Source organism: Desemzia sp. AGC72, assembly GCF_057334175.1.
The window spans coordinates 1-57671 of the sequence record NZ_JBHFIG010000021.1 but is presented as its reverse complement, the minus strand read 5'-3'; the positions used below and the strand labels follow the sequence as shown (position 1 = coordinate 57671).

The window sequence follows — 57671 nt, the reverse complement described above, 5'->3', positions numbered from 1 at the left end:
TCTTTTCTTTTTTCCGGATCATTCATTAACTCATCGATTGTTTGAATGAATGTTTCCGTAGTCAAATCTTTTTCAGCAATCATTTTAGCTGCATTATGTTTGACTAAACTATTGGCGTTGCTCGTTTGATGATCGTTGGTCACTATCGGACTGGGGATCAAGATGCTGGGCAATCCGAGTGCTGTTACTTCAGCTAATGTTGTTGCACCACTTCTGGAAACCACTACAGAAACGTTGGCAAATATCTCTGGCATATTCGGGATATAAGGAACAATGGAAATATTTTCAGTCACTTCTCCAACCTGTTCTAATATCGTATTGTAATGAACTTCTCCAGAAGCAAATAAGACTTGGTAATCCTTCTTTGAAAAAGCTGGTATAGCTTCAATAAAAGACGTATTGATAGCTTTTGCCCCTCTGCTGCCTCCAAAAATCAATACCGTTGGAACTCCTGGTTTGAGATTGTATTCTTTCAAAGCCCCAGACGGTTTGATACCAGCAACTTCTTGCGCTCTAGGATTACCTGTATAAACAACTTTTGAAGAATATTTGTTGAATTCAGATCGTGCTTCTTCAAAACAAGTAGCAATTTTATCCACATAACGAGCCAAGAATTTATTCGTTACACCCGCTACACTATTTTGCTCATGAATAATAGTTGGAATCCTCAGTTTTGCAGCAGCGTACATTACTGGACCACATACATATCCTCCAGTGCCAATCACTACATCAGGTGCAAATTCTTTAACGATTTTTCTGGCTTTAAAGATTCCTTGTAAAAATAGTTGAATCGTTTTGACATTATCTAACGATAATGAACGCTTAAACCCTTCTACTTTAATGGCTTTAAAAGGAACACCAGCGTTTGGCACGATTGTACTCTCCAAACCGCGCTCAGTTCCAACATATAAAAACTCTGTAGTGGGATCAATACTTTTTAATCTTCTCATTAAGGCCAAAGCAGGATAAATATGCCCTCCTGTTCCTCCTCCTGTTAATAATACTTTCATTCAAATGTAAGACCTGATATAAAAGGTCTATTCCCCCTCTTCTATATTGGCAATTAATTGTTCTATTGAGTCAATAAATGCATCTCCGCGAACTTCAAAACTGCGATATTGATTCCAACTAGCACAAGCTGGTGATAAGAGAACAACATCTCCTTCTTCACTCATGTCATAAGCAACAGGAACCGCTGCTTCAACGTTTTGTACTGTTACAATTGATGGCACCCCAGCTTCTTCTCCTGCTTGAGTCAACTTAGCAGCTGTTTCTCCGTATACGATCATCCCTTTGACTTGTCTGAGATGCGGAACCAAATCATCAAAGTCGTTTCCTCTATCTAAACCACCAGCTACTAAAACCACCGGCTGCTTAAAACCATTTAAGGCATTGATCGTTGCTAATGTATTCGTTGCTTTTGAATCATTGTAAAATTTCCGACCTTTATATTCTCTAACAAATTGAGTCCGATGTTTCACTCCGGAAAAAGAAGTTAATACGTCTTTTATGACAGAATTTTCTTGTCCCATCAACTTAGCAACTGCTATAGCTGCCATTGCATTTTCCAAGTTGTGTTCTCCAGGTACTAAGATATCTTTTTTATCCATAATTGATTCATTTAAATAGTAGATAGAATCTCCACTAAGGAACACGCCATTTTCGACCATTTCTTGTCTTGAAAAAGGAATGATCGTGGCTTTGCTGCTTAGAGCTAATTCTCTTAACTCCGGCTGATCCCAGTTTACAACTAGATAATCTTCCTCTGTTTGATTTTTTGTGATCTGCATTTTAGCCTCTACATATTCTTCTCTCGTTCCATGATAATCCAAGTGCGCCGAATAAATATTGGTGATCACAGCTATATGTGGTCTAAAAGTCGTTGTACCTAATAATTGGAAACTGGATAGTTCCATAATAATAGCATCTTCACTTGCAGCTTTTTGAACAACTAAACTTGCAGGAGTGCCTATATTACCTGCCACATAAGCTTTTCCTTGTTGCTGTTTGCGGTTAAGCAAATCAGCGATCATCGTTGTTGTGGTTGTCTTCCCATTTGTACCTGTGATTCCGACAATAGGACACTGTGCCACTTCATAAGCTAACTGGACTTCTGTCAGTACTGGAATGCCTTTTTCCAATGCTTTAGCAACAATTGGATTATTGTACATAATTCCAGGATTTTTTACTACAAATTCAAAGTCTTCATCCAATAACTCGACTGGATGCCCTCCAGTTACTACACGCATACCATCTTCCAAAAGTTCTTGTGCTTCAGAGTTGTCTTCAAAGCTTTTGTAATCATTGACTGTGACCAATGCGCCTAATTTATGCAAAAGTTTTGCAGCATTCACACCGCTTAATGCTAAACCTAGTACTAATACTTTTTTATTTTTATATGTCGTTACGTTTTTCACCCAAAATCCTCCATTGCTGTTTAATTATTAAAGTACGATCCATAACGCAATTAGGGCCATTAGTAAACCAATCGACCAAAAAGTAATGACAATTCTCCATTCGCTCCAACCACTCATTTCAAAATGGTGGTGGATAGGCGCCATCTTAAATACTCGCTTGTTTCTTAACTTAACGGAACCGACTTGTAAGATAACGGATAATGTCTCTATGATGAAGATCAGTCCAATCAACAGCAGCGTCCATTCTTGATGCAACAATACTGATACAGCTGCAAGTCCACCACCTAGTGCTAATGAGCCTACATCACCCATAAATATTTTAGCAGGTTTTTTATTGAATCCTAAGAATCCTATCAACCCTCCGATAACAGCTAAACAAAATATCAATACATCTAGCTGTTCTTGTTGGAAAGCTACTACCGCATAAGCTGAATACGCAATGATACTTGTTCCAGTAGCCAATCCGTCTAATCCGTCTGTCAAATTGACTGCATTAGAAAAACCTACTAGCCAAAATACTATTACCACTCCATAAAACCAGCCTAGATTGACATCTGTCAATCCAAAGAGATTCAGTTCGCTCGGTAATCCTTGCATGCGGTAAACAATGTAGAATAATACTCCTCCTACTACTTGTCCAATAAATTTTTGTGCTGAAGTAAGTCCTAAATTTCTTTTTTTAATTAATTTGATGTAATCATCTAAAAATCCTAATAATCCATATAACAGAAGAATAAATACCAATAAACCTAAACTAACTGTAAAAGCATTTTGCCATACTGCTGTCCAAACGATTGTTACGCTGGCAGAAATCAAAAAAACAACTCCTCCCATAGTAGGGGTTCCCGTTTTTACTTCATGCCATGTCGGTCCTTCTTCTCTAGTTGTTTGTCCTAATTGTTTCGTTCTAAAATACCCTATAACAAAAGGCATCAAAATAATGGTTATTGCAAAACTACTTACTACTGAAATCAGCATTTCTTCCCACTGCATATTATCGCTCCTAAATTTTTCTTTTTAACAGATTGCCTTTTTTCTTCTATGAAGTCAAGACCTGTTTACTTTACAACTGGAATCTCCTAACGATTAAGGAGATTCTAGTTTGATTTCAATTAGACTTTCTTCTGTCAAAAGAGCATTAGGTTCTAAATTTTGCTGAGTAACGTATCCATCACCATCAAAAGTAAATTCTATTCCTGTAATTTCAGAAACCTTTAAGACATCATTTTTCGACCAACCCGTCATATCGGGCATAGTCATTGCTCCATTTGTCATAAGAATGACTCGTTGTTCATCAATAATTACTTCATCAGTCAACGGCAATTGCTGTACTATTGTATCACCATTTCCAACGACGGTCACGTTCAAACCCATTTCTTCTAATTTTGTCAACACGTCTTTTTTAGGCTCACTCGTTACTTTAGGCATCTTAACTTGGTTGTCTAATGCTTCTTGAGCAGTATCGTTCAAATGCAAGTACTCCAATCCCCTTTTCATTACGGGATTAAAAATAGAAGCTAAAACATCTGAAGGAGCAACTGTATAATCAGTAATTGTAGGGCGTTCCATAGTGATGTACAACACTAATTCTGGATCATCAGCAGGGGCCATTCCAACTACTGAATATAAGAAATTGTGTCCACCGCTGAAATAATTTTTCGTTTTGGAATTGTAAATTTGAGCTGTTCCGGTTTTTGCTGCGATTTCATATCCATCAATCGCATATTTCTTACCCGTTCCGTTCTCGTTATACACAACTTCTTTTAAATACTCTAACGTTTGTTGAGCGGATTCTTTTGAAATAGGATTCCCAACTACTTCTGGTTCCATAACGGTTTCTTCTCCTGTATTAGGATCAACATATTTATCAATAAATTGTGGCTTCATCATTTGTCCGCCATTAGCAATAGCGCTGAAGGCTTGCATCATTTGAAGCGGCGTTACGGTTAAACCTTGCCCAAAGGCAGTATTTGCTTGGTCAATAGCTCTCTCATAATTGTTTGAACCTTTATTTTCATGAGGTAATCCTGAATTGGTCGATTTCCCTATACCAAATGCATCCAAATACTCTTTCCAGACATCTGCACCCATTTTCTCGACGATTTTTACAAATGCGACGTTACTTGAACGAGCTAGACCTTCTAAATAAGTGATTGTTCCCCATCCTGTGCGATTGACATCTCGAATAGGTATCCCAGATACTTTGATCATACCTGACTCAAAATAAGCATTAGGATCAAATGCTTTTTCGTTTATGGCGGAAGCTAACGTCAACGCTTTTAAAGTAGAGCCCGGTTCATAAGTGTATTCGGCCAGTAAGTTCATCCACAGATCACTGATACCTTCTTTTGTTGTTCCGTTAAAAGAAGGTCTTTGAGAGGTCGCAATAATTTTACCTGTCTTAGGATCCATCAATGTCGCTGTCAAAGCAACAGGATTGTATTTTTCATCAACTTCTGTCATCAAACTTTCTAATAACACCTGCATACGTTTATCTAATGTAAGGTAGATATCAACTCCGTCAACAGGGTCGATCACTTCCGCCTTTTCATTAGGCAGAGCGTAACCAAAACTATCTTTTTGATACTTTAATTTCCCATCCGTTCCAGTCAATTGGTCGTTGTAAGCTTGCTCGATCCCCATGATACCAACCATTTCTTCGTCAACATTTACTTCTCCTTCTTTAGTTGTCGGCAACTGAGCTACACCAACTAAGTGAGAAGAAAAAATTCCGTTAGGGTACAATCTTGTAGGAGTTTCTTTAAAAAAGATCCCTGATAATTTTTGTGTTTCGATATCACTTTTGATTTCGTAAGATAAATTTTTCCCTGCTGTCCCAAATTCAACCTGGCTCAAGTCTTGATTCAATTTGTTTAAGATTTCTTCTTCACTCATTGAAATGTATTGAGCTAAGACTTCAGCTGTTTTCTGTTTATCGACGACATGTTGCGGGTTTTTTTTACTATTAGACCACTCATCCGTCAATACAGCATATAATGAATAAGAAGTAGCATCCATTGCGACCGGATTCCCCCCTACATCATAGATGGTACCACGGTTAGCTTCAAGGACACTACTTCTTGTATATAGATTATTCACATTAGTCTCTAAATTTTCCCCGTTAACTTCCCCTTTGACCATTATATAAGAGAATCTTCCAGCAAATATGACAAACGCTAGAATAGATACAAAAAATAAGAAAATGGCTATTAATTTTCTATTTGTTAAGGGACTTCTTTTTTTCATTTCGTAACATTCCTAACATTTTCTTCATTCATTTCCAGTCCATGTGCTTTAGCAATTTCATATACTCGATCATATCGAGACAATTCTTGTACTTCCTGCTCTAAGTTAGTATTCATAATTGCAACTTCTTCAATAGAACGGTTTGTATCTTGGACTTCTCTGTTCGCTGTAGCGACCATGATTTCCAATGAAACACAAGCTACTCCTAAAGCAAAGATGATCATACTAGCCACAACTAATAATACCTTTTCAACTTTTAAATGATGCTGTTGTTTTGGCTCAGGAGTTTGAATAGGTTGTTGTTTAGGTTGGACTTTCGGTGCTGTTTGAGGCATTACACTATGTAAATCCCTAGCTAAATTATTTTCTGCTGCCATACAATAACTTCCTTTCCCATCTATGTAATTAGTTGCTTTCTGTTTTAACTTGTTTTTCTGCGATTCTTAATCTTGCACTTCTAGCCCGGTTATTTTGTTCCAGCTCTTCTTCACTAGGTAATATCGGCTTACGCGTAATGATTTTCAGTTCCGCCATATACTCTGTTGGAAGCACGGGCAATCCTGGTGGTAATTGTGGTCCTCTGGCACGGTCTTTGTATATCGACTGAACAATTCTGTCTTCTAAAGAATGGAAGGTAATAACGCTGATTCTTCCTTTCACATTCAATAGATCAATAGCTTTTTCTAAAGACTCTTCCACAGCATCTAATTCATCATTTACAGCTATTCTGATAGCTTGGAACGTTCTTTTGGCTGGATGCCCACCTTTTCTGCGAGCAGGTGCAGGAATAGCTTCTTTAATCAATTCCACTAGTTCTCCAGTGGTTTCAATTGGTGCTGTTTCTCTGGCTTTTTCAATTTTACGTGCAATTTGTTTAGAGAATTTCTCTTCTCCATAACGGTAAAAAATTTTCACTAACTTCTCATAAGGCCAATCATTTACTACTTCTTTCGCTGTTAAAGATGATTGAGTATCCATTCTCATGTCTAGAGGCGCATCTTGATGATAGCTGAAGCCCCGTTCAGCTTGGTCTAGCTGCGGCGAAGATACTCCCAAGTCATATAGGATTCCGTCTACTGATTGAACACCTAGAGCATTCAATTCTTCTGTGATGTAACGGAAATTTGATTTGATAAAAGTGACCATTCCTTTTTCAACATAATGGCTCAATTTGTTTTTTGCATTCGCAATGGCTGTTTCATCTTGGTCGAAAGCATATAAATGCCCTTTTTCATTTAGTTGAGAAAGCAGGTATTCGCTGTGTCCAGCTCCTCCAAGGGTACAATCAACATATGTTCCTTCAGGAGAAATGGATAATCCATCTACCGTCTCATGTAGTAAGACTGTTTCATGTTTAAATTCTGGCATCTATATCTCCCTTTCAATGTTTCTTATCAGCTAAAATCCGAAATCGATCATACTTTCAGCAATGTCTTCATAAGATTCTTCTGCTTCATCAGCATATTGGCTCCATCTTTCATTGCTCCAGATCTCAATCCGTTCGGATACTCCAATAACACGGCATTCTTTGTCTAGTTTTGCGTATTGTCTTAAGTTTTGAGGAATGTTGATTCTTCCTTGCTTGTCCAACTCGCATTCTGTTGCGGCGGAATAAAAGAACCGTGTAAATTGACGGGCGTCTTTCTTAGCAAGCGGCAATTGTTTTAGTTTTTCTTCTAGTTCAGACCATTCTTCTTGCGGGTAACCAAATAAACAACCATCAAGCCCACGAGTAATAATAAACTTCTCGCCTAAATCATCTCTGAATTTAGATGGCATGATCAACCGGCCTTTTGCATCAATATTGTGCTGATATTCACCGATAAGCATGTTCTCTGGTCACCCCTATCATCCCTATTTAAATTCAGTCTACCACAATCCCCCACTTTCCACCACCACATTCCGAAATTTTTGTGTTTTTTTTTCATAACTCTTAAACCGTTGTCATCACTGGCACGACAACACTTAAAAATTAATCTCTGTTACATTTCATTTGTAACAAACTAGTTACTTTTTCAAGTGTTTTTATTTTCCGTTTTAAGCTGTCCCCGAAAAAAATTTGAACCTATTTTTTCTATTAATCATTGCTTCATTTTATACAAAAAAAAACTATGAGAATTACCTCTCATAGTTCTTTTTTCTAGACAACTATTATGATGCTTATAGCTGCTAAGCCGTAGTATGTAATGATAGAACTGATAAAAACAAACCGCCACCAACTCTTGAAAAATTTCCCGTATAAAATCTCTCCTTTTTTCACAGCCAAATACAGCAGCAGTATAATAGCTAAGGAAAAGATGAATATTAAAAAATAGGGGAAAACTGTCATCCCAAGTGTCAGCATACTCATTATGTGAATTCCTATTATTAAATAAGGGACAAGCAGATCAGCTAGTTTGAGAGTTAGGTGTTGTTTTCGAAAATGTCGGTTGATTTTATTGTTAAATAGCAGAAATAAAAGAATCGGTATCAAAAATAACACGATTCTCATAACCATTACTGAATCCAATACCATTTACTTGTCCTCCATTTACGCATATATTAACCAAATTGTACACTATTTCCATCTGTATTACTTTAACAAATCAGCTAAAATTTAGCAAAAAAAATAATCCTGAGAAAGTCTCAAGATTATTTTTATCTTAAGAGCTCAATAACTGAAAGTTATTATGCTTCTTTAGATGATACCTCTTTTCCATCATAGAAACCGCATGATGCACACACGTGATGGCTTTTTTTCAATTCACCACAATTAGGGCAAGCGTTCATACCTGGAACTTCTAATTTAAAGTGAGTACGACGTCTGTTTTTCTTAGCTTTTGATGTTCTTCTTGCTGGTACTGCCATTCTATACACCTCCTTAAACAATTGTTTCATTTTTAAATAACAAGAAACAAGTTAGTCTTCATCTTGATTACTATCAGACTCATCATCTTTAAAAAAATCTTTTAGATTCGCAAATCTGGGATCAACAGCATCTTCGGATTCTTTTTCTTTCGAATAGTAATCTTCTTCTGAAATTACTTTCCAATTATTTCCACTTGGCATATCTTGTGCTTCTTTTTCTTCTTCAGTGAAAACTTGAAGAGGAAGGTTAATCAAAATCGTATCCTCGATACTTTCTGCTAAATCGATCCAGTCATTTTCTAAATAAATCACAACTTCATCTTCTCTAGCAGCAGTTTCATTAGATGCTGATTTCGGAATATACACTTCATTTATCACAAACTCCATTGGAAATAATACAGGTTTTAGTGATCTTGCAGAAGGAAGTGTTAATTGTAATGAAACATTCATATGAAGAATCAATTCATCATCATTAACAGTTAAGATTCCATCTAAATGAATCGGTGAAACGTCTAATATTTCACTTTCTCTTTTCAACAAGGTTTCTTTTATGTCCACCTCATCATTAAAGACAAAAGGTTCATTTAGATATCGTTTTAATTCGTTTAGTGACCACTTCATTTTCATTTCTCTTCACTCCTAAAGCAACAAAATTTATTATACTAGTGATAAAAACCTTTGTCAAGATATTTTACCTTACACCTCTAAGTTCTTTTTGATTGATTTCCTGCATTTAAGCTTCAGTTTTTCGTAAAGGCAAGCGATGAAAATCTTGTTCCTCAATTACTTTTCCAGTTGCCAGTTGATAAATTTTTCCTGCTTGAATATCTATTTCCCATAAGCTCTTGTTTTTTTGATGTAAACGACTGATGATAGGAATCGAAACATCTTTTTTTATTCGGCTCAAGTACTGTTGACCAGCATCAGAAAAACCCAACACTCGAATACCTTTTGGTCCTTCCAAGGCTTCCGCTACATCTTTTGTTGTCATTTGCAATAAAATATATGTGAACAACCGTTGCAGACGGACCCAAGTGTATCGCTTAGTTTTAACTAGTTCTATAAACTGTTCAAAACTATTGGCTTGTGTGATGCATTGTTTCAACCGGTATTCAATACCTTCGTTCATTTGATAGATTTCTCTCAATTGTTCTTCCGACTGAATAATCAATTGGTATTTTAATAAAGGCCAAAAGGCATCCCACTGAACAAACTGGCTGTTTCCCAATATATCCAAAACCTTAGCTGGAACTGCATTCTGTACCGCCTGTTTATCTGTGACAGAAAACTGTCCTGAAGACTCTTGCACCAAAAGCTGTTTTCGAATCGCCGTAGCACTTTGAAAAGGAGTGTTTTGAATTTGCTTCTCATGATAACCGGCTCCTAGACGTTGGATAGGTTTCAATAACATAGGAGTGTTGTATCGAATGTTTTCTTTAGCATATGCTAAGCCTAGAATAGTATTAGGCGAATGAAGATCCAGACGAGTTTTTGACAAGACGGACTCTGCTGCTTGTTGCATTTGTTCCGAATAAGTGCGGCCATTGTTTTTAAGCTGATGAAAAGTAGATTCTATCTGTTTCTCTTTTTTTAGCCAGTCGGCTGCAAGCAGTTGAAAATCTTCTGCTGTTCCGCTTTCTGTTCCAAAAGACAATACATCACATTGCATTTCCTGAAGAAGAGCTACTCCTCCTTTAGCAAAATAATCCGCAGCTTGCACACTGAACGCTACTGGCAGCTCAATCACTAAGTCTGCGCCGGAAGAAAGAGCCATTCCCGCTCTCTTCCACTTGTCCACAATGGCGGGTTCACCTCGTTGTAAGAAATTCCCACTCATCACAACAATCATTACATCAGCAGAAGACTCTTTCTTCGCTTCTTCTATCTGATACTGGTGTCCTTTATGGAAAGGATTGTATTCTGCAATAATGCCGCAACTTTTCACTAGATCGTCTACCTTTCTCAACTGTCGTCTTATTTCTTATCAGGTACTTTGCTGTTTGTTTTTATGACAAACAAAAAACCATCGAGTACTCTCTTCTGTTACGTCTTCTTTTCCATACTCAGCAGATACTTCTATAGAATCGAATCCAGCTTTCTTCAACATATCAAGGTAGGTTTCCAACGAGTATGTCCGTTCATTGTGTGTTTCATCAAATCGTTCATACAAATCAACCTCATTTTGATAAACAAAAAAAGTTAGGTCATGTTCAATGGAATGTGGATGCTCTCCAATATAACTTTTCCATAAAAAACTCACTTCATCCGTTTGATCGTTAAACGTATAGCCAGGAAAGACTTCATCTATTTGATAAATAGAATGAACATCAAATAGAAATACTCCATCCTCCGTTAAATGATGATAAACTTGACTGAAAGCAGCCTGAACAGATTCTTCATCAGGCAAGTAACAAATCGAATCACAATAACAAGTGACAGCATCAAATTGTTCCAAGCCTGTTAAGTCGGTCATGTCTCCTTGAACAAAAGAAATTGCTTCTCCTGCTTGTTTTGCACGTTTTCCAGCTATTTCCAGCATCTGCACAGACAAATCCAATCCAGTAACTTTTAGACCCTCTTGCTGCATCTTGATGGCCAATTGACCTGCTCCACAAGCTAGATCCAGTACATGTTGATGGTACTCACGGAGATTGCTCTTGGTGAATAAGATCCATTGGTCATACAACTCTTCGTCCATCAGATCATCATACACCTGAGCGAAAATATCGTAACTCATGTTACATCATTCCAGAAATGTCTACTAATGGAGCGTCACTCCATAATTTTTCCAAGTTATAGAATGAACGTTCTGTATAATGGAATACGTGAACAACAACGTCTCCTAAATCAATCAAGATCCATTTCGCAGAGTCTTTTCCTTCGACATGTTTCACTGTATATCCTGCTTTTTCTACACTGTCTACGATGCCTTCAGCAATAGCTGCAACTTGTCTTTCGTTGTTTCCGTGCATAACTACAAAATAATCTGCTAAAAGAGAGATCCCTGCAACATCCATTGCCATAATATCCTCAGCTCTTTTATCATCACCTGCTTTAACTACTGTTTTTAATAATTCCATATTTGTTTCAATCATGTTTTTCCTCCTATTTGTTAGCTACCCATCTGTTGTAAGTAGCTACGGCTCTTGGATAAATCTTTTTCTTGGTCTGAATCAAATAAACCAGTGTCTGTTGCGTTTCAAAAGAAACTGCAGCTTGTAGATTTTCCGCTGCCAGACGACGAGCCTCTTCCACTCCAGGAAAATGTCTTCCTGGTTCAATGTAATCTGCCACATAAATCACTTGTTCTAATAAAGACATTTCACTTCTGCCGATCGTATGGTAACGAATAGCATTTAAAATATCTTCATCTAAAAGATGATAGTCTTTTTTTACCATTTCTGCTGCACAAGGACCATGCCAAATGTTACTGCCATATTCCATCAATTCGCTAGGAAATCCACTCTGTTTTATCAATTCTTTCATTTCTTGATCTGGTCTCTCTTTTGCGATGTCGTGGCACAAAGCAGCAATACTGGCGGCTTCTAAGGATGCACCATATTTTTCAGCCAAGTCGACTGCTGCTGCTTCTACACCTAAGACATGAATAAAACGTTTAGCGCTCATTTGCGTTCTTACTTGTTCTTTCAACTCTTCTCGGGTCACAGAGAGATAGTGCTTTGAATAAACAAGCTCATCAGCTTTACTTTTCATCTCTATACAACCCTTCTTGTTGAATATAATCTAAAACCGCTTCAGGCACTAAGTAATTAACTGTACAGCCTCTGGCAATGTTTTTTCTAACAGAGGTAGAACTTACTTCTATCTCTGGAACATCTACCCATATTAAGGGGTATTGAGTATCGATCACATAACCTGGTCTTTTTACTCCTACAAATTGAATCAATTGCATCAATTCATCTATTTTGTACCACTTCGGTAAATAGTTGACCATGTCCGCTCCGATAATGAAATAATATTCTGTATCTGGGTGGCGTTGAATCAACTCCAACATCGTATCATACGTGTAACTCTTTCCGCCGCGCTCAATTTCAATCGTTTCAATATCAAATTGAGGATTTTCTAAAACAGCTTGCTTTACCATATTAACTCTATGTTTGGCATCAATCGTTTTTTTAGCATCCACATGAGGAGGATTAGCAGTTGGCATAAAGTAAACTTTTTCCAACCCTAATTGTTGGCATACTTGGTCTGCAATGACTAAGTGCGCAATATGCGGAGGATTGAATGTACCTCCAAGAATACCCACTCTTTTCTTTGTTTCCGTTTCAGGCAATACTTCACTTAAAACTTTAGTCTGTTTCCCAGAAAAAAAAGATTCTCTCACACAACTTCCACTCCTTCCTACTGTAAACTCTAAACGTTATTTCTTGGGTATATCTAATGAGATTTTACGGTATTTTTCTTGTGAAGATGGTTTAAACAACACGATCACACGACCGATTTTTTGGATTACTTCGCAGTTGACCGCTTGTTCGATAGCTTCAGCCACTTCAGAAACTTCTTCATCTGCGTTTTGCAGTAAAGATACTTTGATCAATTCTCTTTTTTCCAACGCTTCCCCGATTTGTACTAACATTTCTGGATTCATCCCGTTTTTACCTACTTGAAAAATAGGGTTTAAGTGATGCGCTTTACTTCTTAAAAAACTTTTTTGCTTACCTGATAAGTTCATAGTAACTCTCCATTTCTATATTCAATTCACATTAAATAATTGACTTTCTAATTAAAACGTCAATGCCTTTAGGTGCCCATCCAGCTACGACTACACCAGATTGAGGGACAGTGATCCATCCCAGACCGGCAAAAACGATGTCTGATTTTTCTTTGATAGAGAACTCAAAACGAACCAGCTCAGGAAAAGAATCTTTTTCTTCCATACGCGGAGGCTGCAATAAAGCTCCTTTTTGTTTCTCGTACAGTTCATCAGCTTTTTCCAATTTTGTCCGATGAATGTTTAAATCATTTGAAACATAACAAGTAAAAGAGCTTCTTTCTCCTTTGATAAAGTCAAATCGAGCTACGCCGCCGAAGAATAGCGTTTGCGCTTCATTTAATTGATAAACTTTCGGTTTGATTTCTTTTTTAGGGGCAATCAATCGCAAATCTTTTGCTCCTAATACATGAGCCATTTGATGACGATGAATGATTCCCGGTGTATCGATCAAAGATTTTCCGTTATCTAAAGGAATCTCAATTTGATCTAATGTAGTACCTGGAAACTGAGAAACCGTGATCAAATCTTGTACTCCTGCTGAACTTTTAATGATTTGATTAATAATGCTGGATTTCCCAACATTTGTCACGCCTACTACATAAACGTCTTTTCCGTTACGATATTTTTCAATCGCTTCTTTCAGCTCATCTATTTCGTTGGTTTTCATTGCACTCGTTAATACTACATCTACCGGACGCAATCCAATTTCATGAGCTCTCTCGCGCAACCACTGAGTCAAACGACCTCTTTTTTGCGACTTCGGCAATAGATCTACCTTGTTCCCTACAAGCAATACCGGGTTTTTACCGACAAATCGGTGCAGTCCCGGAATGACGCTTCCGTTAAAATCAAATACATCTATCACGTTTACGATCAAGGCGTCTTTAGAGCCGATTTCGTTTAATAATTTCAAGAAATCGTCATCAGTCAAATGAACATCTTGGATTTCATTGTAATGACGCAATCTGAAACAACGCTGACAGTATACTTCTCCAGTTTCCAACCCTTTTTCTAAAGCTGCCGCTGGTGTATATCCTGGTTTAGATTTGTCGGTTGTCTGCAATACAGCACCGCAACCAATACAGCGAATCTCTTCTTCGTTACTTAACTCTATCTTTGTCATGTATTGACATCCTCCATCTCATATCTGGATCGTTCTTGATCAAATAGTTCATAATGTGCAATTCAAAAAAACGATTGATGCGCGTATTCCATGCATCTGAGTTTAGAATTGGTTTGACAAGTACATTACGGATCCCCGCTATATTGGCTCCCCAAATATCTGTCATGATCTGATCCCCTACCATTAAAATTTCTTCCTTAGGCAGTTTCAACCCTTCCGCAGCTTCATTGAAACCTTTTGACAAAGGTTTCATAGCGCGAGGAACGTAACGGACACCTAACAATTCTGCTACACGTTTTACTCGCTCATCACTATTGTTAGACAGAATAATGATCGGTATATCTACTTCCTTCATTACTTGGATCCAAGCAATCAATTCTTCTGTACCATTTGGGTTATTCCAAGCAATCAGCGTATTGTCCAAATCCGTCAAAACGGCTTTTATATTTTGCTCTCTCAATTGCTCTGGAGTAATTTGATAGATTGCTTCTACCATCCAGGTAGGTTTAAATATATTTAACATAACATCTCCCTACTCATTAAAATGGGAGCACTTTTTTTAGCACTCCCATAGTATTCTATGCTTTTATTATACGCGAAAAGCTGAGAATATCAATTTTCACTAAGCGTATTCTTCATTTCAGCTCCTGATCTATTTTATTTAAACAGATGGCTGGCGTATTAGTTTGCCTAATGTTTTTTATTGTATTCTTCTAAATTTTTGATCACATAAAAAGTGTCTCCTTGGTAATCGACATACCCATTTCCAACTCGTTGATTAGTTTCAGCGCCTTTGCCTACTACTGCTACGACAGTAGGCCCATCTATATGACTCATTGCCTTTTGAATAGCTTCTGCTCTATCTTCAACAATCTCATAAGACCCGTTTTCTGCTATAACAGCTTCAGCAACTTGCTTACATATCTCCAGAAGCGGTTCATCAGCGGGATCGTCCTCAGTAATATAAACTTTATCTGAAAATTTGCCAGCTACTTCGCCCATCTCTTTTCGTCGGTTGTAGGCTTTTCCTCCCGGACAGCCAAATACTGAAATCAGTTTATGGTGAGGGTATTCTTGTTTCAGAGAATCAAACAACACTTCAAAACTCAATCGATTGTGCGCATAGTCTACTATCCCGACCAAATTTTTATCTTGGCTGTTATACAACTCCATACGTCCTTTTGCACGTGCTTTTAACAATCCTGACTTGATGTACTCTATAGGAATACCTAATACATACATCGCAGAAATAGCGGCTAATGCGTTCTCCACATTAAACAACCCTGCAATTCCTAGAGAAATTTTTTCAATGTACGTCGGTGTGCGGACATCAAAAGTAATTTGATTATGCTCTTTTTGTACGTTAAACCCAAAAATATCTGCTTTTTCGTTTCGCTGACTGAATGTAATGACATTATTCGCTTGTCGTGAAGCTCTTTCAATCCTGTCAAAGTAATCAGTATCCAAGTTTAAACAAACTGTATCCGACTGTTTAAACAGCAATAATTTTGAATTTAGATAATCATCCATATCACTATGTTCTGCTGGGCTTAAATGATCTTCAGAAATATTTAAGAAAATACCGATTTTAAATGTCAATCCTTTTGTACGATCGTATTTCAATGCTTGACTAGAAACTTCCATTTCAAAAAATTCAACACCGGAATCTACAGCCGTTCTGAAATTTTGTTTTAATACCATCGCTTCAGGAGTTGTCATACGCGAAGGTGATTTCGTGACTCCATCGTAGTTCTCAACTGATGAAAAATATCCTGATGTTCTTTTTTTGTTAGCTACTAAATAATCATCTAGAATAGAACGCATAAAATTCGTCGTAGTTGTTTTTCCTTTTGTTCCTGTTACACCAATCAATGTCAATTGATCTTCTGGAAAGTCATAAAAAAGAGAACTTAACACCGCCATGGCTTCTCGTATCTCTCTTACTAAAATAACAGGCACATCTATGTCATATTCTACTTCACTGACATAAGCCAAAGCTCCATAAGACACAGCTTGTTTCAAATATTCTATTTTAAATGTAGCACCTTTACAGATAAACAGAGAAGGTTCGCTGACTTCTCGCGAATCGTATGTCATTTGTAAAACAGCACTATTAGCAATAACAGAATCTCGAGCAATCGTAGTTTTGACTAAAATATCCTTCTCAACTAATTGATCAATGTATTCTTGTACTTTTAAAGTTCTCATGTTTCCATATCTCCCTTTATTCAACTAATGGCTGATTTTGGTGCGCTGATCGTCTCTTTTCGTACCAAAACCTCATCAGCATCTCCTACCTATTCAATGTGTCAAAAAAAACTAGATAACCATCTCTCAGGATGATCAGACATTTCAAGTCTAACAAACTTCTTCTTATTATAACAAAATATTTTACTATTTACTTAAAAATTCGTTATTGAACGCAATTTTAGGAAAAGCCACTCTTTTCTATTAAAGTTTTGATACATGCTAAAATCCCCTTCGGACCAAAGAGCGAATGTCCGGGAGGGATTTCCGACTATTATAGACAAAATAAAACAACCGATGCAGAAATACCACCATTTCTGCATCGGTTGATTGCTTAATCTTGAAGTAGTTCAAATATTTCTATTGCTACAATATCAATATCATCAAATTGATAAACTTGACCAGTGGCTATTTCTTCTAGTTCGTAAACTCCAGATTTGCCATCATAATTGATCAGACAACGTTCAGCGCCTTCTTTTTCAAAGCGACGGACTTGTACTTCCCCATCTGACCCTTCTTGCATAGCTTCTAATCTTCGGATAATGGCAATTAATTGTGAAGACTTCATGTTTCGTGCCCCTTTCAAACTTGACTCAGTACTATTCTAACAGATTTTATAGTAAATAACACTATACTCACTTCTGTTTTACAAAAAAAATTCCGGCTCTTTTGTGCATTGCTATAATAAAAGCTTTTTTACTTTATTAGCCAGTACTTCTTTTTTTAAATTATGATAAAAAAATGATATCTCACAGCAAATAAGTTAGGAATAGCATGGCAAAAAAATGAGGATTCAGTTTTTGAAATTCTCATCCTAAAAACAAATAAACTTAGGTTGCAAGAATTAGAAAAGATATACCTGAATAAAAAAAGCCAGCAAGAAAATTCCTGCCGACTTTTTTTAGCAGATCAGCTTTCAGCTTTCCCACCATAGTTTAATCAATGCTTGTGTACCGTCATTTCCCTTACCTTTACCTTCTAATTCTTCATACATTTTTTCGGCCAGAGCTGTAGCAGGCAAACTCAAGTTCATTCTTTTAGCTTCATCTAGAGCTATTTTCAAATCTTTAACAAAGTGTTTCACGAAGAATCCCGGAGAATAATCTTCTTTTAAAATACGCGGAGCATAATTTGTCAATGACCAATTTTGAGCACTGCCGCCTCCAACTGTGTCTACTACTTTTTCGACATCTAATCCTGCTGCTTTTGCGTACACTAATAACTCTGTCATACCAGTCATTGTACCTGCTACCATTATCTGGTTAGCCATTTTAGTATGTTGTCCGCTGCCAGCTGGCCCTTGCAAATTTACCTTGCTGGAAAAAACATTAAAAATCGGTTCTATTTTTTTAAATACATCTTGATCTCCTCCTACCATAATAGTCAGAGTACCATTTTTAGCACCTAGATCTCCTCCAGAAACTGGAGCGTCCAAAATACCTAGACCTTTTTCTGATCCAGTTTTATAAAGTTTTTTAGCCAATGTCGGCGTACTAGTCGTCATGTCGATTAATATTTGGTCAGCTCCCGCTGTTTGAAAAATCCCGTTATCTCCATAATAAACTTCTTCTACATCGGAAGGGTAACCTACTATAGTAAATACTATATCTGTATTTTGCGTTGCTTCAGCAGGAGTATTTTTCCATTTCGCGCCTAATTCTATGATTTCAGCTGCTTTATTTTTTGTCCGATTATAAACTTGTACCTCATGACCGGCTTTCAACAAATGTTTAACAATAGATGTCCCCATAACACCTGTTCCAATAAACCCTATTCTTTTCTTCATCACTACCTATCTCCTCCCCTTATCCCTTATTATTAGTATAACACGGATTCAATATAACCCTTCTAAAAGCGCTGCAAGATTTTTACTGAAGATGGTTCTGCCGGCTGTAGAATTCAAGCCATATGCGAGCCAGACGTTTCTCCGAATAGGCAGCATTTCCTTCAACGGCTTTTTCTTTTATATTCTGATAAAAAACCTCGTCCTGTTTTAGTCGGTTGATGGTTTCTTTCATAGATGCTTTATCTGCAGCTGGGTGATAATAGCCTTTCAATACCGGCTGATATAATGGCAAATCACGCAACACAACAGGTGTGTGACAAGCTAAAGATTCCAAGATACACATTGGAAATAACTCTTCATAAGATGGCAATAAAAAAACATCAGCCAGATTATAATAATCTCGCATCTTATCCCGGTTTAAGATACCCGTAAACAACAAATTTTTAGGCGGGTGATCCATAATTTTTTTAAACTTTTCATAACCATCTGTTATTTTCCCAAACGAAAATCCTCCAGCCCAAATAAATTGAACGTCCGGCATTTCTTCAGCTAACTTAACAAAGTCGTATACACCTTTTCGCTCTTGGACTTGCCCGGCTCCAAATACTACAAATTGATCAGGTTTGATAGTCAACTTTTCTTTCAGCTGCTTTTTTTGTTCGTTAGAATAAACAAAAAAGTCTTTCTCTGCGACAAAATTAGGAATATATGTAATATCATTTTCTGCAATACCGTATTTTTTTAATTCGTCAATAAAAATAGGATTAACCACTACTAAATGGTCCATCCTCTTGTAGAAAGATATAACGTATTTATAAAATACTTCTTCTATGAATTTCGGTAGATGAATGCTTCCTTTTAATGTTGAAGGCAAGAAATGAACATACCCTATTCTTCTTCCAAACCGTTTTCTAAAAAAGGTGCTGATATAAAAATGCAGATCGATTGTATGATAATGGCTGATAGATGATTTTGAAAACTGATTGATAGAGAGCTCTATTGAATCCTTATGGTATGTTTTTAATAATTGCACCAATTCTAAATAAGCACTGCCAACTCCTTGACCTTTAACTTTATCAGCAGAAGAAAACATATTTATGTGAATCATGTATTTAACCTCTCCTTACTGATTTTCGATAATATTTTGGTTCAACGGGTTTCTCTTGATGATATGTCTGCATAGCTTCCTTGTAGTATTTCAACACTTCTTCGCCAAAAACAGTAGATGAAATCGATTGAAGCAACTTTTTCCGATCTATTGTATTATTTGCATTATTTTTTTGAGTGTCCTTATTTTTCAGGTAATCCAAGATTGTTTGACCTAATTCTTCATCCTGCCGATACGTTTTACCCAATTTACCGCTGTAAATCAGCATATCAGTATAAGGACTAGATTTCGCTACAATATTTGTTCCTGCAGCAATCGCTTCAATGTAAGTCAAACCTTGAGATTCAGATGTAGAAGCATTAACATATAAATCCGAAGCTTGGTAATAAGCATTTACTTCATCTACATGGACTTCTCCAGTAAAGCGAACAGAATTTGTAACATTTAATTCCTTACTTAATTGCTCCAACTCATCACGAATAGGCCCATCGCCAACTACAATTAATTTAGCGGTCGGGTATTCATTTAGCACAATAGGGAAAGCTTTTAATATGGCACCTATATTTTTTTCATGAGCTAAACGACTTAATGACAACAAGACTAACTCATCTTCGCCAATAGCTAATTCTTCTCGAATATTACGTATTGATGGAGCTCTTAGTTTTTCCAGATTGACTCCTGTAGGAATCACTCGAATATCTTGTTTCACACCGTAGAACAAAAGTTTATTTTTCGCTTTTTCGCTAGGAGCGATAACTCCAGCCGTTTGATTACAAAAATGCTTGGAAACTAACTTCACGTGCGAAGGGCGTAAAACTTTTCCTTTAGCCACATAATGCAAATAATCCTCATACATAGTGTGATACGTATGCACGCAAGGAATACCAAGTTGACGCGCTACATATTTTCCAGTTAAACCTAAACTAAATTCAGTATGTGTGTGGACTAAGTCAAGACCAAATTCTTTAGATTTTCTCAGTGCACTCAACATGCCACGAAAGGCCACTCGCCGATCTTTAAAAGAAAAGAATGGGATACTTGCAAATCGAACAATTCCCGGCTCATGTTTATCAGCTTTAGGATCTGTCGTTGTAAAAATAACTACTTCATGCCCATGAGCTTCCAATTCCTCTTTTAATGTTTGGATAGACGTAGCCACTCCGCTTACTTGGGGAAAATACGAATCAGTGAAAATTCCTATTCTCATTTTTATTTTCACTCCTTTAATAAGATTATACGGATTTTCAATAAAAAAAACAGTGCAAATGTGTTAAATATCTAGTTTACATTGTTTTTTTGATAGATTGCTCAATATAATCTTACCTTAACATAGTACGATAAAAAAATAATCCATCTTTAGCAGTAGATAAAGTTTCTTTATAAAAAAAACGTTTGTTTAGAAAAACCTAAACAAACGTTTTTAAATAATCATTTTATGGTTTTATTTTAGATATTTTTCAACTAAAGCAACAACTTCTTCAGCAGTATCACATTCATTGATTGCTTTATCTGCCAATTCAGCCATTTTCGTTGAATCTAACGTTTTCATTAAGCTGCGTGTTTTTAATACACTTGATGCACTCATTGAAAATTCGTCTAAACCAAGACCTAGCAACAACGGAACAGCCGTTTGGTCTCCAGCCATTTCTCCACACATACCTGCCCATTTGCCTTCTTTATGAGCTGAATCAATAACATTCTTGATCAAGCGTAAAATTGAAGGATTGTACGGTTGGTACAAGTAAGAAACGCGTTCATTCATACGGTCAGCAGCCATTGTATATTGAATCAAGTCATTTGTTCCGATACTAAAGAAATCTACTTCCTTAGCAAACTTGTCCGCAATTACAGCAGCAGCCGGAATTTCAATCATGATACCAACTTGGATAGAATCAGAAACTTCAACACCATCGTTGATCAAGTTAGCTTTTTCTTCCATTAAAATAGCTTTAGCTTCTCGGAATTCACCTAGAGTAGCGATCATAGGGAACATGATACGCAAGTTGCCATGAACTGAAGCACGTAATAGAGCACGCAATTGTGTTCTAAACATATCAGATTCATTTAAACTAATACGGATTGCACGATATCCTAAGAACGGGTTCATTTCATGAGGCAAATCCAAGTAAGGAAGTTCTTTATCGCCACCGATGTCCATTGTACGGACAACGACAGGTTTTTCTCCCATACTTTCTAATACTGTTTTGTATGCTGTATATTGATCATCTTCTGTTGGGAAATCTGAAGAGTCCATGTATAAGAATTCCGTGCGGTACAAACCAACTGCCTCAGCTCCATTGTTGTGAACTCCATCTAAATCTTTAGGAGTACCAATGTTTGCAGCTAATTCAATATGTTTCCCGTCGGCTGTTACAGTATCTTCTTCTTTAAGTTTTTCCCATTCAGCTTTTTGATTTTCAAACTCTTCAGCTTTTAGACTGTAAGTGTTGATTGTTTCAGCATCTGGTTTAATAAATACTTGACCCTCTAAACCGTCAACGATAATTTCGTCACCATCTACTACACGAGTTGTAATATCTTTCGATCCAACAATTGCCGGAATTTCAAGAGAACGCGCCATAATAGCAGAATGTGAAGTACGACCTCCAATATCTGTAACGAAAGCTTTAACGTATTTACGGTTTAATTGAGCAGTATCACTCGGTGTTAAGTCATGAGCAATCACAATAACCTCTTCATCAATAGTTGAAGGACTAGGCAGTTTCACACCTAATAAATGAGCTAGAACACGTTTACGAACATCTTTGATGTCAGCTGCACGTTCTTGCATGTATGGGTTGTCTTCCATGCCTTCAAAAATCGAAATAAATGTATTAGTAGCTTCTTGAAGCGCACTTTCTGCATTTACTTTGTTGTCTTTGATATTGCTTTCAACCGTTCCAATCAAATCAGGATCTGAAAGGACCATTAAATGTGCATCAAAAACTTGAGCTTCTTCTTCGCCTAAACTTTTTGCTGCATTCTCACGAATCAAACTAAGTTCTTCTTTAGCTTTCGCCAATGCATCAGTGATGCGTTGAATTTCACTATCTGAATCTTCAACTGATTTTTTGGTGAAAGTTAAATCAGGCTCGATAAGCATATAAGTTTTTGCAATAGCAATACCATCACTAGCTGCAATTCCTTTCAGTACGTCTACCATTATTCTGATAATCCTTCTTTCTTCATTGTTTCTGCGATTCCAGAAATTGCTTCAGCTTCGTCTGCTCCTTCAGCAGAAATCGTAACGTCTGCGCCTTGGCCAACACCTAAAGACATAACGCCCATAATAGATTTCAAGTTTACAGATTTACCTTTGTATTCAAGGTTGATATCTGAGTTGTATTTGCTTGCTGATTGTACTAATAATGTAGCTGGACGAGCATGGATTCCTGTTTCAGCTACGATATGAAATTCGCGTTTTTCCATAATTGGTTATTCCCCTTTATTTCAAATATTTTTTATTAGAGTCAGTTTCATCTATAATACTGTTAAACAGTAAAAGACATAGTTAAAAATAACCCTTTCAAAAATTAGATTACCATTTTTTCAATAATTTCACAACTCTTTTTACATTGTAAACGCTAAATCATAGATAAATTTAATCTATTCTCTACTTTTGCGTCTATAGACAACGTTTCCACCCAATCCAGCCTCACCTATAACGGTATTTTTTTTCGGATGCTGATTCCATACTTCTAAAAAAATCATAAACTCTTCTTTCTGGATATTGATTTCTTCCACTTCTCCATTGCTCAATGCAAAAATTTTTTGCTGTATTTCTTCTTTAGTCAATTTAACCACCTCTTTTTTCTCTTAAGTATAGTGTATCACTTTCATAAAACAGAAAATAGTTGTATCTTGTCTTTGTAAACAAAAACTATTTTTTGTGATAAATAACTAATTTTTTATAAGAAAAAAACTTGAAAGTCAGGAATGGTCAGTGTATAATAAATTCATAAAGGTCAGACAAAGTCAAATTTGCATCTGACTTATGAATCAATCTTTGAAAGGTTGTGTAAAATATGTTATGTCAAAATTGCCATCAAAATGAAGCTACTATTCATTTATATACAAGTATGAATGGTCAAAAAGGCCAATTAGACCTATGCCAAAATTGTTACCAAGAATTGAAAAATGCACAAGCTCGAGGAATGGGAAATAATCGTCCTCCTCAAAATCCTTTCGGATTTGGGAATCTGGATGATTTGTTCCGTTCTATGCAAGGCGGAGCAAGAGAATATCCCAACTCAGACGTCCCTCCTACTCAAACAGGGGGCGGCAGAGGCAACCAGCCTCCTACTAGAAGAAAATCCGGTTTGCTAGGAGAATATGGTACTAACCTGACTGACTTGGCAAAATCAGGAGCAATTGATCCAGTTATCGGCAGAGATCAAGAAATTGAGCGCGTATTAGAGATTTTGAACCGCCGTACAAAAAACAACCCTGTTTTGATTGGTGATCCAGGTGTTGGAAAAACTGCTGTTGTAGAAGGTTTAGCACAAAAAATCGTAGACGGCGACGTTCCTCAAAAATTGATGAACAAAGAAGTCATCCGCTTAGACGTTGCTTCTTTAGTACAAGGTACTGGTATTCGTGGTCAATTTGAAGAACGCATGCAACAATTAATGAATGAATTGAAACAAAATAATAACATTATCTTGTTTATTGATGAAATCCATGAAATCGTAGGTGCAGGTAGTGCAGACGGAAGTATGGATGCTGGAAACATTTTAAAACCTGCCTTAGCTCGAGGGGAACTTCAATTAGTTGGTGCTACTACGTTAAGAGAATACCGTTCAATTGAAAAAGACGGTGCACTAGAACGTCGTCTACAACCAGTACGTGTCGATGAACCTACTCTTGATGAAACCTTCAGTATTTTAAAAGGTATCCAAAAGAAATATGAAGAATACCACCAAGTGAAATATACAGACGAAGCTATACGCAGTGCAATCAACTTATCAGATCGTTATATCCAAGATCGGTTCTTGCCGGATAAAGCAATCGATTTATTAGATGAAGCTGGTTCTAAGAAGAACTTGACGATCCAAACGATCGATCCTCAAATCATAGAAGAGAAAATTGCTGAAGCTGCTCAAGAAAAACAAGCTGCTTTGCAAAATGAGGATTATGAAAAAGCTGCATTTTACCGAGATCAAGCTGCTAAATACGCAGCTATGCGAGATCAGCAACAACCTGATTCTGAAAAACCAGTCGTTACTGAGCAAGATATGATCAATATTATTGAATTAAAAACAAATATCCCTGTCGGAGATCTAAAAGAAAAAGAGCAAACACAATTGCGAAACTTAGATACCGACTTGAAAAAACATGTTATTGGACAAGATGCTGCTATTGAAAAAATTGCTAAAGCTATCCGCAGAAATCGTGTTGGTTTCAATAAAAAAGGCAGACCTATCGGTTCGTTTTTATTCATCGGACCAACTGGTGTCGGAAAAACGGAATTGGCTAAACAGCTGGCTTTTGAATTGTTCGGCAGCAAAGATTCGTATGTTCGCTTTGACATGAGCGAATATATGGAAAAACACAGTGTTTCTAAATTAATCGGTTCTCCTCCAGGTTATGTTGGTTATGAAGAAGCTGGTCAATTAACAGAAAAAGTCCGCCGCAACCCTTACAGCATTCTATTGTTAGATGAGATTGAAAAAGCTCACCCGGATGTATTGCACATGTTCTTGCAAATTCTTGACGATGGTCGTTTGACTGATGCGCAAGGAAGAACGGTTAGTTTTAAAGATACGATCATTATCATGACAAGTAATGTTGGACAAGGTGAAGTTGAAGCTAGTGTAGGATTTGCAGCTACTAACCAAGCAAACCGCAGTTCAGTCTTGAACCACTTGACAGATTACTTCAAACCAGAGTTTATCAACCGATTTGACGGTATCATCGAATTCAATACGTTGAGTAAAGAAAACTTGCTCCAAATTGTTGATTTAATGATCTTAGATGTAAACCGCATGCTTCAAGATCAGCGCATCACCTTAGATGTGGATCAGCAAGCGAAAGAAAAATTAGTAGATCTTGGATACAATCCTAAAATGGGCGCTCGTCCATTAAGAAGAGTTATTCAAGAGCAAATAGAAGACCGTGTAGCTGATTTCTATTTGGATCATCCAAATGCTAAAGACTTGATCTGTACGGTAGAACAAGACGAAATCACTATAAAGGAAAAAGAAATTGTTGAGATCAAAGAAGAAATCGAATCACCTTCTTCATCAGATACAACAGAATAATTTTTGATATAACCTCTCGTTATAGCTTTAACACCATGCCCTTTGGAGTAAGAATAAGAACTTCTTATCTTCAAAGGGGATTTTTTTCTTCTAAATAGTAAATAATATTTTGAAAAACAGTTTCGTGCAGTTTATAATAAAATCAAATAGTATAAAATTTAATAAGAATGAGGTGGACAACATGAAATTAATTGATGTAACCAATAGCCATTCTCTTTTAGTGAATAGTCAGTTGGAAAATACTGATGCCGTTTTTATAAAAGTCTTTTCATTAGGTCCTACCACAGTAATTTTCTCTGGTGCTCCTACACACGAGGATGTTATTCTTGAAAACAAGAAAAGAAATATAAAAAGCACTGAAATCCAGTATGCTATTGAACGTATTTTAGAAACTGATCCGAACAAAGTAGAAATCTTTGAAGCTCCGCACCTTGTAGAAATTTCTATTAAACGCTGATTTTATCAGCGGTATAAGTCCAACAGACAGAAACCCGCATTTATTTCAATTGTCTAAGTTCCCTGTCTCATTTTCACTCATAAAAAAACGACCACTGAATAATTCAGTGGTCGTTTTTTTATGAGTATTTTACATCAATGTTTTTAATTCAACATTCGGATATTTATCTGAGAACCAACGCATTGCAAATTCATTTTCAAATAAGAATAACGGGTTACCAAAACGATCCTTCGCTAGAATATTTCGACTAGACGACATATTCTCATCTAAATCATCGGCATCGATCCAACGAGCGATTTTGTGCCCCATTGGCGACATAATAATTTCTGAATTATATTCACCCAACATTCTGTGTTGGAACACTTCAAATTGCAACTGACCAACTGCTCCAATGATGTAATCTTCCGTATGGTATGTCTTATACAATTGGATGGCTCCTTCTTGTACCAATTGTTGAACACCTTTATGGAATGATTTTTGTTTCATAACGTTTTTAGCAGAAACTTTCATAAACAACTCAGGAGTAAATTGCGGCAAATCTTCAAATTCGATTTTTAAATTGTTTTCATAAATCGTATCTCCGATTTGGAAGTTCCCAGTATCATATAAACCAATAATATCCCCTGCAACAGCATGCTCTACTATCTCTCGTGTTTCAGCCATAAACTGAGTAGAATTAGATAATCTCATTTTTTTAGCTGTTCTCGCTAAAGTGACGTCCATTCCACGTTCAAATTTCCCAGAACAAACTCGTACAAAAGCGATTCGGTCTCTATGAGCTGGGTCCATATTAGCTTGAATTTTAAAGATAAATCCAGAAAATTTTTCTTCTGAAGGACTTACTTCTTCTTCATTTTTTGTTTCATGAGAAGCCGGACCTGGCGCAAATTCTAGATAAGTATCTAAGAACGTTTGTACACCAAAGTTGGTCAATGCAGAACCGAAAAATACAGGCGTCAATTCTCCAGCTTGGATTTTTTCTCTCGAAAATTCATTCCCAGCTTCACTCAATAACTGAGCGTCTTCAAGAGCTTGGTCGTATAAGCTGTATTGTTTTAAAGGATGATCTCCGATGATTTCTCCGTTTTCATCTAATGGCGCATACGCCTCTCCGTTTAACCCATTGATTTCAGGACGATGCACTTCCACTCGATTATTGTATAGATCATATAGCCCTAACAGACCTTTCCCCATACCGATCGGCCAATTCATGGGATATGCATCGATTTCCAATACTTCTTCCAGTTCATCAATCAAGTCTAAAGGCTCTCTTCCGTCACGATCTAATTTATTGATGAATGTAAAAATAGGAATACCTCTCATACGACAAACTTTAAATAATTTCTTCGTTTGCGGCTCGATCCCCTTGGCACTATCAATAACCATTACTGCACTATCCACCGCCATCAAAGTACGATACGTATCTTCAGAAAAGTCCTGATGTCCAGGAGTGTCTAAAATATTGATTCTTTTGTCGCTATAATCAAATTGCATCACTGAACTCGTTACTGAAATTCCACGTTGTTTTTCAATTTCCATCCAGTCCGATTTAGCAAATTTTCCAGACTTTTTCCCTTTTACCGTACCGGCTTGACGAATTGCGCCACCAAAAAGGAGCAACTGTTCAGTGATCGTCGTTTTCCCAGCATCCGGGTGAGAAATAATCGCAAAAGTTCTACGAGATGCCACTTCTTCTTTTAATGTTTGTTTCATATTCAAATCCCTCTTTTAAATTTCTTTTGTTTTTTTATATAAGCAGAACCTCTTAATTCAATTGCTACTAAGAATCTTTTCTGCAATAATCAAGCTTTACTTATCTACAACTAATTAATTATAACATAATTTAAAAATGAGAGCGAGATAAATCTGTATCACAGAACTGTTTCAAAACTATATGCAATACAACAGAAAAACGACTGGAGTGAGACTCCAGTCGTTTTTCGTACTTTTAAATTCAATGTTAAGCAGTTACTTCTGTACCTTTTGCTATTTTTCTTTCTTGTTCTACTGCTGCTTGAGCAAGCAAGTTCAAGTAGTTCCAAGGACGATCAAATACTGGTTGGAAGAAGAAATCAACATATGCTAGATCTTCGATAGTCATTTTATTTTGTACAGCTAATGACAATGTATTAGCTGATTGAGTAACGTCGTATTTAGACATTACTTGTCCACCAACGATACGGTTTGTTCCTACTTCGTAAACTAATTTCATCAATACTTTTTCATTAGTCGGCATAAATTCTGGACGGTAGTAGTCTTCAACTACAACTGAACGAACATCTAATCCGAAATGAGAAGCACTGTTTACGTTTACTCCTGTAGAACCGATGTTGAAACCGAACAAGTACAATCCAGAAGTAGATTGAGTTCCACGGTATTTAACACTTGGTTCAACAATGTTTTTACCAACTAAAGTTCCCATACGCACAGCATTTGTTGCTAATGGAATGTATGCAGATCCACCATTTGGATTGTAATGAACTGCACAACTGTCTCCAGCTGCATAAATATCTTTGTCGCTTGTTCTCATGTATTCATCAACAAGAATAGCCCCGTTTGGCAACATGTCTACTTTGTCTTTCAACAATTCGTTGTTTGGACGGAAACCAACACACATGATAACCATTTCAGTTTCAAATGAATTTTCAGAAGTGACAACTTTAGTTACTTCACCATTTTCATTCGCCTCGAAGCCATTTACAGTTTGGTTTAACGCTAATTTGATTCCACGTTCTTGCAAGTCGTTTTCTAAGATATCTGTGAATTCTGGATCTAGGTATTTGTTTAAAATACGGTCTAATCCATCAATCAACGTAACATCTTTTCCAGCTTCTGCAAAAGCTTCTACTAATTCAATACCAATGTAACCTCCACCAACGATGACAACTTTTTGTTTGTCTTTTGCTTGGCGAATGATTTCATTTGCTTGGTTGTAGTTTTTACATAATAAAATGTTTTTAGATTCAATTCCAGAAATAGGAGGAACAATTGGCCAAGAACCAGTTGTATTCACTAATTTATCGTATGATTCTTCAAAAACTTCACCAGTTTGCATATTTTCTACAGTAACTTTTTTAGCAACAGTATCAATATTTGTAACGTTATGTTCCATGTGAACAGTTGCGCCCATTTCAGTTAATTCTTCAGGATTTGAATAGAATAAACCTGCTGGATCTTTCACAACGCCACCAACATACAATGCGATTCCGCATGATAAGAATGACACATTGTCATTTCGTTCAAAAACAGTTACTTCAGTATTTGGATGCTCATTAAGAATAGTTTTTACTGCTGATGTTCCAGCATGCGTACATCCTACAACGACTACTTTCACTATGAATCCTCCTATTAGATCACTTATACGGATCATTTCTAACGGTATTTTTTATGTTAAGAACTCCTAGTGTTCTTAACCACAGCTAATAGAATACTACACTCTTCACAAACTTGTCAATGCTTTTAGTCGGAAGTTCGTGTATTTTTTTTCAAATTTGCGTACCTAAACTCTTTTCTCAATTTATACATATTGTGCAAGTAAATGATAATGGTTTTTGTTACCGCATATGTCGGAACTGCCATGATCATTCCTAACACTCCTGATAAGTTTCCTGCAACCAAGAGGATAATGATGATCGTTAACGGATGAATGTCTAACGATTTACCAATAATGTTCGGCGAAATCAGATTGCTTTCAATTTGTTGAATGACTAATACGACCAAAGCTACTTTTAATGCTTGTACTGGAGAAATCGTTAAAGCTAAAATGACAGCCGGTGCAGCTCCAATAAATGGTCCTAAATATGGAATGATATTGGTTACTCCAGCAATCAAGCCAAATAACAAAGCATACGGTAATCCAATAAGCATATATCCCAGATAAGTGAAAATCCCAATAAATAAACAAACTAAAGCTTGCCCACTTATATATGAAGAAATCGTTTGATTCATTTGACCTAGTAAGCCGATCATTTCTGTTCGATATTCTGCCGGCAAGAAACGTGAGATCGCTTGAGGTAATTTTTCACCATCCCGAAACATATAAAAAAGAATAATCGGGACAGTTACGACAAAAATCGCTGTATTGGCAATTATACCTACTAAAGAACTTAAACTAGAAGTAACATTAGTGATTAGAAAATCCGAAACACTTTTTATACTTAGTCCAAAAGAATCAATCAATTCATCTACATTGATTTCTTGGAACCATTCCTGCTCTTCCCATTTTGTCAATTGTGTTTCAAGGTCAGCAACGACTTTAGGCAGATTCTCTAATAATTGCGCTACTTGTGTGATAATAGCTGGTATCAATGTCAGAATTAAAATTATCACAACACTGATAAAAGCCAATATGATGATTGGAGCAGCAATTTTTCTTTTGATATTAATTTTTTCCAATAAAGAAGTTATAGGATTTAATAAGTAATACAAAAATCCCGCTGTCAAAATTGGTAAAAATAATGTAGCGATAAACGTTGTTACGGGATAAAAAACAAAATTGATCTGGGTCATGATATAAAAGATGGTCACGATGACTAACAACCAAACAGACCAAAACATTAACTGGGAGTCCTTAAATTTATTCATTTAATTTCTTTCCTCTTTCTTAAAAAATAATGGTTGATCTACATATTGATGACATAAAAATTTCATTAGTCGATAACAGATAACAAATACTTTTCTACCAGGTTCTCAGTAGCTTCGATCGAATCATTGTGTGTTCTTTCATAAGCATGACTGGCATCGATTCCAGCTCCAATCAATCCATGACGAACATCTGCGCCGGCTTTCATCGCTGCTGAAGCATCGCTGCCGTAAAAAGGGTAAATATCCAATTGATAAGGGATCTGATGTTTTTCGCACAGTTGAGTCAGTTTTCTTCTAAATTGATAGTGATAAGGTCCACTGGCATCTTTTACACAGATCGAAACAGAATATTCATCTGTTTGTTGGTCATCTCCCATAGCTCCCATGTCTACCGCTAAATATTCAACAACTTTATCTGAAATATTGGAATTTCCGCCATAACCGATCTCTTCATTATTCGAAATAAAGAAGTGTGTAGTATGAGGAAGAGTGATCTTTTTCTTAGCCAATTTTGATAGAAACTGCAGCAAAATAGCAACACTCACTTTATCATCCAAATGACGTGATTTTATAAATCCTGATTCCGTAATTTCCGTACGCGGATCAAAACTGATAAAATCTCCTACAGAAATCCCTAATGCTTTAGTTTCCTCTGCTGTTTTGACCTTTTCATCAATTCTCACTTCTATATTGTCTTGATTTCTTTCAGCTTCTCCAGCATCTTTATAGACATGTACACTGGTTTGATGCATAAGTATGGTTCCTTTGTAGGTCTCGCCGTTTGTAGTAGTATGGATCGTGCAATATTCTCCTTCTATTGCATTAAAGCGGAATCCGCCAATTAAATCGATTTTCAATCTTCCATCCGGTTTGATTGCACGTACCATTGCTCCTAATGTATCAACGTGGGCTGTAATGAACCGCTCTTGTTCTTTGTTTGTTCCTTCCACCGTTATCATTAAACTTCCTTTACGGTTAACGACAGGCTTGTATCCTTCTTTTTCCATCATTTTTTTGATTACGGAGATGATCTCGTAAGTATTTCCTGTAGGAGAAGCTATATTCGTTAACTGTTTCACTTTGTCAATCGTTTGTTCAGACATCAATTTTGCTCCATTCTATTCAATTTTTATTATTTTCAGTATAAGCTAAAGTGTCAGAGAAAGAAAGAAGGTATGAACGTAGTCTAAGAACAATGAGTTAATCTTCCGCCTATTTGACTCTTCCAGCAAATCTTAGTTTGTTTCTTTTTTATCAAACGGTTTAAAAGTCAATTCTTGCTTTTCATTTATCATCAAAGCTGCTGAAAAAATCTGCCCATTCTTCTTTTTAAATCCTTTTAAAATTTGAGTCTCTCCTTGTTCCAATATTTTTTTTACAGTAGCAGAAGAGAGCGATTTTCCAATGAATTTCTTAGGGATCAAAAACGTACAGCCTTTACTATATCCAGTGCATCCGTAAATTTTCCCTTTATCGATAATTGTTTCTCCACATTTCGGACAAACACCTATAACCGAATTATCTGATTTTACAGCTGTCATTTTATCAGACCAATCATGAGTATTCAACGTTTGAACAGCTGCAGTCAGTGTATGTTGAATAAACTGTTCAATATTTGTCAAGAAAGCTTTTTGGGTACCTTCTTCACTTTTGATTTTCTTTAAATAGGTTTCCCATTTCGCTGTCATTTCCGGGCTGCTTAACAACGTGTCCTCCACTGCCTCGCATAGTATTTCGCCTTTTTGAGTAACGGTAACAGTATTCTTTTTGACTTCGATATATTGTTGATGCTTCAGTGTTTCTAAAACATTCGCCCTGGTCGCTTCTGTACCGATACCTTCAGTTTCTTTTAAAATTTCTTTTTCTTCTTCATTTTCTAATTCTTTCCCGCACGTTTTCATAGCTGTGATCAATGTTCCTTCTGTATAGAACTTAGGAGGGGTAGTCATTCCTTTTGATGTTTTCAGCTCAGTTTCCACTATCTCATTTTTTTTTAACGGTGGAAGTTCCAACTGTTCATCTCCAACTTTTTTTTTAGAAGAAGAATATTCCAATCTTCTCCATCCCTCTTCTAAATTTACTTTTCCTTTACTCAAGAAATCAAGCCCTTTGATGTCTACCGTGACTTTAGTTTCATCATATACATAATTCGTTTCGAACATGGCTAGCGTTCGTTTCAAAACGGTATAATAAATTTGTTTTTGTATAGAAGATAACTTATCCAATTGCTTTTGCGTAGGTGTTTTCTTAGTTGGGATAATGGCATAGTGTTCTTGGACTTTTGAATCATCTACGTAACGTTTTCTTTTACTAATATTCGGCTGTTCTATTTTGTAGCTCAATAATTGCTCGTAGTCTGTTCTTTTTTCCAGCAAATAACTGAACTCTGATCCAGTGATGTGTCTGCAATCACTTCTGGGATAACTTAATAATTTGGCTTCATACAATGACTGGACATGTTTCAATGTATCAGAAGGACTGATTTTGTATTTTTTGTTGATCAAACTTTGCAAGTCGCTCAGTGAGAACAACAATGGTGAGGGTTGAGAAACTCTTTTTGTCTCTACAGCAGATATTCTCCCCGGATTGACGGCAGCCAAGTCATATTTTTGAATCATATCCAGCAAATCTTTTTTTGTTTGGAATTTTTTATTGTATTTCGCTTTAAATCCACCTTTTTCCGCTGTAACTTCTGCATGCAATTCAAAAAATGGTTGCGGAACAAATTTTTCGATTTCTTTTTGCCGCTGATAAATCATGTACAATGTTGGCGTTTGTACACGACCAACGCTGAAAACTCCTTCATTGATGCCTTTTGCTTGTAAAGACAACGTATAAAACCGAGATAAGTTGATTCCTACCAGCCAATCACTCACTTGTCTAGTCTGCGCTTCAATATAAGAAGAATAAAACTCTTTGCCATCTCTCAATCGAGCAAACCCTTTTTGAATTTCATCCGTCTCCAACGAATTGATCCATAAACGCTTAATGATTTTATTTTCAGCTCTCGCTTGGTGAATGATAGAACGGGCAATATTCTCTCCTTCTCTATCGCTGTCCGTAGCAATAATGATTTCATCTGCTTCTTTTAATAAGTTTTTTACAATCGTAAATTGCTTAGCTTTACCGTATCCTACTTTAAAGCGAAACTGTTCTGGAATGATGGGCAATTGCTTCATACTCCATTTTTTCCATTCTTTTTTATATGTCTCAGGCGGTGCTAATTCAATTAAATGACCATACCCCCAAGTGATGACAAAGTCATTTGATGAAGACAAGGTGATATAACCGTCTTTTTTAGTATACTTTCCAAATGATTCAGCATACGCTTGTGCTTGGGAAGGTTTTTCTGCTAAAACTACTTTTTTCATGTTTCTCACTACCTTCAATTAGATGTTTTAATATGTTTTATAATTTCATTCTAAGTTTGATTAGTTGTTTCAACATACACCTTTAAAAGTTCAGCTAATTATATAATACTTTATTCATTGCCGTTTTTTTGATAAAAAATTGATTATTTTTATCCATGATGCAAAAATGATTCAAATAGAAAAAAACTTATTTTGAAATTGTCCTTTCATCTTCCTTATGTTACTCTAATTATCAAATAGAAAGAAGTGAGGCTGGATAAATGAACTTTGAATGGACAACAGATATTGATTCTCCTATCTATAAAGACTCTCTAGCTCTACGAAAAAAAGTTTTTGTAGAAGAACAAAAAGTACCGATGGAATTGGAAGTAGATGAGCTGGAAAGTCAAACGACCCATGTTGTTGGATACAACCATCAACAAGCTATTGCTACTGCTCGTATTTACGAAAAAACACCTCATACTTATAAGATTCAGCGCGTAGCTGTAGATTATGGACTGCGCGGCCAAAAAGTAGGGATGCAGCTCATGCAAGAAGTTGAACGATATGTTATTTCCCTTAGCGGAAACGCCATGATTCTAGAAGCTCAAGATTATGCTATCCCCTTCTATGAAAAGTTAGGGTTTACCATCACTGACCCAAATGGATTTATGGATGCAGGAATTCCTCATCACGCAATGGCAAAACAATTATAATTTGATCTTTATTCAATAAAGCAAAAGGAAGCTGAGACAGTCTCAGCTTCCTTTTACTTTATTTCTTACCAAAAAGTATGGTTTTATAAAACCGTTAAAAAGTATGCAGCAATATTAAAGTAAATAAATACACTGGTCAAATCGCTTAAAGTAGTAATGAACGGTCCGCTGGCCACTGCTGGGTCAAAACCTAACTTATCCATCAGAACTGGGATAAAACTTCCAGCTAAATTGGCTATGGTTATGGCAAACAACATAGCTATACCAATAACTAATCCTAAAATCATATTCGATTGCCAGATCCCTACAAGCAAGAAAACCGTTATCCCCGTCACTAAGCCTGTAATCAGCCCTGACGACAACTCTGACACGATCATTCGACCAATCGTTCTGGTTTTATCTTCTTTTTCAGCTAATCTCCGAATAGCTACCGCCAGCGATTGTGTTCCAGCATTCCCAGCAGTTCCTGTAATCAGAGAAATAAAGACGGCCAATATACTGACTTCACTGACCATATTTTCATAATTGCTGATCAATGTTGAAGTTCCCATACCAAGGAACAACAATGTTACTAACCAAGGAAGTCTCTTAGAAGCCACCACAAAAGGATTTTCTGATCTTTCATCTACATCGACCCCGGCCAAACCAGAATAGTCGCTCCTTGCTTCTTCATCAATAACATCGATAATATCATCTACCGTAATAATACCAACTAAACGATCTACTAAGTCGATAACAGGAACAGCTAACAGGTCATAGTCACGAATAGTATGGGCGACTTCTTCTTGATCATCAGTCACTTGGACTGAAATCAATCTTGTTCCCATAACGTTTTCTACCAACTCATCATCTTTTCTGGTGATCAGATCTCTTAATGATAAAACGCCCACAAGTTGTCTTTTCGAATTCACTACATATAAATAGTAAATCGTCTCTGCATCTTCAGACTGTTTTTTCACTTCTAGTAAAGCTTCTTTGATCGTCAATCCCGCTGCAATAGAAACAAATTCAGTCGTCATGATCGATCCAGCTGTATTATCTTCATACACTAATAAATCACTAATTTCTTCCGCTTCATCAAGAGGCATCAGATCCAAGTATTCTTTTTGCTGTTCTTGCTCTAACTGATTTAAAATATCTACGGCATTATCTGTATACATCTCACTTAACATATCTGCTGCATATTGAATGTTCATCTCTTGCAGATAATCTTCAATGAATTCTTCATCTTCTTCAATCGTATCAAATAAGTCAGCCATTTCCTCAGGTGAAAGAAAAGCATAGATTTTTTTTCTTTCCTCATTAGCTAATGACAAATAGAATTGTCCTTGATCATAAGTATGTAGCGAAAGAAAGTATCTTCTGAAATTATTGATATCCCCAGCTAATAAATATTCTCTTAAAAATTGCAATTTGTCTTCGATTTTTTCTGAGTTATCGTTCACTAAAATTCTTCCTTTCTACTAGGTAAAGCATGTTTATTGTTGTTGTTTCCAATTTTGAAAATCCTGAGGATAATCAGCGGTGATCGTTACTCTTTCCTTTAAAAATGGATGATAAAATATCAGCTCACGGCAATGTAGCGCTTGTCGTTTGATCCATGGATTCACTTTTCCACCGTAAAGGGTATCGCTGATCAAGGGAAGCCCCATCCAACTGAAATGAACCCTTATTTGATGAGTTCTGCCTGTATGCAATTGAATATCCACCAACGAACTGTCCGAATATTCTTTTTTCACCCAGTATTCCGTTAGCGCAGCTTTCCCGCTTTCATGTACTCGTCTGGTGATGATTGAATCACTTGTGCGAGCAATAGGAGCATCAATGTAACCGTGTGTTTGTTTTAACCGACCAGATACAACTGCTGTATATTTTTTTGTAACTTCTTTATCTCTTAATGCTTGATCGATCAACGCATGAGCATAACGATGTTTAGCAAAGAACATCAAGCCGGATGTATCTCTGTCTAATCTGGTCACTATATGGATAACTTTATTTGAATATTGTTTTCGAATAAAGTAACCTTTTACTCGATTAGCCATCGTATCTTTTGGATGTACATTTGAAGGTATAGAAGCTACTCCAGCCGGCTTATTGACGATCAAAAAATGGTCGTCTTCAAAGACGATATCAATCGGTAAAGCCGAAGGAAGGATATTAGGTGTTCCTTCATCGTCTGGGACCGTAACTTTTACTATATCATTTTTGCTTAATTTATACACTGCATTTACCTCATGGCCGTTCACTTCTATTTTTCCGCCTTGAAATTTTACTTGTGCTAACAAGCCTCTAGAAATTCCTTGATCCTTTAAAAAAGATTTCACTTGTATCAATTGTTCATTTTCATATTGCCATTTAAAGATCATTCTGTTTATTCGCTCCTATAAAACCCGATTCGACACGATTCCAGAAATGGGTATGACGGTATCGAGCAAAATGGATTCGTTCTTTCGCAACACGATAAGATAATTCTACAATATTTTTTTCTGAGGACGTCAAATGATCGATTGTTAAGACAAATCCTTCAGATGTTACTGGTCTCAATGTCAGCCATTCATCGGTAGGAATGATCATTGGAGAACTTAATGTACGAAATACTCGATTATTGATCGACGCTATTTCTGCAATTTGAAGTGCATTGATTCGTGGATGGATCACAGCTCCCCCTACAGATTTATTGTATCCTGTAGAGCCTGTTGGCGTTGAAATACACATTCCATCACCTCTGAACCGTTCAAAAAGCTCATCTTTAATGTACACATCACACACCATCGTTCCATCCAGTCGTTTGATCGTAGACTCATTTAGTGCAAGAAAATGTGCAGGTTCTTTTCTCCCTTGATAAATCGCGGAAACATCTAATAGAGGATAACTGACACTCTCTCCTTTATCTCTTACTAAACTTTGAACTAAATCATCAATCTCATAGTCTCGCCAATCGGTATAAAAACCTAAATGACCTGTGTGAACCCCCACAAAGCGCACTTGATTCAATAAATGGGCATATCGATGAAAAGCAGACAGCAACGTCCCGTCTCCGCCCACTGTAACGACCACATCTGGATTCTTATTGTCTAAAGTCAATCCAGCTTGAAGTGCTGTTTCTCGAAATTGCTTTACCAATGCAACTGATTTATTACTATCATTGCTCACTATTCCTACTCTCACAGTTGCCCTCCTCCTGACTTAGCCATTTTGCTTTATGTTTTATTTTTTAACGAATCTCTTCTCTAATCTGAGACATTTCTTCATCTAATCTGAACGCTGCTTCTGCTGCTCTTTCAAGGCGGGTTCTCAAATCTTCCGGCAAATCATCTTGGTATTTGTAATTCAATGAATGCTCTATCGTTGCCCAAAAGTTCATAGCCAGTGTTCTGATTTGTATTTCTACTAATACATTCTTCTCTCCATCTATCAGTTGTACCGGGTATTCTACAATAATGTGATACGAGCGATACCCGCTATCTTTTTTATGAGAGATGTAATCTTTTTCTTCAACGATCTTCATGTCATTTCGTTTCTTGATCAATGCCACTACGTCCCTTATGTCATCCACAAATTGACACATGATACGCATCCCGGCAATATCTTGCATTTCATATTCTAGACTTTCATAAGAGATATCACGCAACTTCATTTTCCCTAAAACGCTCTCTATGGGTTTTACTCGACCTGTGACGAACTCAATGGGGTTGTGTATATTTTCTGTGTGATATTGTCTTCGTATTCCTCTTAATTTCACTTTCAACTCTTCTACGGCTTGTGAATAAGGCGATAAAAATTCTGACCAGTTTTCAATCATAGCTGCAACCTTCTTTACCTATTTCTTATCGATTTGCTTTCTAATTCTCAATAGTACTAGTTTAACACATTTTAAAACAAAGAAGAAACTTCAAGTCAGTCCCAATTATGGTAAAATACTTTAGATGCGATAAAAAGAAATCATCAATAAGGAGAGAATATTGTGAGCGAAGAATTAGAAATAGAATTTAAAAACCTACTCAGCAAGTCAGAATATAATCAGCTTCTTAACGAGTTCAATGCGAAAAAAAATGATTTTTTTTCACAAGAAAATCATTATTTTGACACTGCAGATAATCGCTTAAGAAAACTGAATTCAGGGCTGAGAATCAGAATGCTGCCGCAAACCGCTGAATTGACTCTAAAAACTCCTCTTGGATTGCATTTGCTAGAAACGACGGACCAGTTGACTTTAGAGGAAGCACACGCTTATTTAGCCGCTGATACCATCAAAAAAGACGGTATGGTAGGAAGAAAATTAACGGAATTGAGCATTATCATAGAAGATTTACATGTTATCGGTTCTTTAAAGACCGTAAGATTTGAAAAAGCTGCACCCGAGGGTCTTCTTGTTCTTGATAAAAGTACCTATGCAGACAAATTAGATTATGAATTAGAATTTGAAGCACAAGATCACCATGAAGGATTATTATTTTTCAATCAGTTTCTAGAAAAACACGCTATCCCAAGAAGAGTCGGAAAGAATAAAATAGCTCGTATGAAAGATGCATTGGACAAAAAGAACGAAATGTGAAGACTAAAAACCTTGTTAGTTGGGGATTCATGTAAAATTTGTGGCAAGTTTGTTACAAACTTGTCTTTTTTTTTCATTTTTTGATTCAGTCCATTATAACTTTTCGTTTATTTTTGATAAAGTGTCTATGTTGCCACAAAGAGTCAAGGCAGACACTAAAAAAAATAAACTATATAAGGTGAAGACATGCTTACTACAAAAAAAATAATTGAATTCTATCTATTTATCAATCCGCTAGAAAAAGAAAGTTTTGAAAATCTTCAAAACATATTAGCTTTTGCTGAAACCAGACAAGAAAAAGTCTCTATTCAAATCATGCCATTATTGAATTTAACGAGTTTTAATCATTATATGTATAAACACAATCTTTCAGAAACAGATTTGACAACTAGAAATAAATTATTTGCTCAAACTTATGACATGTCTTTATCTTTTATTGCTGCTTCTATGCAAGGAAAGAAAAAAGGCCGCAAGTTTTTATTAAACTTGCAAGATGCTGTATTGAATCAAGAACGCACTTATTCTGAAGAGTTGCTTGTAGAAATCGCTGAAAAATCAAAAATTGATGTTCCTATGTTTTTTGACGATAAACAATCTGATTTCGCTAAAACAGCTTTTTCTGCTGATCAAAAAGTAGCGCGAGACATGAAAGTTGAAACTTCTCCTTCTTGTGTGATGTTCAATGAATCTCTATATGAGTATGGTCTATTGTTAGAGCATGAAGTTTCTTATTCTTTACTAAATAACTTATACGACATCTCTCCTAACCAATTAGACACTGTAATGGAAAAAAATACGTTCCCAACATTAAGAGTTTTAAACTAACTGATAGGCTAACACTGAAGACTTCTAGCAGAATCTAGAAGTCTTCTTTCTGTTTTTGATAGAAGGTCTCACTGAATTCTTTTTGCTTTGTCCATAGATTTTTTTGACTGTAAGATTTTTTGCACAAATAGACCAAAAGGAAACGAACAGCTACGTCCATTTCCTTTTGGTCTATCTATAGTTGGCATTGGATTTATTATGCTTTTACTTCTTTTACCAAAGCTTCCAATTCATTTAATCGTCTCTCAAAAACTGTCATAGCTTTTTGGATATAGTCTTTTTCTGTCATATCTACACCAGCTTTTTTCATGACTTCAATCGGGAAGTCACTGTTACCAGATTTTAGATAAGTCAGGTATTTATCTAATGCTCCCTCTTCTCCGCTGATGATTTTATCTGCTAAAGCAGTAGCTGCAGAAAATCCTGTTGAATATTGATAAACATAATAGTTGTAGTAGAAATGTGGAATACGAGACCACTCGTAAGCAATCTCAGGATCTTTTTCTACTGCCGGTCCATAATAACGTGCATTCAACTCTCCGTAATAGTTTGTTAAAAATTCGGCTGTCAAAGGTGTTCCTTTTCTAGCTTCTTCATGTATCGTATGTTCAAATTCAGCGAACTGAGTCTGACGGAATATCGTTCCTTTGAATCCATCTAAATAATGATTTAAAATGTACACGCGCACTTTTGGATCAGTCACTGTTTGAAGCAGATATTCTGTTAAGATGTTCTCATTTGTTGTAGAAGCAATTTCAGCTAAGAAAATAGAATAATCACCGTATACATATGGTTGATTTTTTCTAGTAAAGTAACTGTGAGCACTATGGCCTAATTCATGCACTAATGTATACAGGTTATTTAAAGAATCATGCCAATTCAATAAAATATAAGGGTTTGTTTCATAAGCTCCTGATGAATAAGCACCGCTTCGTTTTCCAGCATTTTCCACCACGTCGATCCACCGGTTTTGGAATGCTTCTTTTAGTACAGATTCATATTCTTTTCCAAGAGGTTGAAGAGCCTTAAGCGTTTCTTCTTTAGCTTCTTCATAAGTGTACTTGATTCCAGCTTCTCCAGTGATAGGTGTATACATATCATACATATGCAGCTCGTCTACTTCCAGCAACTCTTTTCGAAGAGCTACATAACGATGAAGCAACGGCAAATGGTCTGATACTACTTCAATCAAATTGTCATGGACCGATTCTGGAATATGATTGTTCGCTAGAGCTGCCTCTCTGGCAGAACCATAATGATGCACTTTTGCATTATAATTATGGTATTTCACATTTGACCCTAGTGTACTAGCAAAGGTGTTTTTTAATCCTTTATACACACTGTAAAGCTTTTTGAAAGCCTGTTCTCGAACTGAACGGTTTGTACTTTCCATTAACTCTCCAAATACCCCATGAGATAGTTGGACATCTTCGCCATCTTCATTTTTTATAGTAGGGAATTGGATATCTGCATTGTTCAACACACTGAACGTTTTACTTGAAGCTCCAAATATTTCGCTAGCTCCTGCCAACAATGCTTCTTCATTAGCAGATAATATATGATCTCGATTATCTGTCATTTGATCAATAAAGTGACGATAAACAGCTAGTTCTTTATTCTCTTCAAAATAGCTGTTTAGTTGATCTTCAGGAATTTCCAGCACTTCTGGTTCAAACCAAGCCATGGCTTCTCCTGATTTTGCTGCTAGTAAAGAGGCAGAATCATACATTCCTTGATACTTAGAATCAGCTGTATCTTGATCATTTTTTAAATGCGCGTATACATAAACTGTTTCAAGTTTATTAGTAACCTCTAACAATGTTTCTACGGCCTGTTGGAAAGTTGTTGCACCTTCTTGTAATTTACCTTTAAAATCGGTTATCTTAGCTAAGCTTTCTTCTACATCTCGGTAAGCTTCTTCAAATTCAGCATCTGAATTAAAAATAACCGTTAGATCCCAAGTCAATTCTTCTGGTACTTCCTGTCGTTTTGGTAATTTGTTTGCTTCACTCATAGCGTATAACCTCCTAAATTTTCATCACTTTCTAATCTTAACATAATTTTCACATAAAAAAAGTGAGAGAATCAATTTTTTATTTTTGAACGCACTTTTTTATCTAATTTTTCAAATTCATCTAACTTTTCTCTTTCGTTTCTATAACTATACGGAATATTGATGATCAGCCATTCAGTTGAAGTCAATGGAATGATGACATCCTTTTTTTCTAATGCTGACAAGTAAGAACTGAAAATCCTTTCTTTCGTTGGATCTTCAATGAAGGGAGATAAATAAAAATCGATTTCTTGATTTTTCTTCATGTCTTGTATTTTTGTATCGAATTCTTTCTTTGAAAAAATTTCTCCGTCTCCTTTTTCTTTTATCCATTCCAGAAGAATCGTTTTCCAGAAATGAGGAATCGTTTTAATGATCCATTCGTTTTCTATCGGTATGTATGCTTCTTTAGGTAGTGAAATCAGGGAATAACCGTGATAATAAATATATTTTTGAAATTCGATCATTTTTGGATTTTGATATAGTCTTCCTTTTATTAAATACTCATGGCTTTTTTGATAAGAAAAGCTTTTAGTTATGTTACGAGTCTGAATGGTTGATTCAGGCTTGCGAAATAGTTTTCTTAATCCATGAAAATCAACAATCATTTGCCTTTTTTTAAAATAGCCGCCTGGCTGGTCAACAGATATGTTTGCATAGACTTCAAATAATTTCTTGTCTTCTCTCAAACAAATAAAATAGATACCTAACATAGAATGACTTCTCAAAAAAACCTGTTGAAAAGGAGTCAACTGTTTTTTTAGTTGAAATTTACTGCCAGCTATCCATAAGACTTCGTAGCCATTTTTTTGATACCCGGCTGTTCGTTTCAGCATTTTTTCGATTGATAACGAGCTGCACTGAAATTCTATAGCCACTGGGTTGTCTTCATCTGGCCAAATCAACAAATCAGGTCTTTGCTTTAATTCTGGTAAGTAAGCTTCTAGTTGACAAGGTATCTTCTCATTTGTGAACCATTCAAATAATAATTTTTTTCCTGCTAAATGTTCCTGAGTCTCTCCCTCTGAAAATAAAGAACAGGTACTGTTTGTGAAATGAGCAAAATGCGCTTGGATTATTTTACCATTTTTTAAAAAAACTTTTTCATGACAACCTGGGCAGAAATAAGTCTGTTGTTTTCCTTTATCGACTTGGTCTGCAGTAATATGTTCATTATTGATCGTTAAAGCCACATACATCTTCACCACTCCTTAATTCGTATTGAGCCATTATGATAATATGCGCGAAAAAAAGGAGTTTCCTTATTTAAAAACATAAAAGATGAGGTACTTCAATTAGTTTGAAGTACCTCATCTTTTATTCTGTATTATTTAAAAAAGTAACGAAGTGTTTCTAAAGCACTTCTTTCAATGATCGGTTTTCCATACTCTCCCAGAACACCGCTAGTAATATTTGTTTTTCTAGCAAATTCAAGTACTAAAGCCGTTTCGCGTTCCATATTAAAAATTTGCGCCTCTTCTGTAAAGATAAGAATTTCTAAATAGTAGCGATCGTTGTAATAATAAACGTTGGACACAGAGTTATTCAAATACAATATTTTTGATAAACTGATTAAATCTTCAAAATCGTCAAATACCACGACTAACTCTTCCGTTTGATTAGATGGATCACTTAAATACATATCGATTTCATCCATATCGGTATCTAGATTTTGATTATCAGAAGTAATTCGGTCTTGAATGTATTGAGTAATCTCATCTTTACTGAAGTTTTCAGCATCAGATAAGTCCAAATTGTCAGCAGAAGGGCCTTCTTTACTAATAAATAATTCAAGTCCATTCCCTTTAGGTAAAACTTGAAAAGTTATGGCATCAGATTCATGGAATTGTTCATCAATATCTACTTCTTCTAAAATGCTGTAAAAGAAATTTTCAATTTGTTTACGATTTCCTAAGAGGTCTAAAAATTTAATTCCTCTTTCTTCTAAATCAGAATTATCGATCTCTACTCGAATGGTATCTTCATTAATTCGTTCCATTTCCATAGTCTTGCACCTACTTTCTATGCAATTCCATTGAATTGCTAGCTAAAAGCTCAATTGTATCTATAAATTTATTGTATAGGAAATTATTTAAATGTAAAGTCAAAAAACCGGAAACTTCCTAACTGAAGAGTAAAAAAAATAGAGCTGGACCAATAGTATTGGTTCGAGCTCTGTTAAATTTTTCATCTTTTATATAGATAGTAGGAATCCATATTTTTACTCAAAGTTTATAGACACGACATTCCTATGAGCAGTTATACTTTGCTTGACCTTCTTTGTTCAAATTCCTGCGATAAGTTGTGCTTTTTGCAATTCCAACGCACGCACTTCTCTTGGCAAGAAACGACGAATCTCATCTTCGTTATAGCCAACTTGCAGACGTTTTTCGTCTACCATAATCGGACGACGCAACAATCCAGGATTTTCTTGGATCACATCATACAATTCTTGTAAACTCATATCATCTAAATCAATGTTTAATTCTTGGAAAGCTTTTGAACGAGTTGAAATAATTTCTTCCGTGCCGTCTTCAGTCATACGCAAAATAGATTTGATTTCTGTAATCGTCAATCCTTCAGAAAAAATATTTCTTTCTACATAAGGAATATCATTTTCTTCTAACCATGCTCTCGCTTTTCGACATGAAGTGCAGCTTGGTGATGTAAATAAAGTAACCATATGTATTCTCTCCTTTGTAATGAGCTAGTTTTTTTATCATTGGTTGATGTCTCATTTGCTAACTTACAAGGATTATTATAACGAATGATTTATGTAAAGTCTACCCCTTTTTGACATTTTTTTGTCAAATTTAGTTATTATTTTTGTATATTTTAGTCACTTTTATTATCCTGTTCACAACATTTATTTACAAACCCTTTAAAATCAACGTTTTTTTATACTTGTGTATATTTGTAATGATTATAAATAAGTTATTATTCTATTCTGAGTTTTTTATTCTTTAAATAAAAAACCTCTAAACATCAGCTTTCGTAAAACGATTCCATTTTCATATGATCTGTTTCATAAATGGTCTTTATCTATTTTCATTAAATAATTTTTGTATTTATTTATAGGAAGAGATATATTTCCAAGGTTTTAAGGAATTATTTCCTATTTTTCATAACAAATGGACCTTTTTTTGTTATGATATTTAAGAAGCAAGAATTGTATAGATACAGGGAGTGTAATAAATGACAAAAACTATTTTTTCAGGTATTCAACCTAGTGGTACACCTACCATAGGGAACTATATTGGGGCGATGAGACAATTTATTCCTTTACAAGAAGAGTTTAATTGTTTCTACTGCATCGTTGATGAACACGCTATAACTGTTCCTCAAGATCGCCTGCAATTGAGAAAGCAGACAAAAAGTTTAGCTGCTTTATACTTGGCTATTGGATTAGACCCAGAAAAAGCTACAGTATTTATTCAATCAGAAGTTTCTGCTCATGCAGAAGCTGCTTGGATCGTTCAATGCAACACCACGATTGGGGAACTCGAACGAATGACTCAGTTCAAGGACAAATCTGCCAAAAATGGGAAAGCTGGCGTTTCTGCTGGACTACTCACTTATCCTCCATTAATGGTAGCAGATATCATTTTATATCAGGCTGACTTGGTCCCTGTTGGAGAAGACCAAAAACAACATTTGGAGTTAACACGTGATTTTGTCGAACGATTCAATAATCGTTATGGAAACAACAATACTATTTTAACGTTGCCTGAAGTTCACATTCCAGAGGCTGGCGGTAGAATCATGAGCTTACAAGATCCAACTAGAAAAATGAGTAAATCGGATGAAAATCAAAAAGGATTTATCTCAATGTTGGATGAACCTAAAGTGATACGAAAAAAAATCAAAAGTGCCGTTACAGATTCTAGCGGAGTTATTGAATATGATAAAGAGAATAAACCAGGAGTTTCTAACTTGTTGACGATTTATTCTTCTTTCACAAATGAACCTATCGATACGATTGTTAAGCGCTATGAAGGCGTAGGTTACGGTCAATTTAAAGAAGATTTGGCTGAAGCTGTTGTTGCTGTATTAGAGCCTATCCAACAACGCCATGATGAATTATTGGTATCAGAAGAATTAGATTTTATTTTAGATAAAGGTGCTGAAGAAGCAAGATTTGTAGCTAATAAAACCCTTAGAAAAATGAAAAATGCTGTTGGACTAGGCAGAAAAAGATAAAAAAAGACTGAACAAAGTTGCTCACCCAATGCTGGGTTACTCTTTGTTCAGTCTTTATTCTTAATAAATTAAATGCACTAATTCTTCTTTAGTGATATCGCCAAAATATTTCTTGATGTCTATCTCATCAAAAACTGCAGAAATCGTTTTAGCTTCATACTTAATACCTGTTAATTTTTCTTCTACATCAGAAATTTCACCTAAACCAAAGAAATCTCCGTATATTTTGACTTCTTGAATGATTCCTTTTTCAACATTTAATTTCACATCGATAGAACCAATCGCAAATCGTTGACTTCTTTCAATATCAAAGTCAGGCGACTTTCCATAATTCCATTCCCAGTTGCCCGTGTATTGTTTTGCGAACTCTTCTATTCTTTCCCAATCTCTTTCTGTTAATTTGAATTCTTTAATTTCATCAACAGTTTCAACGTCAAAAATGTTCAACAACAATTTTTCACGGAATTGTTTCGTATTCATAAATTGGTATTCGTCAGACATGAACGGTTTGATATTCGTCACACGACTTCTGACAGATTTTATCCCCTTAGACTCTAGTTTTTCTTTTTTAGGTTTCAATGCTTTTACTACTGCATCAATCTCACTGTCAAACATGATTGTTCCGTGCGCAGTCATACGTCCATTTTTTGAGTACATCGCATTTCCAGAGAATTTTTGACCATTGATCAGCAAATCATTCCGGCCTTTTAGTTCTGCCCCTTCCACTCCTATTTTGTGAAGAGCTGTGATTACTGGTTCCGTGAACTTACTGAAGTTACGGAAAGAATTACCATCGTCTTTTGTAATAAAACAGAAAGACAGATTCCCAAAATCATGATAAACAGCACCGCCGCCGGAAAAACGACGAACGACATGGATGTTGTTTTGTTCTACATAATCACGGTTGACTTCTTCATAAGCATTTTGGTTTCTTCCAATAATAATTGAAGGCTCATTAATGTAGAACAACAAAATCGGCTCATCAAGATGAACTTCATTCAATAAATAGTATTCAATCGCCAAATTCAATCTTGGATCTGTTATTTCTTCACCATTACGCTCGTTTTTCACATAATACACGTTACATTCCTCTTTTCTCATATTCACTACATCATACCATCAAATAAATCTTTTTACATTGTTACTTTATACTACGATCACTAAATCCTTTTCGGCTAAGATAACCTCTTTGGAACCGAATTCTGTGATGGCTTGTTCTTTTAACAAAGTTAAATCTCCGTTTTGAGGCAAGTGAGTCAAAACCAATTTTTCAACATGAGTTTCTTTTGCTATTCTTCCTACCTCAGTAGCCGTCATGTGCACACGATGATTTTCCATTCCATGAAAGAAATTAGTATCTGCTAATAAAAGGTGCGCTTCTTTTGCAAAGGGAATAAAGCCTTCCAAATAGCCTGAATCAGCTGTGAACACAAGTGTTTTTCCAGTCTTTATCTCTTTAATACGTAAAGCAAAACAAGGTACTGGGTGCAATGTTTTCATAGCTGTTACTTCAAACGGACCGATCGTAAAAGGGTCATTTTCTCGATAAGCTATTCCTTTTGAAACACGATCCATTGTCAATCGATCAAAATTCACTTTATCCTCTTCATGACCATAAATTGGAACAATCGGAGAACGCTTCTCTCCTGTACCTTTCAATTGACGAGTAAATTGGAAAACCCCCAGATCCGCTATATGATCATGGTGATAATGAGAAATCAAAACAGCATCTACGTCTAAAGGATCTACATGATTTTCTAATGCGATCAATGACGCACTTCCTGCATCTAGCCATAAATGATAATCATCTGCTGCAATTAAATACGAGCTGGTTCCTTCATTTTTTATTGGGTAACCTCCCCAATAACCTAAAATCGTCAGTTCCATCCTCTTACCTCCTAGTTTTAATTTATATTCACTTTAGTCCAACATGGTTTAAAAATCAAAACTGCCGTTTCTTACAGATTTCCGTTTCTCAACGATTATAAATCAACATTACCCTTTAAAATTAAATTCACAAACACTACTTTACAGCATTTAAGAAAATTATGAAACGAAAAAAACATTCAAATCATTAAATTTGAATGTTTTCTTATTTTCCATCATGCATTAAAGACAATTTTGTTTTTTTATTACTTCAACCAATTTCTCCCCGATTTCGTTCCCTTGTCTGATACAGTGGTTTAAGCCGAAACCTTCTAACCCGTTTCCGCCAATTAAGACACCAGGATACTTCTCTTCCAACATAGGACCAACGACTTCTCTCATCGTTTCTTCTTGGTTAACAGAAAAATGAGGAATAGCATCTGGCCAACGCTTGATGATACGATAATTTGGTTTTTCAGTTACCCCGAGAATGATTTCCAGATCGGTTAAGATTTTTTCCTCAATCTCTTTATTGCTTAGTGAAACAATCATATCTTCACCTTTACGTCCAAAATTCACTCCAAGCAATACTTCTTTAGAATTGTATAGGCTAGGCCATTTTTTCCCTAAGAAGACAATTGAAGAAACAAAAGAATCATTTCTTCGTGGAGTCAATATCCCAAAACCGTTAGGGTAATTCTTGATTGTTTCTGGATTAAAGCTAAAAACAATATATCCCACGGAAGCCGCTTTGATTTGTGAGAATTGTTTATTCAATTCTTTGTCCTTAAACAATTTTGTATACTCAGTTGTAGGTGTTGCCACACAAATCGCACCTACACGTACTTCTTCTTTAAGATTTATATTGAGAATATATGTGTTTTCGATTCCAGGTTGGATTTCAACTACTTTTTTGCTGTATTGAATATGAGGCTTCAGTATTTCTTCAAGTTTATTTGTTAATATAGAAAGACCTTGAGCAAATGTTGCGTAGTTCCCTGAACGATCTTCTAATTCAGGATGCTCTTGCAAAGCTTTTTCGATAGTTCCATACTTTTGTTCTAACTCAAAAATAATTTCGCGAGTAGCTTTAACTCCCATATCATCGATATCGTTGGCATAAACTTTTGAAAAGAATGGTTCTAACATCAGCTCGACGATTTCATCACCAAGTCTTCTTTTCAAAAAACTGCTTACTTCCATATCTTCTTTTAACTGTTCGGGCTGCAAAAAACGATCCTTAAAAGTAGCCACTTTTCCATTAAAAGAAAGCATTTTACTTTTCCAAACATCCATTTTATTCATCGGAATACCTTTATATGTCGGAAAAGGACTATGGTGCAACTCGTTATAATAAAACAAATCTTGTTTACCGCCTTCGTTATAAACAAGCTGATTTGTCAGACCCAATTCTTTAATCAATTCTAAAGCTTCTGGATAACGAGTATCAATAGATTCTGCCCCTAAATCCAGGTATTGATTTTCAACTTTCATGCTGTAGATTTTACCGCCGACTCTAAGAGAACTTTCTAAAATAATCAGTTCAAACGGTAAATTTTCCGCTTCAATTTTTTGTTTAATACGATAAGCAGCTGTCAGACCAGTTATACCTCCACCGATCACTGCAATCCTTTTTTTTGCTCGCTTCATGCTTTTATCACCTGCCAACAACTCGAATTCATTTACCAACAACCTTCTCTAAAAATACTTACTCTATTAACCATTTAGAGTTTTGACTCATATTTTTTACTAGTCGAATGCAATACTTTTTACTGTTTCAGCATCTAATCGTTTAACTACTTCAGTCATCAACTTGACTGTATTTGTATAGTCTTCTTCATGGATAACAGATGTATGAGAGTGCAGATATCGTACCGGCACAGTTACAGCTAAAGAGGGTATTCCATTATGAGAAACGTGCTGGCTTCCAGCATCGGTTCCTCCGCCCATTATGACTGTCAATTGATACGGTATATTCAATTCTTCTGCAACATTAATCACGAAGTCGCGCAATCCTTTATGAGCTACCATTGAGGCGTCATATAGAATAATTTGGGGACCTTTCCCTAATTTTGAGTCGGCTTCTTTAGATGTCATACCTGGTGTATCACCAGCGGTTCCAGTATCTAATGCAAAAGCAATATCAGGATTTACTAAATGAGTAGCCGTTTTTGCTCCACGCAATCCCACTTCTTCTTGGACATTCCCTACTCCATAAGCTATGTTAGGATGGTCTGATTGGCTCAGATTTTCCAGAACTTTCAACGTTACAGCTGTTCCAATACGATTATCCCAAGCTTTTGCTAGTAAAAACTTCGAATCGTTCAATCTTCTAAACTCCGTATAAGGAGTAATCATATCTCCCAATTTTATACCCCATGAAGCAACCTCTTCTTTACTTTCAGCTCCTATATCAATAAACATATCTTTTATATCATAGGCTTTTTCACGTACTTCTTTTGTGAGAACATGAGGCGGTTTGCATCCAATAACTCCATGGACAATCTTTCCAGAAGCGGTAGTGATCTCTACTTGCTGGGCTAACATGACATTTGCCCACCAGCCGCCTAAAGGAGTGAAGCGAATAAAACCATCATCTGTAATAGAAGTCGCCATAAAGCCCACTTCATCCAAATGACTGGCAAAAAGAATCTTGGGTCCTGATTGATCCCCTGTTTTTTTAGCAATAATACTCCCTAAATTATCATATGTAATCGAGTCTGCAAGAGGTTCTGCATACTTTTTGAATACTTTACGAACTTGTTCCTCATTTCCCGGAACTCCTTTAGCATCCGTTAGTTCTTTTAAAAAACCGACATCTGTATTTACCAAATCGGACCCCTCCATCTGTTTTTCACATCATCCTCTTTATTATATCATGTATTATTTCCTTTTGGTTAAATACCGCCGAATAAAATTTATTTAATTGTGAACATACAGTTATAACGTTAAGAAAAGTTCTTTAAATCGCTCCAAGAACTTATGTTATGCCTCTTTGAAACTACAATTTCTTCTATAATATACTGATATTTCTTTTTTAAATCTCTTTATTTGTCTTTATTATTCCATAGATTAAAAAAATATTTATTCAAAAAATCCGAAATTATTTTCTCGTATTGAGAAAATAATTTCGGATGCGACAGCAATTAAGCTTTTTCTACTTCTCTTATGTGAGTTGTGTGTTCTGGTTGAATTTCATCACTCAGCATCTTATCTACTATTAAAAAGAGAATCGGCAATAAAATATCGTCCGCATAACCTGCTAGTGGGATAAAATCAGGGATGATATCTATTGGGCTGATGATATAAAGAATAATCCCTAATACAGCAAGTTTCTTTTTACCTTTTACATTTGAGTTGAAAAGCGCCAGACATAATGACTTGATCTTGTTTATAGGAGTTTTTACAACTTTTTTTCTCATTTTCATTGTACATTGTCCTTTGCCTATAATATTTTACAGCAAAGAAAGAATAACCTTCAGCTTCTTTGCTATGAACTTATTATATGCTACCAGACAATATAAATAATCAGACTAAAGAATGACTTTTGAACTTAAAGTAAGCTACTTTATTATGTCAGCCCATTTGTAGGTATACTCTGCTCCAACGGGATGAGCAATAATACCCTTTACTTTGTCTTTTTGTAAAACAGCTTTATATTCCTGATAAATCGGAGCAATCACACCTTCATTCAATAATTGTCTTTCAGCTTCCAACAATAATTTCCAACGTTCGCCTGGCGATACTCCAATCGATTCTGCATTTGAAATGAGCGCATCATAACTTTCACTCGAGAAACTGGTATTATTATTTCCGTTATTTGTCGTAAATAATTCTAAAAAATTGATAGGATCTGCATAGTCTGCTCCCCAGCCAGCTAACTGAATATCATAGTTTTGTTCTTCATCTGCCGTCAATCGAGCGTAAAAAGGTTTATTCGAAATATTGATCTGCAAGTTAGGAAAAACGTCCATTAAATTCTTTTGCAGATAGACCAGTGAATCTCTTCCTACTTGAGTATCATCTCCAATAATTTCCAATGAAAGTTTTTCTGCACCCAACTCTTCCAGTCCCTTTTCAAACAATTCTACTGCTTCTTGTCTGCTATAAGGCATCAAATAGCCATTCTGTTTTCTAAAATCTGTCCCAGTCTCAGGATCATAAGCAAAGCTTTCAGGAATTAAACCGTCTGCTTCGATTGATCCATTTTGCAAGACCTTTTCAACAAAACCTGATTTATCGATTGCTTTAGCTAATGCTTTTCGAATATTTTTGTTTGCTAAAGGAGTCGGTTCTCCGTTTTTACTTTGATTAAATTTCAAATAATACACAGAAGAAGTCGGGATATATTCCAACTCTGGATGGTTCTTTTCTAATTCAATGAATTCACCTGTTAACATGATATGATCTACTAGATCATTATTGTACAAATTCAATGCTGTGTATGTCTCTTTTACTACATCAACATTGATGGTGTTCAACTTAACTGAGTCGCTATCCCAGTACTGCTCATTTTTTTCATATACCCAGCTCAATCCTGAGCCATCCCACTCTTTTAATACAAAAGGTCCATTGTATAGGAGTGTCTCGCTCGACTTGGCATACTCATAGCCCATTTCTATTACAAACTCTTCTTTTTGCGGGAAAAAAACTGGAAGAGTCAGCAAATTGCTGAAATAAGTGAAAGGTTTTGTTAATTCTACTTGCAGCGTTTTATCGTCCAGAGCTGTTACACCAAGTTCTTTTGGAGCCGATTCTCCGGATATTACAGCACTGGCATTTTTTACAATTTCCTGTATCAAATGGCTGCCGACACCTTTCGTTTCAGGATCAACTAACCGTCTCCAGGCAAACACAAAATCATGTGCCGTGACCGGTTCTCCGTTTGACCATACAGCCTCTTCTTTGATTTTGAATGTATAGATCAGGCCGTCATCACTAATAGCAGGTTCTTCTGCTGCCATACCAAGAACGATCTCACCATCCTTTCCTTGACGATAGAGCCCTTCAAAAACATTGTTCATCACGTTTCCGCTAACGATATCTCGCTGCATGACCGTATCCATTGTGGGTATTTCAGATGACTCTGTCAAATTTAGTACATTCTCATTATTGTGTCTGTTCGTATACTCTTCTGTTAAATATGGGTTACCAGATTGTTTCTCACAAGCCCCCATAAAAATCAGGACAGCTACTAACGGCACAAAGAAGTTTTTCATTTTTTTAGCGCTTTTCATTTTACATTCTCCCTAATCTAAAAGACCATCTTACCAAATAGTTTGGTTTGCCTCTATTCTACCCTATTGATATTATCATCAAACTTTAGTGCTTACAATGCTTTATTGAACAGTTCAAAAAAACTACTGATAAAAGATATTTGCGATTACGCAAGGTAACTTACTGTACAAAAAAAGCACCTTCTTTTTAGAAGGTGCTTTTAAAATCGATTTATTTGTTTAAAGCTGATTTAGCTTGGTCAGCCAAAGCTGTAAATGCTGCTGCATCTGTAATAGCGATGTCAGATAACATTTTACGGTTGATGTCGATTCCTGCAAGTTTAAGACCATGCATTAATGTGCTATAGCTCATGTCGTTCATGCGAGCAGCTGCATTGATACGTGTGATCCATAATTTACGGAAGTTACGTTTTGTAGTACGACGGTCTCTGTATGCATACAAGTAAGATTTCATTACTTGTTGGTTAGCTACTTTGAATAAAGTATTTTTAGAACCGTAATAACCTTTTGCTAATTTTAAAACTTTTTTACGACGTTGGCGTGTTACTGATCCACCTTTTACACGTGGCATAATAATTTCCTCCTTTAAGCAATCCCTTAATAGGAAAACTTAACAAAATATAATTTTAATTGTTCCCTGTTACAAGAGAATTTTCTATCGTTATGAAACGAATTATTTCATTTGTGAAACCATTTGACGAATACGTTTGAAATCACCTTTTGAAACCATTGCTGATTTACGTAATTTACGTTTTTGTTTTTGTGATTTGTTTGCAAACATATGGCTCGTTTTAGCGTGATGACGTTTTAATCCGCCATTACCTGTTCTTTTGAAACGTTTTGCTGAACCACGGTGTGTTTTTTGTTTTGGCATCTGTATATCCTCCTAAAGTCTTCTTACTTATCAGTAGTTTGAGGTGCTAACATCATAAACATGCTGCGACCTTCCATTTTAGCTGCTGTTTCTAAAACAGCGATATCAGCTACTTCTTTATAGAAACGATCAAGAACTTCTTTACCGATTTCTTTATGTGTAATAGCACGCCCTTTGAATCGGATAGAAGCTTTCACTTTATCGCCTTTTTCAAGGAACTTACGTGCGTTACGAAGTTTCGTATTAAAGTCACCAATATCAATAGTTGGACTTAAACGAACTTCTTTTACACTAATGGTTTTTTGGTTCTTACGAGCTTCGCGTTCTTTCTTTTGCTGTTCGTATTGATACTTACCATAGTCCATTATACGAGCAACAGGTGGTTTTGCATTTGGAGAAACAACAAGTAAGTCTAAGTTTGCATCTTCAGCAATCTTTAATGCTTCACTTTTTGATATCACACCAATTTGTTCACCATCGCTACCAATAACTCGCAATTCATGTGCACGAATGTTTTCATTTAACATCATATCTTTTGCTATGGTCATTCACCTCCGTAAAATTTGAGAGAAAGATCAGCAGAAAAATAGACGAGTTCATTTCTGAACCCGCCCATAAATAAATACGTACTTACGCCGCGCGTAAGACATCTTCGTTTATATCTAGCCCAGAGACTTTTCGTCACCTAAGGCGAGAAGCGGGTGCTTCTGCTTTGTTTTCTCAACTTCTATATTATATGATTATTTGAGTTGAATGTCAACACCTTTTTCGAAGATAGAACTATTTATCGTGCTGCTTTACCAAATGTTCTAATCTCATCACCAATCATTTGCATGAATGCATCTAGCCCTTGTACATGTGTTTCTTTATGTCCGTATCTGCGGACTGTTACAGATTGATCCTTCAATTCGTTGTCTCCAACAACAATTTGGTAAGGGATTTTTTGAGTTTGAGACGCACGAATTTTATATCCCATTTTTTCATTTCGATCGTCTAATTCTACTCGCATTCCCATTTTTTGCATACGTTCTTTGATCTCAGATGCATATCCAGTGTGCAAGTCTAAGTTCACTGGAATAATAGTTGCTTGTACTGGTGCTAACCATGTTGGAAAAGCTCCTTTATATTCTTCGATCAAGTAAGCTACAAAACGTTCCATAGTAGAAACAATTCCTCTGTGGATAACGACTGGACGGTGGTTGTTTTCTCCATCTTCTCCTACATATGTTAAATCAAAACGCTCTGGAAGCAAGAAGTCTAATTGAATAGTTGATAACGTCTCTTCAATTCCAATTGCTGTTTTTACTAAAACGTCTAGTTTGGGGCCGTAGAAAGCAGCTTCACCTTCAGCTTCAAAGTACTCTAATTCCATATCATCCATAGCCGCTTTAAGCATTGCTTGAGCTTTGTTCCACATTTGATCGTCATCATAATATTTTTCAGTATTGTTAGGATCACGATAACTTAAACGGAAACGGTAATCAGTAATATCAAAGTCATCATAAACAGCCAACATCAATTCTAATGTTCGTTTGAATTCATCTTGAATTTGATCGGGGCGCACAAAGGTATGTCCATCATTCAAAGTCATTTCACGAACCCGTTGCAGTCCTGATAAAGCTCCACTCTTTTCGTAACGGTGCATTTGACCAAGTTCAGCAATGCGGATCGGCAATTCGCGGTAACTGTGAATGTCGTTTTTATAGACCATCATATGGTGAGGACAGTTCATCGGACGTAAAACAAGCATTTCTCCGTCTCCCATGTCCATCGGCGGAAACATATCTTCATGGTAGTGATCCCAGTGACCAGAAGTTTTATACAAGTTCACATCAGCCATAATCGGTGTATACACATGTTGGTACCCTAAGCTGACTTCACGATCCGTGATGTAGCGTTCGATCGTACGACGAATCGTAGCACCTTTTGGCAGCCAGAATGGCAGACCTGAACCAACTTCAGGCGAGATCATAAATAAGTCGAGTTCTTTTCCTAATTTACGGTGATCACGTTGTTTCGCTTCTTCACGCATTTGCAAGAATTCTTTCAAATCTTTCTTGTCAAAAAATGCAGTACCGTAAATACGTTGCATCATTTTGTTGTCAGAATTCCCTCTCCAATAAGCTCCTGCTAGTGACAACAGTTTGAAGACTTGGATACGTCCAGTTGAAGGCACGTGAACTCCACGGCACAAGTCTACGAAATCCCCTTGGTCATAGACAGTAATGATGTCGTCCTCCGGAAGTGCAGTAATCAGTTCTACTTTATAAGGATCTTCTTTAAACAACTCTAATGCTTCTGCCCGAGAAACTTGTTTGCGAACGATCGGATTATTTTCTTTAACGATTTTCATCATTTCTGCTTCGATTTTAGGCAGGTCTTCTTCAGTGATCGGTTGTTCAGTATCTGTATCGTAGTAAAAACCAGTCTCAATAGCTGGTCCTACACCAAAATGGATATCTGGGTATAAACGGCGTAGAGCATTTGCCATCAAATGAGCTGTAGAATGACGCAAAATTTGTAATGCATCATCGTGTTCCGGTGTCACGATTTCAATGTTTCCATCAACTTCCAATGGACGATCATAGTCCACCAATTCTCCATTGAATTTACCAGCAAGTCCTTTTTTAGAAAGACTTTTACTGATGCTTGCTGCGATTTCTTGTGTTGTTGATCCAGAAGGAAATTCTTTTACTGCTCCATCTGGGAATGTTACGTTAATAATTGACATATTGCGTTCCTCCATATCCTGTAGTAGATTTCGTTGAAATACGTTTAGAAAAACAAAAAGTCCCATTTATGATTCATACAAATCATAAATGGGACGTCAAATTTACGTGGTTCCACCCAAGTTTAGCTCATATACTTACATTTGTAGGTATAAGGGCTCTCTTGGCTAAATAACGCTAGCTAAACGGCTGGATGCTACTTATAGTTCACATCCGCTCTCGAAAGTGGTCAATACAAGTCCATTTTAGGAAATTCTCAGCAAAACTTTCCCTCTCTGTAAAACGTGCCGCTTCTATTGGTGTCTTTCTCAACGATTTTTATATCACATACATTAAACCACGTTTAACATTTAGGCGCAAGTATTTTAAGAAGATTTTTTTGAGTGCTACAATGATCTGAATTATTTATTCTGGTGATTAACCGATTTTTTCTTTATTATTCAAAAAAAAAAA

Annotated in this window: 55 protein-coding genes and 2 other annotated features (1 of these 57 running past the window's edge); of the genes, 6 read left to right on the top strand and 49 right to left on the bottom strand. The window is 36.1% G+C overall.

Features of this window, described 5'->3' with window-relative positions:
- From murG to ACE025_RS09070, 26 genes are all read right to left on the bottom strand, one after another.
- Window positions 1–1010 carry the 5' portion of an undecaprenyldiphospho-muramoylpentapeptide beta-N-acetylglucosaminyltransferase gene (gene murG, locus ACE025_RS09195; RefSeq protein ID WP_485939392.1) on the bottom strand. 79 nt of this gene lie to the left of the window's left edge, so only the first 1010 of its 1089 coding nucleotides appear in the window; it begins with the start codon at window positions 1008–1010; the stop codon falls past the left edge of the window.
- 27 nt (window positions 1011–1037) lie between these two features.
- On the bottom strand, window positions 1038–2417 hold the full coding sequence (gene murD, locus ACE025_RS09190) for a UDP-N-acetylmuramoyl-L-alanine--D-glutamate ligase (RefSeq protein ID WP_485939391.1): 1380 nt from the start codon (window positions 2415–2417) through the stop codon (window positions 1038–1040).
- Between the two features lie 27 nt (window positions 2418–2444).
- A complete protein-coding gene (gene mraY, locus ACE025_RS09185) occupies window positions 2445–3410 on the bottom strand; it encodes a phospho-N-acetylmuramoyl-pentapeptide-transferase (protein ID WP_485939390.1) in 966 nt (321 codons plus the stop codon).
- A gap of 93 nt (window positions 3411–3503) precedes the next feature.
- Window positions 3504–5663 (bottom strand): penicillin-binding protein, encoded by a 2160-nt coding sequence (locus ACE025_RS09180; protein ID WP_485939389.1) that lies wholly within the window; start codon window positions 5661–5663, stop codon window positions 3504–3506.
- Window positions 5660–6040: a cell division protein FtsL gene (gene ftsL / locus ACE025_RS09175; protein WP_485939388.1), complete on the bottom strand. Its 381-nt coding sequence runs from the start codon at window positions 6038–6040 to the stop codon at window positions 5660–5662. The genes ACE025_RS09180 and ftsL overlap by 4 nt, the downstream gene beginning before the upstream one ends.
- A gap of 28 nt (window positions 6041–6068) precedes the next feature.
- Entirely contained in the window at window positions 6069–7031 is a 963-nt protein-coding gene (gene rsmH, locus ACE025_RS09170; protein WP_485939387.1) for a 16S rRNA (cytosine(1402)-N(4))-methyltransferase RsmH, read from the bottom strand.
- A 30-nt stretch (window positions 7032–7061) separates the two neighbouring features.
- A complete protein-coding gene (gene mraZ / locus ACE025_RS09165; protein WP_485939386.1) occupies window positions 7062–7493 on the bottom strand; it encodes a division/cell wall cluster transcriptional repressor MraZ in 432 nt (143 codons plus the stop codon).
- Window positions 7494–7803: 310 nt separating this feature from the next.
- A complete protein-coding gene (locus tag ACE025_RS09160; RefSeq protein WP_485940079.1) occupies window positions 7804–8154 on the bottom strand; it encodes a DUF3397 family protein in 351 nt (116 codons plus the stop codon).
- 176 nt (window positions 8155–8330) lie between these two features.
- A complete protein-coding gene (rpmF, locus tag ACE025_RS09155; RefSeq protein WP_092479692.1) occupies window positions 8331–8510 on the bottom strand; it encodes a 50S ribosomal protein L32 in 180 nt (59 codons plus the stop codon).
- Between the two features lie 51 nt (window positions 8511–8561).
- Entirely contained in the window at window positions 8562–9137 is a 576-nt protein-coding gene (locus ACE025_RS09150; protein WP_485939385.1) for a YceD family protein, read from the bottom strand.
- A gap of 106 nt (window positions 9138–9243) precedes the next feature.
- Entirely contained in the window at window positions 9244–10476 is a 1233-nt protein-coding gene (locus tag ACE025_RS09145) for a nucleotidyltransferase (protein WP_485939384.1), read from the bottom strand.
- A gap of 18 nt (window positions 10477–10494) precedes the next feature.
- On the bottom strand, window positions 10495–11247 hold the full coding sequence (locus ACE025_RS09140; protein WP_485939383.1) for a class I SAM-dependent DNA methyltransferase: 753 nt from the start codon (window positions 11245–11247) through the stop codon (window positions 10495–10497).
- A 1-nt stretch (window position 11248) separates the two neighbouring features.
- Window positions 11249–11605, bottom strand: a complete 357-nt coding sequence (rsfS, locus tag ACE025_RS09135) for a ribosome silencing factor (protein WP_485939382.1) — start codon at window positions 11603–11605, stop codon at window positions 11249–11251.
- A gap of 10 nt (window positions 11606–11615) precedes the next feature.
- Entirely contained in the window at window positions 11616–12224 is a 609-nt protein-coding gene (gene yqeK, locus ACE025_RS09130) for a bis(5'-nucleosyl)-tetraphosphatase (symmetrical) YqeK (protein ID WP_485939381.1), read from the bottom strand.
- The gene (locus ACE025_RS09125; protein ID WP_485939380.1) at window positions 12214–12858 is read right to left on the bottom strand and encodes a nicotinate-nucleotide adenylyltransferase; all 645 of its coding nucleotides are present in this window, start codon (window positions 12856–12858) and stop codon (window positions 12214–12216) included. The genes yqeK and ACE025_RS09125 overlap by 11 nt, the downstream gene beginning before the upstream one ends.
- Before the next feature lie 36 nt (window positions 12859–12894).
- Entirely contained in the window at window positions 12895–13206 is a 312-nt protein-coding gene (gene yhbY, locus ACE025_RS09120) for a ribosome assembly RNA-binding protein YhbY (protein WP_485939379.1), read from the bottom strand.
- Window positions 13207–13237: 31 nt separating this feature from the next.
- Complete coding sequence (gene yqeH, locus ACE025_RS09115) at window positions 13238–14371, bottom strand: ribosome biogenesis GTPase YqeH (RefSeq protein ID WP_485939378.1); 1134 nt, start codon at window positions 14369–14371, stop codon at window positions 13238–13240.
- Entirely contained in the window at window positions 14349–14894 is a 546-nt protein-coding gene (locus tag ACE025_RS09110) for a YqeG family HAD IIIA-type phosphatase (protein ID WP_485939377.1), read from the bottom strand. The genes yqeH and ACE025_RS09110 overlap by 23 nt, the downstream gene beginning before the upstream one ends.
- Window positions 14895–15061: 167 nt before the next feature.
- Entirely contained in the window at window positions 15062–16579 is a 1518-nt protein-coding gene (locus tag ACE025_RS09105; RefSeq protein ID WP_485939376.1) for a Mur ligase family protein, read from the bottom strand.
- A gap of 373 nt (window positions 16580–16952) precedes the next feature.
- Window positions 16953–17186 carry a YkuJ family protein gene (locus ACE025_RS09100; protein WP_485939375.1) on the bottom strand — a complete coding sequence of 78 codons (234 nt, stop codon included), beginning with the start codon at window positions 17184–17186 and terminating at the stop codon, window positions 16953–16955.
- 348 nt (window positions 17187–17534) lie between these two features.
- Window positions 17535–18404: an NAD(P)-dependent oxidoreductase gene (locus ACE025_RS09095; protein ID WP_485939374.1), complete on the bottom strand. Its 870-nt coding sequence runs from the start codon at window positions 18402–18404 to the stop codon at window positions 17535–17537.
- An 82-nt stretch (window positions 18405–18486) separates the two neighbouring features.
- The gene (locus ACE025_RS09090) at window positions 18487–19512 is read right to left on the bottom strand and encodes a glycosyltransferase family 4 protein (RefSeq protein ID WP_485939373.1); all 1026 of its coding nucleotides are present in this window, start codon (window positions 19510–19512) and stop codon (window positions 18487–18489) included.
- A 4-nt stretch (window positions 19513–19516) separates the two neighbouring features.
- A complete protein-coding gene (locus ACE025_RS09085) occupies window positions 19517–20719 on the bottom strand; it encodes a glycosyltransferase family 4 protein (protein ID WP_485939372.1) in 1203 nt (400 codons plus the stop codon).
- 234 nt (window positions 20720–20953) lie between these two features.
- Complete coding sequence (gene ptsP, locus ACE025_RS09080; protein WP_485939371.1) at window positions 20954–22675, bottom strand: phosphoenolpyruvate--protein phosphotransferase; 1722 nt, start codon at window positions 22673–22675, stop codon at window positions 20954–20956.
- The gene (locus ACE025_RS09075; RefSeq protein WP_092479707.1) at window positions 22675–22941 is read right to left on the bottom strand and encodes a phosphocarrier protein HPr; all 267 of its coding nucleotides are present in this window, start codon (window positions 22939–22941) and stop codon (window positions 22675–22677) included. Before ACE025_RS09075 ends, ptsP begins: the two co-directional genes overlap by 1 nt.
- 177 nt (window positions 22942–23118) lie before the next feature.
- Window positions 23119–23307, bottom strand: coding sequence for a hypothetical protein (locus tag ACE025_RS09070; RefSeq protein ID WP_485939370.1), 189 nt, complete (start codon window positions 23305–23307; stop codon window positions 23119–23121).
- A gap of 230 nt (window positions 23308–23537) precedes the next feature.
- On the opposite strand from ACE025_RS09070, the gene ACE025_RS09065 reads away from it, so the two are divergent.
- Together ACE025_RS09065 and ACE025_RS09060 are read left to right on the top strand one after the other, a co-directional pair.
- Window positions 23538–25772 (top strand): ATP-dependent Clp protease ATP-binding subunit, encoded by a 2235-nt coding sequence (locus ACE025_RS09065; RefSeq protein WP_485939369.1) that lies wholly within the window; start codon window positions 23538–23540, stop codon window positions 25770–25772.
- Between the two features lie 181 nt (window positions 25773–25953).
- Complete coding sequence (locus ACE025_RS09060) at window positions 25954–26229, top strand: DUF1827 family protein (RefSeq protein WP_485939368.1); 276 nt, start codon at window positions 25954–25956, stop codon at window positions 26227–26229.
- A gap of 129 nt (window positions 26230–26358) precedes the next feature.
- On the opposite strand, the gene ACE025_RS09055 is transcribed toward ACE025_RS09060, so the two are convergent.
- From ACE025_RS09055 to ACE025_RS09035, 5 genes are all read right to left on the bottom strand, one after another.
- Window positions 26359–27942 carry a peptide chain release factor 3 gene (locus ACE025_RS09055; RefSeq protein ID WP_485939367.1) on the bottom strand — a complete coding sequence of 528 codons (1584 nt, stop codon included), beginning with the start codon at window positions 27940–27942 and terminating at the stop codon, window positions 26359–26361.
- 247 nt (window positions 27943–28189) lie between these two features.
- The gene (locus ACE025_RS09050) at window positions 28190–29563 is read right to left on the bottom strand and encodes an FAD-dependent oxidoreductase (protein WP_485939366.1); all 1374 of its coding nucleotides are present in this window, start codon (window positions 29561–29563) and stop codon (window positions 28190–28192) included.
- Between the two features lie 125 nt (window positions 29564–29688).
- The gene (locus ACE025_RS09045) at window positions 29689–30813 is read right to left on the bottom strand and encodes an AI-2E family transporter (RefSeq protein WP_485939365.1); all 1125 of its coding nucleotides are present in this window, start codon (window positions 30811–30813) and stop codon (window positions 29689–29691) included.
- 65 nt (window positions 30814–30878) lie between these two features.
- Window positions 30879–31916, bottom strand: coding sequence for a M42 family metallopeptidase (locus tag ACE025_RS09040; RefSeq protein ID WP_485939364.1), 1038 nt, complete (start codon window positions 31914–31916; stop codon window positions 30879–30881).
- 132 nt (window positions 31917–32048) lie between these two features.
- Window positions 32049–34184: a type IA DNA topoisomerase gene (locus tag ACE025_RS09035; RefSeq protein WP_485939363.1), complete on the bottom strand. Its 2136-nt coding sequence runs from the start codon at window positions 34182–34184 to the stop codon at window positions 32049–32051.
- 260 nt (window positions 34185–34444) lie between these two features.
- On the opposite strand from ACE025_RS09035, the gene ACE025_RS09030 reads away from it, so the two are divergent.
- Complete coding sequence (locus ACE025_RS09030; RefSeq protein ID WP_485939362.1) at window positions 34445–34879, top strand: GNAT family N-acetyltransferase; 435 nt, start codon at window positions 34445–34447, stop codon at window positions 34877–34879.
- An 83-nt stretch (window positions 34880–34962) separates the two neighbouring features.
- Here the strand turns inward: ACE025_RS09030 and mgtE are convergent, their stop codons facing one another.
- The 4 genes from mgtE to yjbM are packed head-to-tail and all read right to left on the bottom strand — an operon-like array spanning window position 34963 to window position 38681.
- On the bottom strand, window positions 34963–36324 hold the full coding sequence (gene mgtE, locus ACE025_RS09025) for a magnesium transporter (protein ID WP_485939361.1): 1362 nt from the start codon (window positions 36322–36324) through the stop codon (window positions 34963–34965).
- A 33-nt stretch (window positions 36325–36357) separates the two neighbouring features.
- A complete protein-coding gene (locus ACE025_RS09020; protein ID WP_485939360.1) occupies window positions 36358–37245 on the bottom strand; it encodes an RluA family pseudouridine synthase in 888 nt (295 codons plus the stop codon).
- Complete coding sequence (locus ACE025_RS09015) at window positions 37235–38047, bottom strand: NAD kinase (protein WP_485939359.1); 813 nt, start codon at window positions 38045–38047, stop codon at window positions 37235–37237. Before ACE025_RS09015 ends, ACE025_RS09020 begins: the two co-directional genes overlap by 11 nt.
- Window positions 38048–38093: 46 nt before the next feature.
- Window positions 38094–38681, bottom strand: a complete 588-nt coding sequence (yjbM, locus tag ACE025_RS09010) for a GTP diphosphokinase (protein ID WP_485939358.1) — start codon at window positions 38679–38681, stop codon at window positions 38094–38096.
- Between the two features lie 162 nt (window positions 38682–38843).
- Here yjbM and ACE025_RS09005 point away from each other — a divergent pair, with 162 nt between their 5' ends.
- On the top strand, window positions 38844–39434 hold the full coding sequence (locus ACE025_RS09005; RefSeq protein ID WP_485939357.1) for a CYTH domain-containing protein: 591 nt from the start codon (window positions 38844–38846) through the stop codon (window positions 39432–39434).
- A 186-nt stretch (window positions 39435–39620) separates the two neighbouring features.
- On the top strand, window positions 39621–40259 hold the full coding sequence (locus ACE025_RS09000; RefSeq protein WP_485939356.1) for a DsbA family protein: 639 nt from the start codon (window positions 39621–39623) through the stop codon (window positions 40257–40259).
- 196 nt (window positions 40260–40455) lie between these two features.
- Here the strand turns inward: ACE025_RS09000 and pepF are convergent, their stop codons facing one another.
- The 4 genes from pepF to spxA all read right to left on the bottom strand — a co-directional run bounded on the left by pepF (window position 40456) and on the right by spxA (window position 44995).
- Window positions 40456–42273 (bottom strand): oligoendopeptidase F, encoded by a 1818-nt coding sequence (gene pepF / locus ACE025_RS08995; RefSeq protein ID WP_485939355.1) that lies wholly within the window; start codon window positions 42271–42273, stop codon window positions 40456–40458.
- Window positions 42274–42344: 71 nt separating this feature from the next.
- On the bottom strand, window positions 42345–43511 hold the full coding sequence (locus tag ACE025_RS08990) for a competence protein CoiA (RefSeq protein ID WP_485939354.1): 1167 nt from the start codon (window positions 43509–43511) through the stop codon (window positions 42345–42347).
- Between the two features lie 128 nt (window positions 43512–43639).
- Window positions 43640–44317, bottom strand: coding sequence for an adaptor protein MecA (locus ACE025_RS08985; protein WP_485939353.1), 678 nt, complete (start codon window positions 44315–44317; stop codon window positions 43640–43642).
- Window positions 44318–44596: 279 nt separating this feature from the next.
- Window positions 44597–44995, bottom strand: coding sequence for a transcriptional regulator SpxA (gene spxA / locus ACE025_RS08980; RefSeq protein ID WP_485939352.1), 399 nt, complete (start codon window positions 44993–44995; stop codon window positions 44597–44599).
- Window positions 44996–45507: 512 nt separating this feature from the next.
- Here spxA and trpS point away from each other — a divergent pair.
- Window positions 45508–46512, top strand: coding sequence for a tryptophan--tRNA ligase (trpS, locus tag ACE025_RS08975; protein WP_485939351.1), 1005 nt, complete (start codon window positions 45508–45510; stop codon window positions 46510–46512).
- Between the two features lie 60 nt (window positions 46513–46572).
- On the opposite strand, the gene lplA is transcribed toward trpS, so the two are convergent.
- From lplA to thrS, 10 genes are all read right to left on the bottom strand, one after another.
- Entirely contained in the window at window positions 46573–47592 is a 1020-nt protein-coding gene (gene lplA, locus ACE025_RS08970; RefSeq protein WP_485939350.1) for a lipoate--protein ligase, read from the bottom strand.
- A gap of 66 nt (window positions 47593–47658) precedes the next feature.
- Window positions 47659–48399 (bottom strand): MBL fold metallo-hydrolase, encoded by a 741-nt coding sequence (locus ACE025_RS08965; protein WP_485939349.1) that lies wholly within the window; start codon window positions 48397–48399, stop codon window positions 47659–47661.
- 222 nt (window positions 48400–48621) lie between these two features.
- On the bottom strand, window positions 48622–50028 hold the full coding sequence (gene hemG / locus ACE025_RS08960; RefSeq protein ID WP_485939348.1) for a protoporphyrinogen oxidase: 1407 nt from the start codon (window positions 50026–50028) through the stop codon (window positions 48622–48624).
- 99 nt (window positions 50029–50127) lie between these two features.
- The gene (locus tag ACE025_RS08955) at window positions 50128–51210 is read right to left on the bottom strand and encodes a M42 family metallopeptidase (RefSeq protein WP_485939347.1); all 1083 of its coding nucleotides are present in this window, start codon (window positions 51208–51210) and stop codon (window positions 50128–50130) included.
- A 314-nt stretch (window positions 51211–51524) separates the two neighbouring features.
- Complete coding sequence (locus ACE025_RS08950; protein ID WP_485939346.1) at window positions 51525–51806, bottom strand: DUF1232 domain-containing protein; 282 nt, start codon at window positions 51804–51806, stop codon at window positions 51525–51527.
- 135 nt (window positions 51807–51941) lie between these two features.
- On the bottom strand, window positions 51942–53615 hold the full coding sequence (locus ACE025_RS08945; RefSeq protein WP_485939345.1) for a peptide ABC transporter substrate-binding protein: 1674 nt from the start codon (window positions 53613–53615) through the stop codon (window positions 51942–51944).
- A gap of 211 nt (window positions 53616–53826) precedes the next feature.
- The gene (rplT, locus tag ACE025_RS08940) at window positions 53827–54186 is read right to left on the bottom strand and encodes a 50S ribosomal protein L20 (RefSeq protein ID WP_485939344.1); all 360 of its coding nucleotides are present in this window, start codon (window positions 54184–54186) and stop codon (window positions 53827–53829) included.
- Between the two features lie 102 nt (window positions 54187–54288).
- Window positions 54289–54489, bottom strand: a complete 201-nt coding sequence (gene rpmI, locus ACE025_RS08935) for a 50S ribosomal protein L35 (protein WP_485939343.1) — start codon at window positions 54487–54489, stop codon at window positions 54289–54291.
- A 23-nt stretch (window positions 54490–54512) separates the two neighbouring features.
- A complete protein-coding gene (gene infC / locus ACE025_RS08930) occupies window positions 54513–55037 on the bottom strand; it encodes a translation initiation factor IF-3 (RefSeq protein WP_485939342.1) in 525 nt (174 codons plus the stop codon).
- A gap of 28 nt (window positions 55038–55065) precedes the next feature.
- Window positions 55066–55208, bottom strand: a sequence feature (ribosomal protein L20 leader region).
- Between the two features lie 65 nt (window positions 55209–55273).
- On the bottom strand, window positions 55274–57214 hold the full coding sequence (gene thrS / locus ACE025_RS08925; RefSeq protein ID WP_485940077.1) for a threonine--tRNA ligase: 1941 nt from the start codon (window positions 57212–57214) through the stop codon (window positions 55274–55276).
- Window positions 57215–57306: 92 nt separating this feature from the next.
- Window positions 57307–57539: a binding site (T-box leader), on the bottom strand.
- Between the last annotated feature and the right edge of the window lie 132 nt (window positions 57540–57671).

What these genes read in the sequence shown, in the direction of transcription:
- rplT (WP_485939344.1), bottom strand. Translation starts at nt 54,186, where the DNA reads ATGCCACGTGTAAAAGGTGGATCAGTAACACGCCAACGTCGTAAAAAA.
- trpS (WP_485939351.1), top strand. Translation starts at nt 45,508, where the DNA reads ATGACAAAAACTATTTTTTCAGGTATTCAACCTAGTGGTACACCTACC.
- ACE025_RS09060 (WP_485939368.1), top strand. Translation starts at nt 25,954, where the DNA reads ATGAAATTAATTGATGTAACCAATAGCCATTCTCTTTTAGTGAATAGT.
- rsfS (WP_485939382.1), bottom strand. Translation starts at nt 11,605, where the DNA reads ATGATTGAAACAAATATGGAATTATTAAAAACAGTAGTTAAAGCAGGT.
- hemG (WP_485939348.1), bottom strand. Translation starts at nt 50,028, where the DNA reads ATGAAGCGAGCAAAAAAAAGGATTGCAGTGATCGGTGGAGGTATAACT.
- ACE025_RS09095 (WP_485939374.1), bottom strand. Translation starts at nt 18,404, where the DNA reads ATGAAGAAAAGAATAGGGTTTATTGGAACAGGTGTTATGGGGACATCT.
- ACE025_RS09055 (WP_485939367.1), bottom strand. Translation starts at nt 27,942, where the DNA reads ATGAAACAAACATTAAAAGAAGAAGTGGCATCTCGTAGAACTTTTGCG.
- ACE025_RS09040 (WP_485939364.1), bottom strand. Translation starts at nt 31,916, where the DNA reads ATGTCTGAACAAACGATTGACAAAGTGAAACAGTTAACGAATATAGCT.
- ACE025_RS09090 (WP_485939373.1), bottom strand. Translation starts at nt 19,512, where the DNA reads ATGATTCACATAAATATGTTTTCTTCTGCTGATAAAGTTAAAGGTCAA.
- ACE025_RS09085 (WP_485939372.1), bottom strand. Translation starts at nt 20,719, where the DNA reads ATGAGAATAGGAATTTTCACTGATTCGTATTTTCCCCAAGTAAGCGGA.
- ACE025_RS09100 (WP_485939375.1), bottom strand. Translation starts at nt 17,186, where the DNA reads ATGAAGTCTTCACAATTAATTGCCATTATCCGAAGATTAGAAGCTATG.
- ACE025_RS09065 (WP_485939369.1), top strand. Translation starts at nt 23,538, where the DNA reads ATGTTATGTCAAAATTGCCATCAAAATGAAGCTACTATTCATTTATAT.
- ACE025_RS09045 (WP_485939365.1), bottom strand. Translation starts at nt 30,813, where the DNA reads ATGAATAAATTTAAGGACTCCCAGTTAATGTTTTGGTCTGTTTGGTTG.
- ACE025_RS08945 (WP_485939345.1), bottom strand. Translation starts at nt 53,615, where the DNA reads ATGAAAAGCGCTAAAAAAATGAAAAACTTCTTTGTGCCGTTAGTAGCT.
- rpmI (WP_485939343.1), bottom strand. Translation starts at nt 54,489, where the DNA reads ATGCCAAAACAAAAAACACACCGTGGTTCAGCAAAACGTTTCAAAAGA.
- rpmF (WP_092479692.1), bottom strand. Translation starts at nt 8,510, where the DNA reads ATGGCAGTACCAGCAAGAAGAACATCAAAAGCTAAGAAAAACAGACGT.
- ftsL (WP_485939388.1), bottom strand. Translation starts at nt 6,040, where the DNA reads ATGGCAGCAGAAAATAATTTAGCTAGGGATTTACATAGTGTAATGCCT.
- ACE025_RS09180 (WP_485939389.1), bottom strand. Translation starts at nt 5,663, where the DNA reads ATGAAAAAAAGAAGTCCCTTAACAAATAGAAAATTAATAGCCATTTTC.
- ACE025_RS09110 (WP_485939377.1), bottom strand. Translation starts at nt 14,894, where the DNA reads ATGTTAAATATATTTAAACCTACCTGGATGGTAGAAGCAATCTATCAA.
- ACE025_RS08985 (WP_485939353.1), bottom strand. Translation starts at nt 44,317, where the DNA reads ATGGAAATGGAACGAATTAATGAAGATACCATTCGAGTAGAGATCGAT.
- yhbY (WP_485939379.1), bottom strand. Translation starts at nt 13,206, where the DNA reads ATGAACTTATCAGGTAAGCAAAAAAGTTTTTTAAGAAGTAAAGCGCAT.
- rsmH (WP_485939387.1), bottom strand. Translation starts at nt 7,031, where the DNA reads ATGCCAGAATTTAAACATGAAACAGTCTTACTACATGAGACGGTAGAT.
- spxA (WP_485939352.1), bottom strand. Translation starts at nt 44,995, where the DNA reads ATGGTTACTTTATTTACATCACCAAGCTGCACTTCATGTCGAAAAGCG.
- pepF (WP_485939355.1), bottom strand. Translation starts at nt 42,273, where the DNA reads ATGAGTGAAGCAAACAAATTACCAAAACGACAGGAAGTACCAGAAGAA.
- ACE025_RS09140 (WP_485939383.1), bottom strand. Translation starts at nt 11,247, where the DNA reads ATGAGTTACGATATTTTCGCTCAGGTGTATGATGATCTGATGGACGAA.
- ACE025_RS09105 (WP_485939376.1), bottom strand. Translation starts at nt 16,579, where the DNA reads ATGAGAACTTTAAAAGTACAAGAATACATTGATCAATTAGTTGAGAAG.
- ACE025_RS09075 (WP_092479707.1), bottom strand. Translation starts at nt 22,941, where the DNA reads ATGGAAAAACGCGAATTTCATATCGTAGCTGAAACAGGAATCCATGCT.
- mraY (WP_485939390.1), bottom strand. Translation starts at nt 3,410, where the DNA reads ATGCAGTGGGAAGAAATGCTGATTTCAGTAGTAAGTAGTTTTGCAATA.
- mraZ (WP_485939386.1), bottom strand. Translation starts at nt 7,493, where the DNA reads ATGCTTATCGGTGAATATCAGCACAATATTGATGCAAAAGGCCGGTTG.
- infC (WP_485939342.1), bottom strand. Translation starts at nt 55,037, where the DNA reads ATGACCATAGCAAAAGATATGATGTTAAATGAAAACATTCGTGCACAT.
- ACE025_RS09020 (WP_485939360.1), bottom strand. Translation starts at nt 37,245, where the DNA reads ATGATCTTTAAATGGCAATATGAAAATGAACAATTGATACAAGTGAAA.
- ACE025_RS08990 (WP_485939354.1), bottom strand. Translation starts at nt 43,511, where the DNA reads ATGTATGTGGCTTTAACGATCAATAATGAACATATTACTGCAGACCAA.
- yqeH (WP_485939378.1), bottom strand. Translation starts at nt 14,371, where the DNA reads ATGACAAAGATAGAGTTAAGTAACGAAGAAGAGATTCGCTGTATTGGT.
- ACE025_RS09000 (WP_485939356.1), top strand. Translation starts at nt 39,621, where the DNA reads ATGCTTACTACAAAAAAAATAATTGAATTCTATCTATTTATCAATCCG.
- ACE025_RS09160 (WP_485940079.1), bottom strand. Translation starts at nt 8,154, where the DNA reads ATGAGAATCGTGTTATTTTTGATACCGATTCTTTTATTTCTGCTATTT.
- yqeK (WP_485939381.1), bottom strand. Translation starts at nt 12,224, where the DNA reads ATGAAAAGTAAAGCTGATGAGCTTGTTTATTCAAAGCACTATCTCTCT.
- ACE025_RS08965 (WP_485939349.1), bottom strand. Translation starts at nt 48,399, where the DNA reads ATGGAACTGACGATTTTAGGTTATTGGGGAGGTTACCCAATAAAAAAT.
- yjbM (WP_485939358.1), bottom strand. Translation starts at nt 38,681, where the DNA reads ATGATTGAAAACTGGTCAGAATTTTTATCGCCTTATTCACAAGCCGTA.
- ACE025_RS09150 (WP_485939385.1), bottom strand. Translation starts at nt 9,137, where the DNA reads ATGAAAATGAAGTGGTCACTAAACGAATTAAAACGATATCTAAATGAA.
- ACE025_RS08950 (WP_485939346.1), bottom strand. Translation starts at nt 51,806, where the DNA reads ATGAAAATGAGAAAAAAAGTTGTAAAAACTCCTATAAACAAGATCAAG.
- ACE025_RS09030 (WP_485939362.1), top strand. Translation starts at nt 34,445, where the DNA reads ATGAACTTTGAATGGACAACAGATATTGATTCTCCTATCTATAAAGAC.
- ACE025_RS09035 (WP_485939363.1), bottom strand. Translation starts at nt 34,184, where the DNA reads ATGAAAAAAGTAGTTTTAGCAGAAAAACCTTCCCAAGCACAAGCGTAT.
- ptsP (WP_485939371.1), bottom strand. Translation starts at nt 22,675, where the DNA reads ATGGTAGACGTACTGAAAGGAATTGCAGCTAGTGATGGTATTGCTATT.